50 protein-coding genes and 1 tRNA gene (2 of these 51 only partly in view) are annotated in these 57671 nt (G+C 60.0%); 33 read left to right on the top strand and 18 right to left on the bottom strand.

All coding sequences use genetic code 11. The annotated features are described in order from the left end of the window. Together NRB16_RS09720 and NRB16_RS09725 are read right to left on the bottom strand one after the other, a co-directional pair. Positions 1-2312: the 5' portion of a multidrug efflux RND transporter permease subunit gene (locus tag NRB16_RS09720; protein ID WP_257106042.1), read on the bottom strand. The gene continues 805 nt to the left of window position 1, outside the view; the window shows 2312 of its 3117 coding nt (coding positions 1-2312); the start codon lies at positions 2310-2312; its stop codon lies off the left edge, out of view. Beyond that, positions 2309-3466, bottom strand: coding sequence for an efflux RND transporter periplasmic adaptor subunit (locus tag NRB16_RS09725; protein ID WP_257106043.1), 1158 nt, complete (start codon positions 3464-3466; stop codon positions 2309-2311). The genes NRB16_RS09720 and NRB16_RS09725 overlap by 4 nt, the downstream gene beginning before the upstream one ends. A 396-nt stretch (positions 3467-3862) precedes the next feature. Between NRB16_RS09725 and NRB16_RS09730 the strand changes: the two genes are divergently transcribed. The 6 genes from NRB16_RS09730 to NRB16_RS09755 all read left to right on the top strand — a co-directional run bounded on the left by NRB16_RS09730 (position 3863) and on the right by NRB16_RS09755 (position 10314). Further along, the gene (locus tag NRB16_RS09730; protein ID WP_257106044.1) at positions 3863-4159 is read left to right on the top strand and encodes a hypothetical protein; all 297 of its coding nucleotides are present in this window, start codon (positions 3863-3865) and stop codon (positions 4157-4159) included. 298 nt (positions 4160-4457) lie between these two features. Further along, positions 4458-5042: a fimbrial protein gene (locus NRB16_RS09735; protein ID WP_253142670.1), complete on the top strand. Its 585-nt coding sequence runs from the start codon at positions 4458-4460 to the stop codon at positions 5040-5042. A 59-nt stretch (positions 5043-5101) separates the two neighbouring features. Continuing rightward, the gene (locus NRB16_RS09740; RefSeq protein ID WP_257106045.1) at positions 5102-5857 is read left to right on the top strand and encodes a molecular chaperone; all 756 of its coding nucleotides are present in this window, start codon (positions 5102-5104) and stop codon (positions 5855-5857) included. Between the two features lie 238 nt (positions 5858-6095). Beyond that, on the top strand, positions 6096-8567 hold the full coding sequence (locus NRB16_RS09745) for a fimbria/pilus outer membrane usher protein (RefSeq protein ID WP_257106109.1): 2472 nt from the start codon (positions 6096-6098) through the stop codon (positions 8565-8567). Next, positions 8564-9319: a molecular chaperone gene (locus NRB16_RS09750; protein WP_257106046.1), complete on the top strand. Its 756-nt coding sequence runs from the start codon at positions 8564-8566 to the stop codon at positions 9317-9319. Before NRB16_RS09745 ends, NRB16_RS09750 begins: the two co-directional genes overlap by 4 nt. After that, on the top strand, positions 9319-10314 hold the full coding sequence (locus NRB16_RS09755; protein ID WP_257106047.1) for a fimbrial protein: 996 nt from the start codon (positions 9319-9321) through the stop codon (positions 10312-10314). The genes NRB16_RS09750 and NRB16_RS09755 overlap by 1 nt, the downstream gene beginning before the upstream one ends. A gap of 18 nt (positions 10315-10332) precedes the next feature. On the opposite strand, the gene NRB16_RS09760 is transcribed toward NRB16_RS09755, so the two are convergent. The 3 genes from NRB16_RS09760 to NRB16_RS09770 all read right to left on the bottom strand — a co-directional run bounded on the left by NRB16_RS09760 (position 10333) and on the right by NRB16_RS09770 (position 12474). Then, positions 10333-11082, bottom strand: coding sequence for a YkgJ family cysteine cluster protein (locus NRB16_RS09760; protein ID WP_257106110.1), 750 nt, complete (start codon positions 11080-11082; stop codon positions 10333-10335). A gap of 102 nt (positions 11083-11184) precedes the next feature. Next, positions 11185-11499 carry a hypothetical protein gene (locus NRB16_RS09765; protein ID WP_253111829.1) on the bottom strand — a complete coding sequence of 105 codons (315 nt, stop codon included), beginning with the start codon at positions 11497-11499 and terminating at the stop codon, positions 11185-11187. Positions 11500-11580: 81 nt separating this feature from the next. Beyond that, on the bottom strand, positions 11581-12474 hold the full coding sequence (locus tag NRB16_RS09770) for a chemotaxis protein (protein WP_253111830.1): 894 nt from the start codon (positions 12472-12474) through the stop codon (positions 11581-11583). Between the two features lie 595 nt (positions 12475-13069). Here NRB16_RS09770 and NRB16_RS09775 point away from each other — a divergent pair. The 9 genes from NRB16_RS09775 (at position 13070) to NRB16_RS09815 (ending at position 21745) form a co-directional block, all read left to right on the top strand. Continuing rightward, the gene (locus tag NRB16_RS09775; RefSeq protein WP_045482780.1) at positions 13070-13594 is read left to right on the top strand and encodes a disulfide bond formation protein B; all 525 of its coding nucleotides are present in this window, start codon (positions 13070-13072) and stop codon (positions 13592-13594) included. Positions 13595-14036: 442 nt separating this feature from the next. Next, the gene (gene cyoA / locus NRB16_RS09780; protein WP_045482777.1) at positions 14037-14981 is read left to right on the top strand and encodes a ubiquinol oxidase subunit II; all 945 of its coding nucleotides are present in this window, start codon (positions 14037-14039) and stop codon (positions 14979-14981) included. 3 nt (positions 14982-14984) lie between these two features. Beyond that, positions 14985-16997: a cytochrome o ubiquinol oxidase subunit I gene (cyoB, locus tag NRB16_RS09785; protein ID WP_045482774.1), complete on the top strand. Its 2013-nt coding sequence runs from the start codon at positions 14985-14987 to the stop codon at positions 16995-16997. A 1-nt stretch (position 16998) separates the two neighbouring features. After that, positions 16999-17625: a cytochrome o ubiquinol oxidase subunit III gene (gene cyoC / locus NRB16_RS09790; protein WP_045482772.1), complete on the top strand. Its 627-nt coding sequence runs from the start codon at positions 16999-17001 to the stop codon at positions 17623-17625. Beyond that, positions 17626-17958 (top strand): cytochrome o ubiquinol oxidase subunit IV, encoded by a 333-nt coding sequence (cyoD, locus tag NRB16_RS09795; protein WP_045482769.1) that lies wholly within the window; start codon positions 17626-17628, stop codon positions 17956-17958. 10 nt (positions 17959-17968) lie between these two features. Beyond that, positions 17969-18856 carry a heme o synthase gene (gene cyoE / locus NRB16_RS09800; RefSeq protein ID WP_045482766.1) on the top strand — a complete coding sequence of 296 codons (888 nt, stop codon included), beginning with the start codon at positions 17969-17971 and terminating at the stop codon, positions 18854-18856. A gap of 206 nt (positions 18857-19062) precedes the next feature. Then, positions 19063-19944 carry a glycosyltransferase family 2 protein gene (locus NRB16_RS09805; protein WP_253142665.1) on the top strand — a complete coding sequence of 294 codons (882 nt, stop codon included), beginning with the start codon at positions 19063-19065 and terminating at the stop codon, positions 19942-19944. Between the two features lie 28 nt (positions 19945-19972). Then, positions 19973-20614: a CatB-related O-acetyltransferase gene (locus tag NRB16_RS09810; RefSeq protein WP_045482760.1), complete on the top strand. Its 642-nt coding sequence runs from the start codon at positions 19973-19975 to the stop codon at positions 20612-20614. Between the two features lie 111 nt (positions 20615-20725). Further along, the gene (locus NRB16_RS09815; protein WP_253111835.1) at positions 20726-21745 is read left to right on the top strand and encodes a branched-chain amino acid aminotransferase; all 1020 of its coding nucleotides are present in this window, start codon (positions 20726-20728) and stop codon (positions 21743-21745) included. A gap of 60 nt (positions 21746-21805) precedes the next feature. On the opposite strand, the gene NRB16_RS09820 is transcribed toward NRB16_RS09815, so the two are convergent. Next, positions 21806-22789: a hypothetical protein gene (locus NRB16_RS09820; RefSeq protein ID WP_045482755.1), complete on the bottom strand. Its 984-nt coding sequence runs from the start codon at positions 22787-22789 to the stop codon at positions 21806-21808. A 127-nt stretch (positions 22790-22916) separates the two neighbouring features. Further along, complete coding sequence (gene sodC / locus NRB16_RS09825; RefSeq protein WP_045482752.1) at positions 22917-23444, bottom strand: superoxide dismutase family protein; 528 nt, start codon at positions 23442-23444, stop codon at positions 22917-22919. A 221-nt stretch (positions 23445-23665) separates the two neighbouring features. On the opposite strand from sodC, the gene NRB16_RS09830 reads away from it, so the two are divergent. The 6 genes from NRB16_RS09830 to NRB16_RS09855 all read left to right on the top strand — a co-directional run bounded on the left by NRB16_RS09830 (position 23666) and on the right by NRB16_RS09855 (position 32101). Beyond that, positions 23666-24304, top strand: coding sequence for a hypothetical protein (locus tag NRB16_RS09830; RefSeq protein ID WP_045482749.1), 639 nt, complete (start codon positions 23666-23668; stop codon positions 24302-24304). 99 nt (positions 24305-24403) lie between these two features. Continuing rightward, entirely contained in the window at positions 24404-24754 is a 351-nt protein-coding gene (locus tag NRB16_RS09835; RefSeq protein WP_253111838.1) for a YceK/YidQ family lipoprotein, read from the top strand. Between the two features lie 184 nt (positions 24755-24938). Continuing rightward, positions 24939-26402 (top strand): hypothetical protein, encoded by a 1464-nt coding sequence (locus tag NRB16_RS09840; RefSeq protein ID WP_253142663.1) that lies wholly within the window; start codon positions 24939-24941, stop codon positions 26400-26402. Then, positions 26399-27865 carry a hypothetical protein gene (locus NRB16_RS09845; protein WP_257106049.1) on the top strand — a complete coding sequence of 489 codons (1467 nt, stop codon included), beginning with the start codon at positions 26399-26401 and terminating at the stop codon, positions 27863-27865. Before NRB16_RS09840 ends, NRB16_RS09845 begins: the two co-directional genes overlap by 4 nt. A 33-nt stretch (positions 27866-27898) precedes the next feature. Further along, entirely contained in the window at positions 27899-28309 is a 411-nt protein-coding gene (locus NRB16_RS09850; RefSeq protein ID WP_257106050.1) for a hypothetical protein, read from the top strand. A gap of 111 nt (positions 28310-28420) precedes the next feature. Beyond that, positions 28421-32101, top strand: a complete 3681-nt coding sequence (locus NRB16_RS09855) for a tubulin-like doman-containing protein (protein ID WP_253142661.1) — start codon at positions 28421-28423, stop codon at positions 32099-32101. Between the two features lie 109 nt (positions 32102-32210). Here the strand turns inward: NRB16_RS09855 and NRB16_RS09860 are convergent, their stop codons facing one another. Then, on the bottom strand, positions 32211-32369 hold the full coding sequence (locus tag NRB16_RS09860) for a hypothetical protein (protein WP_257106051.1): 159 nt from the start codon (positions 32367-32369) through the stop codon (positions 32211-32213). Between the two features lie 47 nt (positions 32370-32416). Between NRB16_RS09860 and NRB16_RS09865 the strand changes: the two genes are divergently transcribed. Beyond that, positions 32417-33136, top strand: a complete 720-nt coding sequence (locus NRB16_RS09865) for a hypothetical protein (protein WP_257106052.1) — start codon at positions 32417-32419, stop codon at positions 33134-33136. 59 nt (positions 33137-33195) lie between these two features. Here the strand turns inward: NRB16_RS09865 and mntP are convergent, their stop codons facing one another. Beyond that, positions 33196-33762 (bottom strand): manganese efflux pump MntP, encoded by a 567-nt coding sequence (gene mntP, locus NRB16_RS09870; RefSeq protein WP_257106053.1) that lies wholly within the window; start codon positions 33760-33762, stop codon positions 33196-33198. Between the two features lie 463 nt (positions 33763-34225). On the opposite strand from mntP, the gene NRB16_RS09875 reads away from it, so the two are divergent. Next, entirely contained in the window at positions 34226-35989 is a 1764-nt protein-coding gene (locus tag NRB16_RS09875) for a sensor domain-containing phosphodiesterase (protein ID WP_257106054.1), read from the top strand. A 759-nt stretch (positions 35990-36748) separates the two neighbouring features. Here the strand turns inward: NRB16_RS09875 and NRB16_RS09880 are convergent. From NRB16_RS09880 to NRB16_RS09905, 6 genes are all read right to left on the bottom strand, one after another. Further along, positions 36749-38125 carry a cytochrome c gene (locus NRB16_RS09880; RefSeq protein WP_257106055.1) on the bottom strand — a complete coding sequence of 459 codons (1377 nt, stop codon included), beginning with the start codon at positions 38123-38125 and terminating at the stop codon, positions 36749-36751. Between the two features lie 12 nt (positions 38126-38137). Then, positions 38138-39907 (bottom strand): GMC family oxidoreductase, encoded by a 1770-nt coding sequence (locus NRB16_RS09885; protein ID WP_045482728.1) that lies wholly within the window; start codon positions 39905-39907, stop codon positions 38138-38140. Between the two features lie 36 nt (positions 39908-39943). After that, entirely contained in the window at positions 39944-40597 is a 654-nt protein-coding gene (locus NRB16_RS09890; protein ID WP_257106111.1) for a gluconate 2-dehydrogenase subunit 3 family protein, read from the bottom strand. Between the two features lie 588 nt (positions 40598-41185). Then, the gene (locus NRB16_RS09895) at positions 41186-41965 is read right to left on the bottom strand and encodes a transporter substrate-binding domain-containing protein (RefSeq protein WP_045482721.1); all 780 of its coding nucleotides are present in this window, start codon (positions 41963-41965) and stop codon (positions 41186-41188) included. A 79-nt stretch (positions 41966-42044) separates the two neighbouring features. After that, the gene (locus NRB16_RS09900) at positions 42045-43676 is read right to left on the bottom strand and encodes a methyl-accepting chemotaxis protein (protein ID WP_257106056.1); all 1632 of its coding nucleotides are present in this window, start codon (positions 43674-43676) and stop codon (positions 42045-42047) included. Positions 43677-43996: 320 nt separating this feature from the next. After that, positions 43997-44530: a hypothetical protein gene (locus tag NRB16_RS09905; protein WP_052483342.1), complete on the bottom strand. Its 534-nt coding sequence runs from the start codon at positions 44528-44530 to the stop codon at positions 43997-43999. A gap of 222 nt (positions 44531-44752) precedes the next feature. Between NRB16_RS09905 and NRB16_RS09910 the strand changes: the two genes are divergently transcribed. Both NRB16_RS09910 and NRB16_RS09915 read left to right on the top strand, forming a co-directional pair. Then, a complete protein-coding gene (locus tag NRB16_RS09910; protein WP_257106057.1) occupies positions 44753-45931 on the top strand; it encodes a GGDEF domain-containing protein in 1179 nt (392 codons plus the stop codon). A gap of 133 nt (positions 45932-46064) precedes the next feature. After that, the gene (locus tag NRB16_RS09915; RefSeq protein WP_045482709.1) at positions 46065-47006 is read left to right on the top strand and encodes a hypothetical protein; all 942 of its coding nucleotides are present in this window, start codon (positions 46065-46067) and stop codon (positions 47004-47006) included. A gap of 217 nt (positions 47007-47223) precedes the next feature. Here NRB16_RS09915 and NRB16_RS09920 read toward each other — a convergent pair whose 3' ends face one another. Further along, positions 47224-49164 (bottom strand): methyl-accepting chemotaxis protein, encoded by a 1941-nt coding sequence (locus NRB16_RS09920; RefSeq protein ID WP_045482707.1) that lies wholly within the window; start codon positions 49162-49164, stop codon positions 47224-47226. A gap of 331 nt (positions 49165-49495) precedes the next feature. Next, positions 49496-49580: transfer RNA gene (locus NRB16_RS09925), tRNA-Leu, on the bottom strand. Between the two features lie 121 nt (positions 49581-49701). Here NRB16_RS09925 and queA point away from each other — a divergent pair. From queA to NRB16_RS09955, 6 genes are all read left to right on the top strand, one after another. Further along, positions 49702-50766 (top strand): tRNA preQ1(34) S-adenosylmethionine ribosyltransferase-isomerase QueA, encoded by a 1065-nt coding sequence (gene queA / locus NRB16_RS09930; protein ID WP_045482615.1) that lies wholly within the window; start codon positions 49702-49704, stop codon positions 50764-50766. 14 nt (positions 50767-50780) lie between these two features. Continuing rightward, positions 50781-51896, top strand: coding sequence for a tRNA guanosine(34) transglycosylase Tgt (tgt, locus tag NRB16_RS09935; RefSeq protein ID WP_257106112.1), 1116 nt, complete (start codon positions 50781-50783; stop codon positions 51894-51896). Positions 51897-51948: 52 nt separating this feature from the next. Beyond that, positions 51949-52290 (top strand): preprotein translocase subunit YajC, encoded by a 342-nt coding sequence (gene yajC / locus NRB16_RS09940; RefSeq protein ID WP_045482610.1) that lies wholly within the window; start codon positions 51949-51951, stop codon positions 52288-52290. 61 nt (positions 52291-52351) lie between these two features. Continuing rightward, complete coding sequence (gene secD, locus NRB16_RS09945; protein WP_045482609.1) at positions 52352-54220, top strand: protein translocase subunit SecD; 1869 nt, start codon at positions 52352-52354, stop codon at positions 54218-54220. 9 nt (positions 54221-54229) lie between these two features. Next, on the top strand, positions 54230-55144 hold the full coding sequence (secF, locus tag NRB16_RS09950; RefSeq protein ID WP_257106058.1) for a protein translocase subunit SecF: 915 nt from the start codon (positions 54230-54232) through the stop codon (positions 55142-55144). A 110-nt stretch (positions 55145-55254) separates the two neighbouring features. Further along, positions 55255-55791: a glycine zipper 2TM domain-containing protein gene (locus NRB16_RS09955; RefSeq protein WP_045493718.1), complete on the top strand. Its 537-nt coding sequence runs from the start codon at positions 55255-55257 to the stop codon at positions 55789-55791. Positions 55792-55857: 66 nt separating this feature from the next. On the opposite strand, the gene suhB is transcribed toward NRB16_RS09955, so the two are convergent. Further along, positions 55858-56673, bottom strand: coding sequence for an inositol-phosphate phosphatase (suhB, locus tag NRB16_RS09960; RefSeq protein WP_045482604.1), 816 nt, complete (start codon positions 56671-56673; stop codon positions 55858-55860). Between the two features lie 214 nt (positions 56674-56887). On the opposite strand from suhB, the gene trmJ reads away from it, so the two are divergent. Beyond that, positions 56888-57655, top strand: coding sequence for a tRNA (cytosine(32)/uridine(32)-2'-O)-methyltransferase TrmJ (gene trmJ, locus NRB16_RS09965; protein WP_045482602.1), 768 nt, complete (start codon positions 56888-56890; stop codon positions 57653-57655). Further along, positions 57655-57671, top strand: partial view of a serine O-acetyltransferase gene (gene cysE / locus NRB16_RS09970; RefSeq protein ID WP_045482599.1) — the 5' end (the start) only. Its footprint extends 760 nt past the window's final position; only the first 17 of its 777 coding nucleotides appear in the window; the start codon lies at positions 57655-57657; the stop codon falls past the right edge of the window. The genes trmJ and cysE overlap by 1 nt, the downstream gene beginning before the upstream one ends.

Below are 57671 nucleotides of genomic sequence, written 5' to 3' on the forward strand. Positions count from 1 at the left end.
CTTTCAGCGCGGCCACGTTGCCGGGCATCGAGCTCAAGAATCACCTTGTACTGGTTGGTGTCGGTCTGGAACTCACTGATCTGGCGCTGACCGAAGGCGTCATAAAGGGCCTGGTCGACGTCGGCAGTGGTCAGCCCGAAGCGCGCCGCTGCACGCCGGTCGATGTCGATGTGAGTGATGCTGCCGCCCAGTTGCAAGTCGTTGGACAGGTCGCGCAATGCCGGGTTTTCCCGCAGTTTTTCGGTCAGGCGCTGGGTCCACAGGTTGAGCTGCTCGCCATCGTTGCTCTTGAGCACGTATTGATACTGGCTGCGGCTGGGGCCAGGGCTGAGGTTGATGTCCTGGCCGGCGCGCAGGTACATGACGATGCCGGGCACTTTAGTCAGTTGCGGGCGGATGCGGTCGATGAACTGACTGGCCGATACATCGCGTTCGCCACGCGGCTTGAGGGAAATCCAGAAGCGCCCGCTGGCCAGGGTCTGGTTGCTGCCCGAGGCACCCACCGAATGCGAGAACGCCTGGACCGCCGGGTCGGCGCTGACGATTCTGGCCAGTTCTTTATGCTTGGCGACCATGTCGGGATAAGAGATATCACCGGCCGCATCGGTGGTGCCCAACACCATGCCGGTGTCCTGCACCGGAAAGAAACCCTTGGGAATCAGCACGTAGCCGACCACCGCCAGGGCCACGGTCAGGCCGAATACCCCAAGGGTGATGCGCTGATGAGCCAGCGCCTTGCGCAGACCACGTTCGTAGAGGCTCAGCAGGCGTTCACCAAACCCCGGCTTGCTGTGTTGATCGTGGCTGGGCGCGCGCATGAACAATGCTGCCAGGGTCGGTGCCAGCGTCAGCGACACCACCACGGAAATCAGGATGGTCGCAGTGGCGGTCAGGGCAAACTCCTTGAACAACCGGCCCACCACACCGCCCATGAACAGCAGCGGAATGAACGCGGCAACCAGCGAGAAGCTGATCGACACCACAGTGAAGCCGATTTCCCCCGAGCCCTTGATGGCCGCTTCGCGCATGCCTTCGCCGGCTTCCAGATGGCGGTGGATGTTCTCCACCACCACAATGGCATCGTCGACCACGAAGCCCACCGCAATCACGATCGCCACCAGGGTCAGGTTATTGAGGCTGAAGCCAAACAGGTACATCAGTGCGCAACTGGCGATCAGTGATACGGCCAGGACGCTGGTGACGATCAGGGTCGCTGACCACTGGCGCAGAAACAGCGCCATCACCGCGACCACCAGCAGCACTGCAATGCCCAGGGTCAGTTCCACTTCATGCAGCGAGGCGCGGATGGTGCGGGTGCGGTCATTGAGCACCGACACCTCCACCGAGGCCGGCAGCATCGCGGTCAGGCGCGGCAACTGGCCCAGCACCCGGTCGACGGTCTCGACGATATTGGCGCCCGGCTGGCGGAACACCACCAGGCTCAGGCCGGGCTGCTGACCGGACCAGGCCTGGACATAGGCGTTCTCGGCACCATGCACCACCTTCGCCACGTCCTTGAGGTAAACCGGCGCACCGTTGCGGTAGGCGACAATCAGTTGCGCGTAATCTTCAGGGTCGAACAACTGGTCGTTGGCCGACAGGGTCGAAACGCTGTCTTTGCCATACAGCGCGCCCTTGGCCAGGTTAAGGCTGGTCTGCTGCACCGCCTGACGAATGTCGGCCAGGGTCAGGCCGAGGGCGGCGAGCTTTTCCGGCGCGGCCTGGACGCGAATGGCCGGGCGCTGCTGGCCAGACACCGACACCTGGCCGACGCCTTCAATCTGGCTGAGCTGGCGGGCCAGCAGCGTCTCGGTCAGGTCGCTCAGTTCGGTGCCGGACATCAGCCCGGAGCTGACACTGAGGATCAGTACCGGGCTGTCGGCCGGGTTGACCTTGCGCCAGGTCGGCAGGTTGGGCATGTCGGCCGGCAGCCGTCCGGCTGCGGTGTTGATCGCCGCCTGAACTTCCTGGGCTGCGGTGTCGATGCTCTTGGTCAGGGCGAACTGCAAGGTCAGGCTGGTCGAGCCCAGCGCACTGCTGGAGGTCATCTGGGTCATGCCGGGAATCGCGCTGAACTGCACTTCCAGCGGGGTGGCCACCGAGGAGGCCATGGTCTGCGGGCTGGCGCCCGGCAATTGGGCGCTGACCTGAATGGTGGGGAATTCGGCTTCCGGCAGCGGCGCGACCGGCAGCCGGGTGAAGGCGATCAGGCCCAGCAATACCAGGGCGAAGGTCAGCAGCAAGGTGGCGACCGGGTGATCGATGCACCAGGCCGAGAGTGAACGCTGATGGCGGGTTGGGCTGTCGCTCATGGCTGCACCGCCGCCTGCACGGTATTCAGCGACTGCGGCTGGGCGGCGCTGGCGTCGACCCGGGTGCCGGCCTTGAGCCGTGACTGGCCGTCCTGGACCAGCACGTCACCGGGGCTGGCGCCGCTGATCAGGGTCATGTCGCTGCTCTGGAACAGGACCTTGACCGGAACCACTTCAGCCTTGTTGTCGCGGATGCGGAACACATAATGCTGCTCCAGGCCGCGCTGCACCACTTGCGGGGGCACCTTGAGCGCATCGCGGGCCACATCGGTCTGGATTTTCACCGTGACCAGCTGGCCCGGCCATAGCGATTGATGAGGGTTGTCGAAGCGTGCCTTGGCCCGAATGGTCCCGGTGCTGGGCGAGACCTGGTTATCGATCAGGCTCAGCTTGCCCTGGCCCAGCAGGGTGCCGTTCTGATCGTCGCCCAGCCAGGCCTGCACCGGGGCGCGCGAATCACTGGCAATCAGCCCTTGCAGGGTCGGCAGCATCTGTTGCGGCAGGGCGAACTCCACCGCGACCGGGTCGATCTGGGTCACGGAAAACAGCCCGTTGGCGTCGCTGACCCGCAGGAAGTTGCCTTCATCGACGTTGCGAATCCCGACCCGGCCAGTGACCGGTGACTGGATGCGGGTATAGGACAACTGCACCTGGGCTGCTTCAAGTGTGGCCTTGTTGGCCTGCACCGTGGCTTCAAGCTGGAAGACCTGCGCCTGCTGCTGGTCGAGGGTCTGCCGCGAGATGCCGTTGTCCTGGCTCAGGTCGCGGTAACGCTTGAGGTCCAGGCGGGCGACATCGAGCTGCGCCTGACTCTGTGCCAATTGCGCCCTGGCCTGTTCTTGCGCGGCGCGAATCGCCCGGTCGTCGAGGGTCGCCAGCAGATCGCCGGCCTTGACCTGTTGGCCTTCCTTGACCAGCACGCGGGTAAGGATGCCATCGACCTGTGGTCGGATCACCACGCTTTGCAACGACTGCACGGTGCCGATGCCGGTCACGAACAGCGGTACGTCCTCGGCCTTGAGGTCGATGACTTTGACCGGTACGGCGGCCAGCGGCGGTTTGCTTACGGCGCCAGGGCGGGTCAACAGCCAGGCGCTGCTGCCCAGCGCAGCCAGGACGGCAACAGCCAGTACGGTTCGGATCGATTTACGCATGTCGGGGAGGACGCCAGGAAAGTCAGTGGTCAGACGGCATGATCAGGGGTTTCTTATAACCTGCCAACCCGGTCAGCAGAATGACGGCTACCTGTCAGAAATGTCAGCAAAGCCGTTTGCTGTGAAGCAGTGCCGGTTTTTTCCGTTCAGAAGCTTTAAGTTCATGGCGGTACAGGTTTTGACTGAACTAAAAACTGCATGCTTAAAGCAATAAAACTGTAAGTTACATTGCATTAATTGCTGCGGAAAAGTCCTACAGAATTTTCTTTATTTATGTGGCGGGCGGGGGGTTGTTCAACTTTACTTCATGGGGTGAACCCGACAAGACGGAGCAGGATCATGCAACCCGACACGACAGTTTCAGGTAACTTAAAAAGGCAGTTGGCGCGATCAGTCATGATGGTTTTACTGTCGCTGGGGGCTGTTAAGGTTTATGCACAACAGGGTGTTCTGGGTTTTCGTGGTCAAGTGGTTAACCCTACGTGTGAAGTCGACGTCGCACTCGCGGCTCATCTGGTTGAGCATACCCGGCGTGTGCCGGTGCGTCCGGGGCCGAATGTCGAGGCGGGCGTTGTCGCCAATGCCTGTATGGCCCAGGCGGTGCCTGTGAGTACCCACTTTCAACCCCTTGCTGAGCCGGACTCGCAGCGGGTTTCCGAGTCTCGGGGGGTGCTGACCGTTACCTATCAATAGCCTGCTGGCCACTTTCAAAAAACAGCATGCTGCAGAGGTTAGTGCGAGGTTTATCACCGCTTGTTTGTCGAGCGCCTTGCTATTGGCGGCCTGCAGAGAGTCCTGGAATTGTCCTACGGAAACGGAGTTCAAGCTCAAGAGAATGTTCTTCCAAACCCAAGGAACGCAACTGACAGCTAATAAGGTTGTGGGGGCTTATAGTGAGCGCCGTCCACTAGCGGGCGAACACGAATAAGGGGTGTCGCTGAGCATACTCTGTATGTTCAGTGACACCCATAACACAAGGAATGTTGTTAGCATGAAAAAACTGTCTTTGACTCTGGCTGTATGGGGTGCTTTGGGTCTGGGTCTTACAGGCACAGCCAATGCTGCCAATAACGGCAAGCTGGTGTTCAACGGTACCCTGACCAATATGACTTGCGATGTGGGGCCAGGTACGGGCGTCAGCCCGGGCACCGCGCCGGGTGAAATCAATGTTGATCTGGGCAATGTGTCGTTTGCCGATATCGGTCTGTCAGGTGAAAGCAAGCTACAGACGGCAACGCCGATCCAGTTGCTGATCAACTGCAGTGCCGGTGCTGACCAGTACAACACCGTCAAAATGCGCTTTGCCGCGCGCAACGGCAGCGGCCTGGACAACAACGACCAGACCTTGCTGCGTACCACCGGCGCGGCCGATGGGGTGGGCATTGGTCTGATCAACGGCTCCAGTGTACTGATGGACCTTTCCGGTACCGAGACCATCGACAAGCCGCTGGTCAAGGATGGCGTCGGTGGCGCCACGGCGCAGCTCGACTTCGCAGCGGTGTACGTGCTCAACGGCACGGCGACCAATCCGGGCAACGCAGATGGCTTCATGCCTTTCGTGCTGGACTACGAGTGATGTCACTGGCGGGGCGATGCAGGTCGCCCTGCCGTTTCCTGACCGAGGCAACCGTCAGCATGTTCTTCTCTTTTTCGCGCGGCGCGCTGCTGCTCGCCGGCCTGCTGTGTCTGGGCAACGCCCAGGCGGGCATCGTGCTCAATACCACGCGGGTCATCTATCAGGGCCAGGACAAGGAGGTCAGTTTCGGTGTGCACAACAGTGGCGCCGGCGAGATTCTCGTGCAGTCCTGGCTGGAGCCTTATGACCCTGCGGTGAATACCCCGCAGACCGGCCTCAGTGATCTGCCGTTTATCGTCACCCCGGCGCTGGCGCCGTTGCCCGGTGATGGCAAGCAATTGCTGCGGGTGATCTATTCCGGCAGCGGGCTGCCCACCGAGCGCGAATCAGTGCTGTGGCTCAACGTTCAGGAGATTCCCCGTAGCGCCGCTGAAAATACCCTGCAAATTGCCATCCGCCAGCGTATCAAGCTGTTTTTTCGTCCGGCCGGTCTGCGCGGCGATCCGCTGTTGGCCGCGCAGAATCTGCAATGGCAACTGATCGGGCAGGATGCGCTGGAGGTGTTCAACCCCGGCCCTTTTCACGTTTCGATGTTGAACATCAGCGTACGCCAGGGCAGCAAGGCGCTGGTCAATCAGGACAGCCGGATGCTCGCGCCGCAGCAACGCTGGCGTTTGCCGCTCAAATCGCGTTCCGGCAGCCAGCCGCTGGAGTTGAGCTTTATCAGCATTAATGATTTCGGCGGACAGGAGACTTACCACGCCAGCTTGCAGGGTGGGGAGGGCGTCCAGGCCAGAAAATTCGAATCTCGTTAGCGGCGGCCATGGGCTGCCTATTCGCTGAGCCTTGATGTCTGCGAGTGCTCGGTTGTCATGTGTTCGTTGCCGAACAAGGAAGTGCGACGCACCGGTTATCTTGAAACAGAGTGAACAACAGCTAATGGAATGGCTCACACAGAATAACAAGGGATTCAGAACCCGGGCGCTGCGCGGCCCGGTCAAACGCCTGGCCAGGTCTGTCGCCGGGCTGTCTTTGTCACACCATCCGTTGCCGATCGGCTTCGGGCTGGGCCTGAGCCTGTCGTTCAGTGCCTGGGCGGCGCAACCCCAAGGTGATACCAAAGCGGGGCGTTTCAACACCGCGTTTATCCAGGGCAGTGACCAGCCGCCGGACCTCGAAGAATTTTTGCGCTCCAGCACCGTGTTGCCCGGTACTTATCGGGTCGATATTCACGTCAATCGCGCCCTGAGCGGGCGGCGCGACGTTCAGTTCGTGCGCAGCCCGCGCAGCGGTCGCGTCGAGCCCTGCCTGACCCTGCAGATGCTCAGTGACTTCGGTCTGGACCTGCAGAAGTTGCCAGCGGACCAGGAGTCGCGGCAAGCGCGGGAGCAAGCCTGCTATGACCTGAGCGGCCAGGTCGAGTTTGCCCGTATCGACTACCAGCCAGGTGCGCTGCGCCTGAACATCAGCGTGCCCCAGGCATTAATGGCGCGCAGCAGTCGCGGTTATGTATCGCCACAGCTATGGGATCAGGGCGAAACCGTCGGGTTCGTCAATTACACCTTCAGTGCCGCCGCACGCAGCCAGCGTGGTCAGCGCAGCGAACAACAGTATCTGGGCTTGCGCAACGGTCTGAACCTGGGAGCCTGGCGGCTGCGTAATGAGTCATCACTGGTGCATGGCAGCGACCAGCCTTACCGGTTTCGTAGCAACCGGACCTTTGCCCAGCGCGATATCACCTCGCTCAAGAGCCAGTTGAGCCTGGGTGAGACCTTTAGTGAAGGACAGGTTTTCGACAGCGTGCGTTTCAAGGGCGCAGCGCTGGTGTCCGATGACGGCATGCTGCCTGATAGCGAGCGCGTCTATGCGCCGGTCATTCGCGGTACCGCAGAGAGCAATGCCACAGTCGAAGTGCGCCAGAGCGGCTTTTTGCTGTACAGCGGCAACGTCTCGCCAGGGCCTTTCGAGATCAGCGATATCTACCCCAGCGGCTCCAACGGCGACTTGCAGGTGACCATCATCGAGGCTGACGGACGCCGGCGCAGCTTCACTCAAGCCTATGCCTCGCTGCCGATCATGCTGCCCAGCGGAGCGTTTCGTTACAGCGTGAGTGGCGGGCAAGTGGATAACTACGACGGCGCAGAGCAGGCGCCAAATTTTCTCGGCGCGGCGTGGATCTACGGCGTGAATGACGCGATCACCGGTTTTGGCGGTGTGCAGTGGGCCGAAGATTACCGTGCCGTCAATCTTGGCGCGGGCGTCAATACGCCACTGGGCGCGGTGTCGGCTGACCTGACTCATTCGGCCAGTCAGGTGCACGACCAACAGCGTCAGGGCCACAGCCTGCGGGTGCGTTATGCCAATACTCTGGAAGTCACCGCGACGACCCTGGCGGTGGCCGGTTATCGCTATAGCACCGAGCATTACCGCAGCCTCGGGCAGCACGTTGAGGAACTGGACGAGCGCACCGGCATTGCGCTGGTGGGCCGGGCCAGAGACCGGCTGGAGGTCAACCTGACCCAGACCCTGCCTGAGTTTACCGCCAGCCTGAGCCTGACGGCTTCGGAGCAGCGCTACTGGAACCTGCCGGGCAAGACTCGCCAGGCTTATCTGGCGTGGAACTCGGTGTGGCGCAACCTCAGTTACAGCCTGTCGCTGGAACGGACCCAGGCATGGAGCCGCTTTGGCGAGGGGCGTGACGACAATCGGCTTTCGCTCAGTGTGACGCTGCCGCTGGGCGATAGCGCCCGCGCATCGCGCTTGTCGTTCAATGCGTTGCGCGACAGCCAGGGCGAGTACAACACCCAGGCCGGGGTTTATGGTCAAGTGCTGGAGGAACGCGACACGTTCTACTCGGTGCAGGCCGGGCATGACAGTCGTTCCGGCAGCTTTGGGTCCGCCAAGCTCAACACCCTCAAACCCTATGGCCGCTTTGAGGCCGGCTACAGTCAGGGCCGCGATTACCGCAGTCTGCTGCTGGGGGCCAGCGGCTCGCTGGTGGCGCATGCCGGTGGGCTCAACCTTGGGCAGGCGCTGGGCGAAACCTTTGCGCTGATCGAAGTCCCGCAGGTCAGCGGCGCCAGCCTGGCGTCCTGGCGTCAGGTCGAAACCTCAGGCAACGGTTATGCGGTTCTGCCCTATGCCCAGCCGTACCGCACCAACTGGGTCAATCTGGACACCCGCCAGTTGGGTGCCGATGTCGATCTGGACAATGCCATCGGGCAACTGGTGCCGACTCGCGGTGCGGTGCCGGTGCTGCGTTTCAAGGCCGCACTCGGGCGCCGTGTGCAGTTCGAACTGCTGCGCGCCGATGGCAGTCGCCTGCCGCTGGGCGCCACGGTCGAGGACGGGCAGGGCAGGACGCTGGCGACTGTCGACCCGACCAGCCAGGCGTTGGTGCTCAGCGAACAGGACAGCGGCACCTTGTATGTGCGCTGGTCGACCCAGCGTTGCGCGGCGCCGTTCAGCTTGCCGGCCCGCGATGCACAGCGCGCTTATGAGCGAGTCAAGGTGGTCTGCCAATGAACCTCAAACGCTGGCTGGCGCTGTGGGGCCTGTGCGCGATGGTGCCTGCCCAGGCCACGGTTTCGCTGCTCGGCACACGGTTGATCCTTGGTGCAGGTAACGAGGTGAGTATCGAGGCACACAACCGCAGCGACCAGGAGGTGCTGCTGCAAGCCTGGCTGGCGCTGCCGGGCAGCAGCGATGAAGCGGCTGTTGCCTCAGACCGCCCGTTACCTTTCGTCGTGACCCCGGCGCTGCTGCGTCTGCCTGGCCTGGGGCGGCAACAATTACGGGTGTTGTATCAGGGCCAGGGCATGCCGACAGACCGTGAGTCATTGGTCCATCTCTATGTTCTGGAGATACCACAGCGTTCCGAGGCCGGGCAGCAATTGAGTATCGCGGTGCGCCAGCGGATCAACGTATTCCATCGTCCGCCCGGTTTGCCCGGCGACCCGGCGCTGGCGCCCGCCGCATTGCGCTGGTCACTCAGCCATGAGGTGGCGGGCAGAGCACGTCTGCAGGTTAGCAACCCCACGGCTTTTCATGTGGCGCTGCTGGATCTGCAACTCGATGGCCGCGCGGTGCGCGACTACCTGTTGCTCGCACCGGGGCAACGCTTCGACTGGCCGACGCCGCCGCACGTAGCTCGCCAATTGACCTTCAAGGCGCTGACTGACTACGGCGGTCGGCGTGACTACTGCGCACAACCGACCGGCCAGGCCGCCTTCAGTGCGCGGCTGCTGGATACTCCATTGATGGCAGGAGACTGCTGATGTCCGATTCTCTCTTTGCTGCGCGGCGCTTGCGTGCCGTTGTCCTGCTGGCGTTGCTCAGCCCGGCGTCCTGTTTTGCTCTGGTGTGCAGCGTGCAGGGCTCCGGCGCGCCGGTTCTGCGCGGCGATCTGGGCAGTACCGTGGCGATTCCCGAGTCCTTGCCGCATGGCGAGGTGGTCTGGCGTTCCGAACGCCAAAGCGTCCTGATCGAATGTGCCCGCGAAGACCAGCAGGCGGTGGCCCAGGAAGTGTTCGTGCATTTGAACCCCGATAACCTGAACGTCGGCCAAGGGATTCGCGTGGGGTTGAGCGTGGGCGGTGCCGATCACTTTTCCGGGCGAATCGCCACCGCTCAGGTTTTACCGGTCTGCCATGAAGGCGACTCCAACATAGAGGCCTGCCCCAGGGTCCGTTTCAACCTGGCTTTCTCGGTATTTGTGCAGAAGTTCGGTGCGACGCCTGTCTCTGGCGTGCCGGCGGACATTCCGGACTACCGGGTGTTTCAGCTCGGCGCGCAGAGTGGTCCGCAGAGCGGGGCGGGCAATAGCCTCAGTTATGTGCTGAACAATCTGACCGGGCTGCGCTTCATTGCCTGCGATGCGCAATTGCAGGTTTACCCGGCCAGCCTGGAGTTCGGCGCGCTGCCGATCAAGCAAGTGGTGGTCGGCAAGGTCTTCGATCAGCGATCGTTTTCCCTGTCGACCAATCGCAGCTGTGATTCGCCGTTCAGCCTCGATGCGCGGTTTCGCCCGGTCACCGGCAGCCTGGTGCAGGACTTGCTGGTGCCGGGTAACAATGCCTCACTGGGGATTCGCATCGTGCGGGCCGCCGACGGTCAGCCGTTACGCTACAACGAGTCGTTTCACCTGACCGACCTGTTGCAGGGAACCCCCTCCAGCCAGGTCGATTTCGATGCACAACTGATCTGGCAGACACCGCGGCCGGTGCCGGGACCGTTTGCCGCTGAGGTGATGATCGATTTGTATTACAAATGACTGCGGCGGACAACGCACTCAGGTTGCCAGAGGTATGAACAGGTAAGGCGGCGTTTCGGGCGCGGCCAGCCGGGCGCCGGCCTGTTGCAAGGTGTCGCTGACCTGTTGGCCGGCGACATGAAAGCGCCACTCGGCCGCTGTCTGCTCGACTGCATCGGCGCTGTGAACCGCTTCGAGGGCTGCGCTAAAAGCGGACATCTCCGGTAGATAAGCGACGAACCCGTTGCCCTTGAGCGCCGTGGTATTGATCCCCAACAGCTGGCACACGGTCCGCTTGGCCGCAATGTCATCGCGGTCGGCCTGGCGGGATTGTTCGATCAGGGCAAGCAACTGCGGGTCGGCCAGGGTATTGCCGACAATCAGCTCCGGGCCCTGTTCCCAAGCGTGCGGCGGGCAATCCTTGGTGTGTGGACGCAACGGAATATGCGGGTTGATCTCCATTGGGTAGATACGGCACACCAGTGGCCGGCGCTCATAGATACGGCACAGCTGCTGCGCGTCAAGATTCCGGCAAGGTCCGACGTTATAGGCCGCGAAGGTGATGGCTATATACGCTCGGGCAGCGCCGCTGTTGACCAGAATCGAGCGGCGCGTGGCGTGCTGCCACTGCGCTTGGTCAACTCCATAGCCGTTTTCGAGAAAACCTTCAGTCAGGACGATCAGGGCACCGCCGTCAGCAGCCCACTGCCGGGCTTCGCTGAGGGTCAAAGGGACATGGTGGTCAGTGCAGCACTTGCCGCAGCCGACGCAGGAAAATCGGGTATTCATCGCGCCAGGAGTCGTCCATACCAGCGTTTGGGCTGAGCGTGCAGGCATGTACGCTCAACCTTTGGTTGGCAATGAATGAGGCAAGTTATATGCCAGCGCCTGTCAGCGCTTCTCGACGCTATCCCACTCAGTGACTGTGGCCTCGCCGGACTGGCGGTGATACAGGCACAGCTCCAGGCCTTTGCGATTGTTCATGTGCTTCTGTGGATAGCGACCTTGCAGCAGCAGGGCGTCATAACCAACCTGATCGTCGAAACGGGCCTGTTTGCCCAGCACTTTGACGTCTTGCAACTGGCTTGTCTTCAGGCAGGCGGCTCGTTCGGTCTTGTCCAGCTGTTGCCAGGCATCAGGACTTGAGGCCTGGACCTGGCTCACCCCACAGGTCAGGGTCGCAAGTAACAACACAACGGTTCTCATGGCATCCATCCAGGCTCATTGGCAATGGGCGTTAGACTGGATCGCCCGAGCAAGGTTTCGTCGGCTGGCCGGGCGCAGTGCTCAGCGGGCATTCACGGTGCGGGCCGCTTCCAGTACGCAGCGGGTCAGTTCGGGCGAAGAGAACTTGGTCAACACCGCATCGGCCCCGGCAATCCTGGCTTTCTCGCTGTTCATCGCGCTGTCCAGCGAGGTGTGCAGCAGGATGTACAGGTCAGAGAAGTCTGGCGTTTCACGCAGGGTACGAGTCAGTGCATAACCGTCCATCTCTGACATCTCGATGTCGGAGATCAGTACGTTGATTTCGCCAGAGGTGCCTTTGAGTTCCAGCAGCACATCCATGGCCTCTCTGGCACTGCGCGCGGTGCGGCATTCGATACCGATATTGCGCAGGGTGATGATCGACTGCTGCAAGGCGACCTGGCTGTCGTCGACCACCAGAATTTGTACCGTGCCGAGCAGTTCGACTTCATGAGTGGTCAGTTGATCGGGCTCGACGACGATCTGCGCCGGTGCGATGCCATGGATGACCTTCTCGATATCGAGCACCTGAACCAGTACGCCATCGACCTGGGTGACGCCGGTGATGAAAGAGTGACGGCTGGAGCCGTAGGGTGGCGGGCGGATGTCGGTGGTCAGGCAGTGGACGATCTTGCTCACCGCCTGGACGTGCAGGCCCTGTTTGCTGCGGCTCACATCGGTGACGATCAGGCAGCCGGCATCCGGATCGGCCAATGGCCGCTCGCCAATGGCCCGGCTCAGGTCGATGACCGACAGCGATGCTCCGCGCAACGTGGCTACGCCTTTTACGTGCGGGTGGGATTCGGGCAGATGGGTCAGGGCCGGGCAGGGAATGATCTCGCTGACCTTCAACAGGTTGATTGCCATCAGCTTGCCGCTGCGCAAGGTGAACAACAGCAGCGAGAGAGAATCTGCACGGGCGTGCTTGGTGGACATAGGAACCTTATGGCAAATGGATATCGTCGAACGATGCGGGTCTTGACGTTATGATCCAGCGACCCTCTTGAGCTCTGTTAGAGAATAGTCGCCCGCAGCGATCTGGCCTGAGAGGCGTTTCACGGTTTGGCATTTTGCCGTAGAAGCGCAGGCGCATGGAACCTATAGTGGCAGTTGGACTTTATTGACGTCAAATATCGGACCGGTGCCGTGTGGCAAATGGTCGCATCCTTCTATATATAGAAGCGCGTGCGACAATAGGGCGCATGGTTATCCAGCCAGGTTTGGCTGCGGCAAATGCGCACAGTTTTTCGAGCTTGCCGTGGGGTGTGACAATTCACCGCAATGGCTTGCCAGGCAAATGCTCGTGCGACAAAAGGACGCAGCCTTCTATATATAAGGAAGGAATTCGTTATCGGCCGGCTGGTCTGCCACACGGGTGCCTTAGGCGCAGGGCGGCGACCATCCGGACGGCAAATCTTCCCGTATGGCGGCCCGGGCCTTGAGTCTCGGGCGCCTGCCCCCGATCATCGGCTGTTCCAGGGCGCCCCAGAGCGCTTGGCAGCCGTGGCCTAACAACTGAAAAGGTATGTGAATGAGCGACAACATGTTGTACCTGAAGCGCGAAAAGCGCTTTCTGGTCTTGCTGGGAATCATCTGCCTGTCGCTGATCGGCGGCGCGCTGTACATGCAGATCGTATTGGGCGAGGCGCCTTGCCCGCTGTGCATCCTGCAGCGCTACGCGCTGCTGCTGATCGCGCTGTTCGCCTTCATCGGCGCGGCCATGCCCGGCCGGCGCAGCACGACCCTGTTCGAAGCGCTGGTGGTGCTCAGCGCAATAGGCGGCATTGCGGCGGCTGGCCGGCACGTCTGGGTACTGGCCAACCCGGCGGTAAGCTGTGGAATCGACACCCTGCAACCGATCGTCGACGGACTCCCCCTGGCGTCGATGTTTCCCCTAGGCTTTCAGGTCAGCGGCTTCTGCTCCACACCTTATCCGCCGGTTCTGGGACTGTCGCTGGCGCAGTGGGCTCTGGTAGCATTCGTGCTTACTGCGATACTGGTCCCTCTGGGGATCGTACGTAACCGGCGTAAACCTCAAGGTTTACAAGGGCTTTAGTTTAGAAATGCCTCGTAGAACGAGGCATTTTTCATGATCGGGACAACAAAAATTTGCAATTGTTACCGATTCTGAGATTAACTGTTGCAGAATAAGGCATAGTCAATAAAAACTTACGTATCTACAATCGCCCGCAGTTATCGTCCAGCCTGGCTTGGCGATTAGCTGTTTTGAGGCCGGGAGCGCTGCTCGTACTCTGAATTAGCCGCGCAACGCTGGCCTCCAAGCGCACTGAATGGCCGCGCTTAAGGTGATTATTCTGCCTGGCAGGTGATCTCCAGCCGTTCAAGATAAGAATCCAAGTTAAACCGGATTTGTCGTTTCGCTACCGCGTTCTGGCAGGCCCTTGTTCAATTCAAAAAAACATGCCGGCACTGGCAGGGTGAAGTGTTGGCGGTCGAAACCCAACAGCACCGCGAAAGCTGCTTTTAGAGGTCGTGAGATGAGTAAAAATAGGTACCCCAGGTTTTTTGGCTACTTGGCCCTGTTCAGTATGCTTCTGCTCAGTGGTTGTGATGGCTTTCCGCTGCTCGATCCGAAAGGGCAGGTGGGTATCGAGCAACGCAACCTGATCGTTATCGCTACGCTGCTGATGCTGATCGTGGTGATCCCGGTCATTTTCATGACCATCATCTTCGCCTGGAAATATCGCGCGTCGAACAAGGCTGCCAAGTACACGCCTGACTGGTCGCACTCCACCAAGATCGAAGTCGCGGTCTGGGGCGTGCCGATCATCCTGCTGATCTTCCTGGGCTACTTCACCTACGTCTCGACCCACAAGCTGGACCCTTACCGTCCGCTGGAGTCCGAGGTCAAGCCGGTGGTCATCCAGGCGGTGTCGCTGGACTGGAAATGGCTGTTCATCTACCCGGAAGAGGGTATTGCCACGGTCAACCACATCGTCTTCCCGGCCAACACGCCGATCAATTTCCAGGTTACCTCTGACAGCGTAATGAACTCGTTGTTCATTCCGGGTCTGGGCGGCCAGATCTATGCGATGGCGGGCATGCACACCAAGCTGCACCTGATCGCCAACGAGAATCACGAGTTCAACGGTATTTCCGCCAACTACAGTGGCGCGGGTTTCACCGGCATGAAGTTCAAGGCGATCTCGACCAGCCAGGCCGATTACCAGGCGTGGATCAAGGAAGTCAAGAATTCACCAAAGCAGCTTGACTCGGCTGAATACGCAGCCTTGCTCAAACCTAGCGAGCGTCACCCCGTAGAACTCTATTCCTCGGTCACCCCTGATCTGTTCCAGGTCATCATCGACAAGTACGAGGGCATGAACCACGGGCCGAGCAAGCAAAGCATCCGTGATAAGCAAGTCACCGGTACCGATGGTGCGCAAAACAGCAAGAATTCAGCTGCTGGGGCAGAGGAGTAAACAATGTTAGGCAAATTAAGTCTGGAAGCGATTCCGTACCACGAGCCGATAGTCATGGTGACCCTCGCCATGGTCGCCCTTGGCGGTCTGGCGCTGGCCGGCGCTATCACCTACTTCAAGAAGTGGGGTTACCTGTGGACCGAGTGGCTGACTTCGGTCGACCACAAGAAAATCGGCGTGATGTACATCATCGTCGCCATGGTCATGCTGCTGCGCGGTTTTGCCGACGCAATCATGATGCGTACCCAATTGGCCATGGCGCAGAATGGCGCCGAAGGCTTCCTGCCGCCTGAACACTATGACCAGATCTTCACCGCTCACGGTGTGATCATGATCATCTTCATGGCGATGCCTTTCTTCACCGGCCTGATGAACATCGTTCTGCCACTGCAGATCGGTGCGCGTGACGTTGCCTTCCCGTTCCTGAACTCGCTGAGCTTCTGGCTGCTGGTCGCCGGCATGCTGCTGATCAACATCTCTCTGGGTGTTGGTGAGTTCGCCAAGACCGGCTGGGTTGCCTATCCGCCTCTGTCCGGGCTGCAATACAGCCCTGGCGTCGGTGTCGATTACTACATCTGGGCACTACAGCTATCAGGGTTGGGTACGACGCTGACAGGCGTCAACTTCCTGGTTACCGTACTGAAGATGCGCACCCCTGGCATGAAGCTGATGGACATGCCGATCTTCACCTGGACCTGCACCTTCGCCAACGTCCTGATCGTGGCTTCGTTCCCGATTCTGACTGCGTGTCTGGCGCTGCTGACCCTCGACCGTTACCTGGACTTCCACATTTTCACGAACGAACTGGGCGGCAACCCAATGATGTACGTGAACCTGTTCTGGGCCTGGGGTCACCCTGAGGTTTACATCCTGGTACTGCCAGCGTTCGGCGTGTTCTCGGAAGTGGTTTCGACCTTCTCCGGCAAGCGTCTGTTCGGCCACAAGTCGATGATCTACGCATCGGGCGGTATCTGCGTACTGGGCTTCGTGGTCTGGCTGCACCACTTCTTCACCATGGGTGCGGGCGCCAGCGTCAACGCCTTCTTCGGTCTGGCGACCATGCTGATTGCCATCCCGACCGGTGTGAAACTGTTCAACTGGCTGTTCACCATCTATCAGGGCCGTCTGCGCTTCACCGCGCCGATCATGTGGACCCTGGGCTTCATGATCACCTTCTCGATCGGTGGTATGACCGGCGTTCTGCTGGCCATCCCGGGCGCTGACTTCGTGCTGCACAACAGCCTGTTCGTTATCGCTCACTTCCACAACGTGATCATCGGTGGTGCGGTATTCGGTTACATCGCAGGCTTCGCTTTCTGGTTCCCGAAAGCGTTCGGCTTCAAGCTGCACGAAGGCTGGGGCAAGGCTGCGTTCTGGTTCTGGCTGAGCGGCTTCTTCGTGGCCTTCATGCCACTGTACGCGCTGGGCTTCCTGGGCATGACCCGTCGTCTGAACGCGACCGATATGCCTGAGTGGAACATCTACCTGAACGTTGCTCTGTTCGGTGCGTTCCTGATCGCTGCCGGTATCGCTTCGCAACTGATCCAGCTGTTCGTCAGTATCCGCGACCGCAACAAGAACCTCGACCTGACCGGTGACCCATGGAATGGCCACACCCTGGAATGGTCCACTTCGTCGCCACCGCCGTTCTACAACTTCGCAGAACTGCCGAAGGCTGATGACATCGACGCATTCACCGAAGCCAAGCGCAACGGTACTGCCTACAAGGTTCCGGCCAAGTATTCGGCGATCCACATGCCTAATAACACCGCGACCGGCATGTACATGGGTCTGCTGCTGACCGTGTTCGGTTTCGCCTTCATCTGGCACATCTGGTGGCTGGTAGGTGCGAGCCTGGTAGCAACCATCGCCGTCTTCGTTGCTCACGCTGCACGTGATGACCAGGGCTACATGGTCCCGGCCGAGGAAGTTGCGCGTATCGAAGCTGAGCATCACAAGGTCCTGGCGGCCCAAGGTGCATACACTCCTGCCAAGTCTTCGATGGAACAGGTCTAACATGTCGAACATTGCTATCAACTCCGGAGCCCATGGTCACGACCACGATCACGGGCATGACGAACACCACGACAGTGGTGGCATGACGATCTACGGCTTCTGGCTGTATCTGATGACCGACTGCGTGCTGTTCGCATCGTTCTTCGCGGTCTACGCCGTGATGATGAACAGCGTCGCCGGCGGCCCGACCGGCCAGGACATCTTCCTGCTGCCGTTCGTGGCCGTGGAAACCGCGTTCCTGCTGGTCAGCTCCATCACTTATGGCTTTGCCATGCTGGCGCTGTACAAAGGTAACAAGAGTGGTGTCCTGCGCTGGCTGGCAGTGACTTTCGTGTGCGGTGCAGCGTTCATCGCGATGGAAGTCTACGAGTTCCATCACCTGATCCACGAAGGCTACGGTCCTAGCCGCAGCGGCTTCCTGTCGGCGTTCTTCTCGCTGGTAGGTCTGCACGGTCTGCACGTGACCAGCGGTCTGATCTGGATGGGCATCATGATGTATCAGGTCCAGAAAAAGGGCCTGACCAACACCAACAAGACCCGCCTGAGCTGCCTGAGCCTGTTCTGGCACTTCCTGGACGTGGTCTGGATTGGCGTGTTCACCATTGTTTACCTGTTGGGGGCCCTGTAAATGGCTAGTTCGCATAACTCCCACGACGAGCAGGGTCACGGTTCGGTCAAGGACTATGTCATCGGCTTCGTGCTGTCGATCATCCTGACTGCCATTCCGTTCGCCCTGGTGATGTCGCCGGTTCTGCCGAAAGACACCACTATCTGGATCATCATGCTGTTCGCGATCATCCAGATTCTGGTTCACCTGCGCTACTTCCTGCACCTGGACTTCTCGGCTGCTCAGCGCAACAACGTGATGGCGTTTGTCTTCACTGCGCTGGTGATCGTGTTCCTGGTGGGCCTGTCGGTGTGGATCATCTTCAGCATCCACCGCGAAATGATGGCGCAGTGAGGAAATACTGATGTCACTGAAGCACTTTATCCAAATCACCAAGCCGGGGATCATTTTCGGTAACGTGCTTTCGGTGGCAGGTGGCTTTTTCCTGGCGTCCAAGGGGGATATCGATTTCGTCGTGTTTCTGGCGGCGGTACTCGGTACTTCCCTGGTCGTGGCTTCAGGTTGTGTATTCAACAACTGCATTGACCGCGATATCGACCAGCGCATGGAGCGCACCCGTGAGCGGGCTCTGGTTCAGGGGCTTGTGTCCCTGAAACTGGCCCTTGCCTACGGAGCTGTTCTCGGTGCGCTGGGCGTGTGGCTGCTGTATACCTATGCCAACCCGCTGTCGGCACTGCTGGTAGTGATCGGTTTCGTGATCTATGTCGGTCTGTACAGCCTGTACTTCAAGCGCAAGTCGGTGCACGGCACGCTGATCGGTAGCCTGTCGGGGGCAATGCCTCCGGTGGTCGGCTACTGCGCAGTGAGCAACAACTTCGACTTTGCGGCGTTGACCCTGCTGGTGATGTTCAGCCTGTGGCAAATGCCTCACTCGTACGCCATCGCGATCTTCCGCTTCAACGACTATCGTGCAGCGAAGATCCCGGTTCTGCCGGTCAAGCGTGGCATCCTGGTGACCAAGCGCCATATCCTGCTGTACATCCTGGCGTTTCTGGTGGCGACCCTGATGCTGACGGTTGGCGGCTACGCCGGCCTGAACTACCTCGCGGTCGCTGCCGGTCTGGGCATGTACTGGCTGTATATGGCCTGGAAAGGCTACAAGGCTGCTGATGACACCGTTTGGGCACGCAAGCTGTTCGTGTTCTCCATCGTCACCATCACCGCGCTGAGCGTGATGATGTCGGTGGACTTTCAGGTAACCAAAGAGATTCTGGTGACCTACGCGTTCTGATGCTTGCCTGAGCGGTACAAAAAACCCTGTTCTTGAACAGGGTTTTTTTATGCCTGCTGTTTGGGCCCTGGCCAGCCGCAATGGCAAAAACCGACCGATTGCCGCATCATGTATCGGGTTTGTAAAAAGTTGCTAACGTTGTGCCGGTACAATCAGCCTCTGATTGATCAGGCTGTCAGTATGCGTGCCAAGAACAAAGTGATCTCATGACTTCCACTCCGCAGCAGGCCGCCACCCAGGCGCCTCTGGTTTCGATCATCGCCCCCTGCTACAACGCCGAGCAGTATCTTGAAGCTGCCATCGACAGCATCTTCGCCCAAGACTACGAAAATTTCGAAGTCATCATCGTCGATGACGGCTCCAGCGATAACAGCATTGCCATGCTGCAAGCCTTGCAGGGCAAATATCCTTTCCAGCTCTACACCCAGGCCAATCAGGGCGTCAGTGCCGCGCTCAATCACGGGCTGCAGCATGCCAAAGGCACTTATGTGTCCACCCCTGATCTGGACGACATCATGCTGGCGTCTTCAGTGCGCATCCGCGCCGAGTACCTCGACCAGCATCCCGAGGTCGGCTGCGTCGGTGCGCTGATCAGCTACATGGACTGCGCTGGCAACGACATCAAATCGCAGAGCCGCGATTACATCGAGCGTCAGCACTTCGACGAGATCGTCCGTGGTGCCGTGGTGGTCGGTGCGCCCACGGCGCTGTACCGCATGCAGGCGTTGCGCGAAGCCGATGGCTACGACCCGGCGATCAAGGTCCAGGACTTCCAGATAACCCTGCGCATTGCCCGGCAAGGCTATCGGATCGACGTCCTGCCGGTGGTTGTCACCCGTTACCGCCGGCATGCCAACAACCTGTCGCGCAAATACCGGGTATTGCTCGATGCCGACCTCAGAGCGCTTGAGCCTTATCGCGATCACCCCGAGTATCAGCACGGCCGCACGTTAGCGCTGCACAAGGCCCTCAAGTATGCGGTGGTGTCCGACAAGCGTCATGCCTGGAGCCTGCTGCGCTCGATCCCGCTCAAGCACATGAACCGCACCACCTGGCGACGTTTCAAGCGTCTGGTTCTACATTGGTAAGCGTTGTGTTCAAGATCCCCGGAGCCCCATGAAATTCCTTGAACTGCTCAAAGAACGAAAAACAAGAAAGCGCCTGCGCAGCATGGACAAGCTGGACAGGTCGGCGGAAAAGATCAGGCTGCGCTACCCGCGTTATACCGTCGGTGTGGGCACCTACGGGATCCCCGAGGTGCTGGAGTTTGGCGATGACACGGTCCTGAAGGTCGGTTCCTACACCTCGATTGCCGACGGTGTGCGGATTTTGCTGGGCGGCGAGCACCGTACTGACTGGCTGACCACGTATCCGTTTCCGGCGATGATCGACAAGCTTGAAGACATCAAGGACTACGCGCCCAGCAAGGGCGATGTAGTGATCGGCAGCGACTGCTGGATCTGCGCCGATGCTGTGATTCTGTCCGGCGTGACCATCGGCCATGGCGCCATTGTGGCGGCCGGCGCGATGGTGACCCGTGATGTGCCGCCTTACTCGGTGGTCGGCGGCAATCCGTGCAAGTTCATCCGCTGGCGTTTCGAAGAGCAGGTTCGCGAAGAACTGCTCCAGGCTGCCTGGTGGGACTGGCCGGTGGATGAGGTCAAGTCAGTGGCGCGAACCCTGTGCAGCGCGGACCTGCAGGCTTTCCTGACCTACATCCGGCGGCGCAAGGCAGCCGAAGCAGTACCGGTTGGTTGAGGGTGCGCAATTCAAACTGCTATGACTGAATGTCGACAGACCCGCAAGTTCTGGCAGAATACGGCATTGGCCTGACTCGTCCAGGCAGTCTGCTAAATGAAAGAGGGCGTTATGAGTCAAGTGAGCATCAACTGGGACACGCTGGGTTTCGACTACATCAAGACCGATAAGCGCTTTCTTTCCTACTGGCGTAACGGTGAGTGGCAAGCCGGTTCGCTGACCGAAGACAACGTTCTGCACATCAGTGAAGGCTCCACGGCCCTGCATTACGGCCAGCAGTGCTTCGAGGGCCTGAAGGCCTATCGCTGCAAGGATGGCTCGATCAACCTGTTCCGTCCTGACCAGAACGCCCAACGCATGCAGCGCAGCTGTGCGCGTGTGTTGATGCCGCAAGTTCCTACCGACATGTTCATCGAGGCCTGCAAGCAGGTCGTCAAGGCCAACGAGCACTTCATCCCGCCTTACGGCTCCGGTGGTGCGCTGTACCTGCGTCCGTTCGTGATTGGTGTGGGTGACAACATCGGTGTGCGCACTGCGCCAGAGTTCATCTTCTCGATCTTCTGCATTCCGGTCGGTGCTTACTTCAAAGGCGGCCTGAAGCCGAACAACTTCGTGATCTCCGGCTACGACCGTGCCGCCCCACAGGGCACCGGTGCGGCCAAGGTCGGCGGCAATTATGCTGCCAGCCTGCTGCCAGGCTCCGAAGCCAAGAAGAACAGCTTCGCCGATTGCATCTACCTGGACCCGCAGACCCATTCGAAGATCGAAGAAGTCGGCTCGGCCAACTTCTTTGCCATCACCGCTGACAACAAGTTCGTGACCCCGCGTTCGCCGTCGGTGCTGCCGGGTATCACCCGTCTGTCGCTGATGGAGCTGGCCAGTAGCCGTCTGGGCCTGACGGTCGAAGAGGGTGACGTGTTCATCGACAAGATCGACCAGTTCAAGGAAGCCGGTGCCTGCGGTACTGCCGCGGTGATCACGCCAATCGGTGGCATTTCCTATAAAGACAAGCTGCATGTATTCCACAGCGAGACCGAAGTCGGTCCGGTCACCCAGCGTCTCTACAAAGAGCTGACCGGCGTACAGTCCGGTGACGTTGAGGCGCCAGCAGGCTGGATCGTCAAGGTCTGAGTCGCTGAACCGGCTGTAGCAAAAAGGGAAGCGCAAGCTTCCCTTTTTTATTGGGCGTTATCAGGCGTCTGGCGTGGCCTCTTCTTTGGCCGGCCCGAGGATGATCGCCAGATGCCTCAAGTCGTCCAGCTCCAGGCTGAAGCTCTTGCCCGACGGGCTTTTCACCAGCGTGCCCAAGGCATAGACCGTGAAGAACTTCACCTCAGCGGCATGGCTGAGCAGCTCCTCGATGTAGCGGCTGGAGCGATAGGCCTGCATCTGCGCCGGTGACACATACAACGTCACCCGCTTGCCATCGAGGCGGTCATAGAACTGAAACTTGAAGCCCTTGCCGTATCGCTTGTCATCGACCAGCCCGCCGCCGTACAGCACCCGACTGTTGTCGCCTTCATGGGCGTACTTGATGTGGCGGAAATACGAGCGCAGGGTGATTTCACCTTGCCCGGCAACGCGCAAGGTCAACTGCTTGAAATCCTCATCACTCAATTCAGCCCGGGCCTGACGGTAAAAGTCCACCAATCGCTCCAGATTGCTGGTGCGGGTTTCGCTGTAACGCGGCGTGGCAGGTTCTTTGACCTGGCCAACGGGTTCAGGCGCGGCTGGCCGGTCCTCTGCTTTGCCGGTTGGCACGGCGCCAGAAGGCTCCTTGAGCGGCTGCTTGAGGCTGGGGTCGAACACGTCGATATTGTCGTCGAGCTTGCGCCGCGCCTGGCGCAAACGCACCTGCGGGTCAGGGCTTTCGCTGACATCGGGCTCTTGGGCGCCATCGCTGTCATCGACCCACTCGCAAGCGCGATCATGCTGATGGTGCGGGTTGGCACGAAAGTGTGCGGCCACGAAGGTAGGGTTGTCCTGTGGCTTGACGTCATAGCGCACCCCGGTGACTTTCACGCCCTGGGCCCTACACACTTCACTGGAGCACAGGAATTCGAAGCGCTTGCGCGGCGGTTCCTGGGAGAAATATTCCCGGCGTGCATCGACGATGGTCAGCTCTTGCTGCAGTTCGATGCAGAACGCACGGGTGATGGGCTTGCCGGGTTTCATGCCTGAGGTCTTCCTGATCTGAAGCGTCCAGGAAAGATTGGTAGGTTTGTCCAGCCACCACAAGCTGTTTCTGCCGTATCGGTCTGGCAGACGGGCAGCGAGCCAGATAGCCCGCCACCCCGCCCCGTCAGCCCTTGATCACGCCGCAGGCATAACGATCACCGCCACCGCCCAGCGGGGCAGGGTGGTCAGAGTGGTTATCGCCACCGGCATGGACCATCAAGGCACGGCCTTTGATTTCGTCGAGCTTTTTGATACGTGGGGCCAGGACCGGGTACTCGGCCTTGCCGTCAGCGGTCACGTAGATCGCCGGCAGGTCGCCCAGATGCCCCTTGTCGTCGTATGGGCCCAAATGCTTGCCGGTGTTGGCCGGGTCAAAGTGACCGCCGGCTGCCAGAGCGGCAACTTTTTTGCCATCTTTCTCGGCCGCGTCGCAGCTCGGGTTCTGATGGACATGGAACCCATGAATGCCGGCCGGCAGGCCACTGAGTTTCGGGGTGAACAGCAGGCCGTACTGGGTTTCTTCGACATGCACGCTGCCGGCCGCTTTAGGCGCGCCATCGGCGCTGACGATATTGACCGGGACGTCCAGTGAGGCCGCGTGAGCGCTAAGGGAAAATGCACCGAGCAGACCGAGCCAGAGAGTATGTTTCATAGGCGTTCAACACATCCTGTTGTTTGTGAATCGAAAAAAGTAAGCACCGACACCTTACCGGTTCTGTTTGGGCAGCCGGATGAAGATATTGGTTCAACCTGTCCTGCCGTCGCATCAATGCCTCGTGGCAGGGCGAAGCGGGTGAAGTTTGGCTAGGCTCAGCTCAGTCATCTGAGCGGTTGACGCCACCCGCCACTGGGAATCACCGGCTCGGTGCAATCATGAAAGACCCCTACGCCTTCGGGTTTTACAGTGCTTGTCTTGCCCTCATCGTGCTGGTCTGCGCGGCCATGCTCAGCGCCGGCTCTGGCCAGGCCTATGCGGTCGTCGACTCGGCCTCGGCAGTGATCGGGGCGCTGGCGGTCAGTGGCATTGCCGGCGTTGCCTTCGCCGCCTATGGCACCTGGAAGCGCGATATCCGGCAGAACAAGACCCTGAGCATCATCTGGGACGCCAATGTGGCGTTTCGCGAAATCGAGATCGGTTTCAATGAGTGGTTCTTCGGCCCCGCCACCGAGCAGCGGATGGCATCCGATCACGCGCGACTCATCGCCCAGCTGGCCGTCAGCCCCTTTGGCCTTGCGCTACGGGCATTCAAGAAGCAATGCATCCTGCTCGACAAAATGGTGGTCCGTGACGACTGGCGCTGGGTCAATCACGCCGCCGAACTCGACATGCTGGCGCGGGCGCTGACGGTAGAGTTCTTCGGGCCGGTAACCAAGGGGACGGTCAGGCCGGGCATCGTGGATTTTCTGTTCCCCATCGAAGGCCATGCCCGGCAAAGAACCCAGGCCGACTGGGAGGTGCTGATGGACGGCATCGAGCAAGAACTGATGGAACTTGAACAGCGCCATGGCTGATGGTGCACAGGGTTGTGGGTTAGGATGCCGCCTTTACGTTCGCAAGTAATGAGCGCGAACAGAGCAATTTGAGCATCTACCGATGACAGGGATACAGGAATGAGAAAAGGAATTTTAGGGTTGGCAATCCTGCTGCTCAGTGGTTGCGGCACCATCAATACAGTGTTTCGTGATGATGAGTACAGTGGCCGCGAACTGCGCAAACTCAATACTCATTGCGATGAGATCGCCCGGGTTTACAGCGGTGTTACTTACAACTTCTGCCAGTTGAACGCCAAACCGGCCAGCAACACTGACAAAAGTGGCGGGCTGCTGGCCGGTGTGCTGCTTGATGGCGCAATATCTGGAGTGCTCGACACCGTCGTGTTGCCTTACACCCTCTATCGCCAGATGGCCGACGGCAACATTGTGATTCCCAACTCGACCTGGCAACCAGGCAACGTCAAGTGAGCCTGTTGCGCACTGCTGCGCGGCCTGCATCCTTGATATGGCATTGTTTTGCTGGATGATTAGCTGGCAAAATGCTGTTACTTATCGCGTTGTCACCGCTTCGCAAATGACACCCGAATCTACCTATCGCTGGCAGCGCTGATGTTCAGGCTGGCCGGTTGGCTCAAGTGCAAAGCAGGAATTTATGGATACAGCCACAAAGGACGGTGTGCACACCTGGACGTTTGGTAATCAGATCTGGCAGCAAACCCCTGATGGCCGTTTCTCGTTGCGCAGCATCGCTGGCGTAGACACTGGCGATTGCCTGGTCGATCTGGACTATCTCGCCGGTGCCCGGTTGGCACCCGGTTCTTCCAGTCAATACCTGCCCGCAGCCTTCAAGTTCTGCCCCAGTAGCGGCGAGCCGCTGCCTGCTCCTGCCTGGAATGCCCGAAGCTGTTGGCTGCCGCCTTATGGTGACGGTAGTGGCTCGCGGGTGATCGCCGATGGCCAGTGCGCAATGGCGCAGAAGATTGTGTCTGGCGTGTTCCAGCGCTTGCAGCACAGCGGCGCTCGCGATCTCAACGACAGCAAAGAAATCATCGAACTGCCACGCAAGAACGGCTTGAACTTCTTTGTCGCCAATGTGGGCGGCTACCGCGATGCGTTGTTCGCATTGGGTCGTGAAGGCAGCCTGTTTCTGTGGTTACGCGGCGCGGGTAAATGGCAAGAGCTGCATGCCGAGAGTGTGCCAATCGGGCGTACTCGGCTGGAGAACTGGGCCTGGTCAGTCAGCCTGCTTGCCATTGATGGGACCAACGCCTTGTTTTTGGGCGGTGAAGAGGGGGCGGTCCTGATAAAGGTCGACCCGGTGTCTCTCAAGTACCGGACCCAGCGTAAAGAGGGCCGGGCACTGGCTGGGCCTGGGGATCTGGAAGATCGTGCCTGGCTACCGCTGGTCATGAGCGATGGCAGCGTGCGCTTGGTCAGCCCGACGAATACCGGCTGGGAGCACTACCCGGTCGCTGATGCTGATCCGCAGCGTATGACCCGGCTTTCAGCACCCGTGCGCGATCCTTCTTCACGACGTTTGCTGTGGATTGGTGAACACGGTTATTTGAGCCTGCGTCAGGGCATGGCCGTGCAAGCCCAATGGCATCCTTGGCCAGATGGCGCCACGGCATACCCTGAGCAAGGCCCGCCTTTTCGCGATGGCAGTGGTTTGTGGCAGCAAGTGTCCAGCGATGAGCGCCTGAGCTATCTGCAACTGGATGTCGGTGCAACCGACCCGTCCCGTCCGGTGAAGGGCTATCGGCTGGGCACCGGGCACCTGAGCTTTAAATACAACATCCGCCTGGAACGGCCATGGGATGAACACGACGAAAACCTCGAACCCACGACCCGCGAAGTGGTGTATCCGTTTGTCGAGTTCACCGCTGAGCGCCTGCTGTTGTCGATGCGAGCCCAGCAGAGCCGCCCGCTGGATGAGTTTCTCCAGAGTGAGCAGAAAGCCGATGTGCAATATCGGCTTGATCAGGTTGGCGGCATTGGTTTTGCTTTGAAGGCGTTGGTCAGCGAACCCTGGAAAGCCCAATGGTTCTTTTTCGATAACGCGATGTGGCTGTACATCGATTCCAGTGGAGCGCTCTACCGATGGAAAGCCGAATGAAACAGCTGATGCTTCGCGCCGCTACGCTGATGTTGGCGTTGACCTGCGCCACGGTCTCCGCGCAGCCGCTGCGCCAAGTGTTTCTGGTACAGAACTCCGGCTGGATGGAGCCGTTCTACTTGGACCCGGCATCTGCGTTCAAGCCTTTGGTCATCAAACTGGCGGCCACGGCGGCGGGTGACGGCGAAGTGGTGGTCGGTGGCTTTAACCAGGCCGACAACTCGCACCCCTCGCCGCAATGGACTTACAGGGGGCCCGGTACCCACGGCAAGCTGGCTGAAAGCGTCAACCAATTGAACCTGGCGCGCAAGTCGGGCGGCGCTTACGCAGACACCGATTTCAAGGAAGCGTTGCTGGCAGCAATCACCACCGGCCTTGAGGGTCGTGAAGGGATTGTGTGGATCATCACCAACAACAAGAACAGCCCGAACAACAGTGGTGAAACGCAGCTCAAGAATCGCGAGTTCTATGACTTGCTGCACAAGGATGAGTCGATCAGCCGGATTGCGGCGTTCCCACAGAAGATGCCGGTAAAAGGTCCGAACTATCAAGCCAATGGCCTGATGATCTATGCCTTGGCCTATGGCAAGAGTGCCGGTGCTGCGCTGGAACAGGTATTGGCTCAGCCGGGCTTGTCCAGCCTGCTCAATGACAATCATGTGCGGCTGAAACCACTGACGCGATCGGCGGTGCGTTTCATCCCCACTGGTGTGCAGGACACCGAGGACGTCAGTGCTGAGCTGGCGCCTGATCAGCAGACGGTGGTGCTCAATATCAAGGTCGACAGCTCACCTAAAACGGCGGTGCTGTTGGGGCAGTTCGAGAATCAGTTCAACCCCTACCAGATTCACGATGCAAAGATCGACATGGCGCTGGACATGCCGGGCGAAGCCTTGCAGTCGAGTATTTCGCTGGCGCGCATCAGTGACCTTGAGCCCGGCGCACGTTCCGCGCCGTTGGCGATCAGCCTGCAATTGCCGCCTTTGCCGTCTCAATGGTCCAGTGAAGTGATTTTTTCCAGCGGCTATCAGCGTTCTGGCGCCATTGAAGTGCGTTTGAGCGAGCAGCAACTGCGCATTTCTCAGGATTTCGTCAAACGCATGAACGAACTGTTTCCCGGTGATGCCTTGCCCGATGTGTTCGTGCCCTCAAGCGACGCCAGCAGTTCGGCAACGCGTCTGCCAATCGTGTTGCAAGTCAGCTACCCGTTGGGGCCTGTGCTATTGCTGCTTGGCTTGTTCGTGGCATTGTTGATCGGTTTGTTGCTGCTGCTCGCCATGCTGGGCGGCAAGAAAACGTTCACCGTTGCCGTGGAAGGCATGACCCAGCCTTATCCACTCAAACCGTTTGCCAGTGTGGGTGTCTATGACGCCCGTCAGAACAAGGTCGCAACGTTGAAACGTGGCCTGTTCGGTGCGCGTCTGCAAGACCAGGCCCCTGATATCGCTGTGCGTCTCAAGTAATTCACTCTCAAGTCTCTCAAGGAAGTTTTTCAAATGGCCCAGACCAGCGCACTGCCAGCCCCGATCCAAAGCACTACCGAGGCAGCAGCTCCGGCAACCACCACAAGTACTCTTGCCGCGCCTGTACCGCTGGACTTGGGACCGAAAAAAGTCGACAGCCGCGATGCGCTGATTGGCGTTGCCGTGCTGGTGGTGCTGGCGATTATCTTCTTCGTGATCAAGAACGCTTACGCCAACTGGCGGGTGCGTGAGCGCGTGGCGCCCAGCCGTGCCAACGCCTCGGCCTGGTTTCTGTTCCTGGGGTTGCTGATGGTCGCAGCCATGGCCGTGCTTGCCGTGATCAATTCGGGCCAGTTCCTGGCGCCGTTGTATTTCGCGCCGCTCGGTGCTGTGGCAGCGATCTCGTTGGTGGCTTGGCTGATGACCTTCTCAGCCAAGCGCTGAGCAAAGCGCTTGCCATGACCACGGCATCTTGCGGCCGTGGTTGCCTGTACTGAATATCTGGATCAATGCCGAGCCACTCGGCCTGCCCGGCCCGGGCACATGGAGTTTTCAATGAGCGACACTGCACAGCCAACCGGCGCGACGGCAACGACCCCCATCGTCGAGAAGATTCACCCGACGCTGTTCATCGCCCTTGGCGGTACGGGGATGAAGGTCAACATCCGCGTGCGCCGGCGTATTCTCAATGCCATCTGGGGCGGCAATAGCCAGGTGCAGCAGATCGCCGATTTCCCGGTGGTGCAATTTGTCAACTTCGACCTCGATTCCGGCGAAGTCACTCAGGACGGCAAGTCGGTGAAAACCGACGTGCTGGCCGAGCAGGTGAGCTTCACCTCGGAAGAAAAGATCATCGAGCAGCTCAACCTGAGCAAGTACACCCACTCCATCGACGAGCTCAACCGGCACCGCGAAGTGGCCGAGTGGTTTCCGTTGACCCCGGAAAAGATCCGCCATCTGGGCATCGACCCGTCCAAGGGCGCCGGGCAGATTCGCGCTTTGTCGCGCCTGTACTTCTTCGACAAGTACCCGACCATTCGCGACAAACTGCGCGACAAGGTCGGCCGCCTGCTGAGCAATATCGGTGCCCAGGCCGACAAACTGAAAAAACTCGGGCTGGAAATCGAGCCTGGAAAGATCCGCATCGTGATCACCGGCTCTGCTGCTGGCGGCACCGGTTCGGGCTCGTTTCTGGACATGGGCTACCTGGCCAAGGCGATTCTTAAAGAGAGCAACATCGCCGGTAAGGTCGATCTGTTTTTTGTGTTGCCCGGCGGCTTTCATGCCTACAACACCGAGCGCGTGCAGGCTAACGGCTATGCGGCGTTGATGGAGCTGGAAACCTGCATGCGCGGCAATCCATTGCTCAAGCACTGGGACGCCACCGATAACCTGTTTATCGACACGCGCCCTTACGATGATGTCTACATCATCGACAACACCAACATCGCCCAGGCCAAGACCAGCGATCAGGAAGACATCTACGAGATGCTCTCTGACGTGTTGTTCACCGACTTCACCTCGCAGGACTTCGCTAACAAGAAGCGCTCGATCGCGGTCAACCAGAACCAGCACAAGATCCGCTCTTATACCGTGCGTCTGCCCCAGGACTACGGTGACAACACCGAGTTGCGCTTCCCGTGCAGCTACTCCTCGATTGGCCAGGCAACGCTGGACACTCGCATCGACGCTCGGCAGAACGTGCGCTTGTGCCGCCAGGTGCAGCAGATGCTCAAGGCATTTTTCGGCGTGGCCAGTGCGGCTGCCGGCGGCAACCGGCCTACCGATAAAGAGCGCGATGAGTTTCTCAAAGAACAGCTCAACGTGACCCCGCGCACGTTCACCGAGTTGCCCGAGTTTCTGTCGCGTGTTGAGCTGACTGTGGCAACGGGTGAGTTTACCCATTATCAGATCGCTGACGACTTGTTGCAGGTCGACGGTGACATCAGCGTCACTGGCCAGATCGAGCAGAAAGTCGAAGCTTTGTTTGAGCGCCTGCAAAGTGGTGGCGCGGATAAAGAGCAGTGGTTGACCCATGTGCGTGAAATCCAGCAGCAGCTGGAGCGCGACACCAAGGGCAGCTCGGTGGACAGCGCCGAGCGCAACCACGAAGTGCGGATTCGTGAAAATCGCTTCAAGCGACTGGCTGAACTGACCCGCGAAGATGCCTTGCCGGAAAAACTGTTCCGCCGTCTGGACGACGACGAGCGCGGTGGCCTGGATTACACCCTGGCCTTGGTCGAAATGCTCAAGGACCGTCTGGAAAACGAGGGCGGCGGGATTATCCCGGCGCTGGAAAAGAACGCCGCGCGCTTTCGCGAACTGTCCGAGAAGCTTGAGTCTGCCGAACTGGCACGTGAGTTCGAGCGCCTCAAGGAAACTACCGACAAGGGCTTGTTTGCCCGCCTGAGTGGTAAAGACAAACAGGCCGACACGGTTCTGGGACAGATCAAAGACACCCTGCGCGAAAGCCTGTTGTTCTATGTCCGCTTTGTCGCGGCCCGCGAAGCTGCGTTGCTGCTGCGTGATGTTTCCGAGTGGCTGGGCCGTAAAGAGTCGGTGGACCACAACGGCCAGCCGGTCTGGAATGGTTTTGTCGGTCGCCTGCAAGATGGCCGCAACGCGGTCAACCAATTGCTCAAACGTATCGACACCGATATCGCCAAGATCGACGCCAGCATCAAGGAGGAACACGCCACCCTGATTGCGCTGACGCTGGTGCAAAACAGCGAAGAAGCCATGGGTGAAAACCCGGACGTGCGTGAGTGGGCCAAAGACGCGTTCAAGGATTTTGGCGGTTCCAAAGTGCTGTTCGGCAAGCTGCAGACCGAAGAAGGCCAGGAAGAGTTGCTGTCGAAACTGCGTAACAAATCGGTACAGCAATTGCCCCGGCAGGCTTCGGCCGCTGACCCGCTGATGGCCGCGTTAGGCGCCCTGAACCCGGATGAGCAGCGCGAGAAATTCCGCCAGTTGCTGCAGCGTGCCATGCCGTGGACGCCGCTTAACCTCACTGGCGGTTTCAATATCAACAAAGACCGCTACACCTGCCTGATCGGCGTCAACGACGCCAGCGAATTCAAGCGGGTTTACGGTGCGATGCTCGGCCAGTGCCTGCCACAAGGCACCGGTTTGAACGCCGGGCAGATTCAGTTTGTCGAGTCGGGCACGCCGGGCAAACTGATCTGCTTCACCGAGTTGTCGGGCTTCCCGATGCCGGCGCTGACCCCGTTGCCGACCTACCTGGCCAGCTACCGCAAGGAAAGCACCGCGATCCCGCTGCATGTGCACAAGCGCATCAGTCAGTTCGTGCAACCCATCCAGTTTACGCAAGAGCAATACCGGCAGTTTGCAGAAGACTTCAAGCTCTACCTGCACGCCATTGCCTTGGGTGTGCTCAAGCGCCTGGACAACAACCTGTACGAGTTCTACATCGATAAAGAAGACTTCACCATCGGTGATGAGTTCTCGATTCGCCAAAGCGGCTTCAAGCCGGTGCATCGCGGTGACATAGAGAATCAGGTGCGCAGCCGCACCCAGCGTCTCAACGATGCTCAGGTTGCCGCGTTGGTCGTGGTGTTCGACGAGATGAGCCGCAGTGCCTATAAGGCGCAGAAGCGTATTGACGAGCAGGGCGCCTCCGAGTCGTTTCAGTCGTTCCCGTTCAAGATTGCCGAACTGCTCAAAAATGAATACAAGGCGCGCCTCAAGCGTCAGGTTCCAGGTCAGGAAGACCATCTGGTCCGTAGTGCAGAGGCGGCGTTGGGGCAATTCAGTCAATTTGTGGTCGGCTCACGTGCCGATGTTTATCACGACGAAGTCCATCCTGAACACGCTGAAAAAATCAGCGTGCGCAATGAGTTCTTCAATGAGGGCTGGCTGGATAACCTGCTCAATGCCCAGACACCCGCAACCGCGCCGGTCGCTGCGCCAGCCGTTGCCGCACCGCCACCACCGCCGGCCCCGGGCGGCTTCGCACCGCCGCCACCACCCGCTGCGCTGCCGCAATACAGCTACCACTTGAGTGTGGCCGGCAGCACCTACGGTCCGTACACCACCGCGCAATTGCAACAGTACGTGCAAAGCGGCCAGGTAACCCGCGACAGCCAGTTGTGGCGTGAGGGCATGGCCGGTTGGCAAGGCGCCGGGCAAATCGTTGAGCTGGCCTCACTGTTCCAGCCACCGGTCGGCGGCCCGCCAGCGGCAGCCAGCATTCCACCGCCACCGCCAGTGAGTTGAGCCATGTCTGAGACAGCCAAAGCCTTGCAGTTTCCTGCTGCCTGCCTGAACAACATGTGTGCCCAGCCACTGGCGGGGCCGGTGAATCACTGCCCGTTCTGCGGCACGCTCATGGCGCGTGCTGCGCCGGTTCTGCGAGTGGTGCCGCCTGCGCCAGTCCCGGTGCCTGCGGCAACATCCGCCCCGGCGCCTGCGCCTGCTCCTCAACCTGCACCGGCACCTGCCGCAGCAGCGCCGACACCGCCGCCTCCAGCTCCAGCTCCAGCACCTTTGCCAGCAGCCGATACTGCGGCGCCTGTGCCGCCGAAGCGGCGCATGAGCAAGATCGGCCTGGCCCTCGTTGCTGTTTTGGGGGTAGGTGCTTATGGCTTGCAGCAACTGGGCAACAAGCATGACCAGCAACTGATCGAGCAGGCCATTGCGGCCGGCAAGAACTGCCTGGGTAAAAAAGACTACCGCTGCGCCATCGACAATGCCGACAGCGCACTGCAGAAAGACCGCAACGAACCACGTGCCCTGAGTCTCAAGCAACAGGCGCAAGCCGACCTGGCCCGACTGCAGAAGGTCGAAGATGACAAGCAGGCCCGGCTACAAGCCGAAGCCTCACAAAAGGCCGCCGCCGAGCGTGCTCGTCAGGAGCAGGCCCGCGCGCAAGCGGCTCAGGACGAGCTTGAAGCGCGGCGCAGAAGCGAAGAGCTGGATCGTCAGGCTCAGGAGTTGCGTGAGCAGCGCGTTGAAGAACAGCGTCGGCGCGAACAGCTTGCTCAAGAGCAGCAAGCTGTTCGCGAGCAACGTCAGCGTGCTCAAGAGCGTGCGGCTCAGCAACAGCGGGCACAGAACTCAGGTAACTATGTCGCTCCGCCGAATGCGTTCAACCGCCCGGCGTTCAACGCATCTTCCGGCAGCAGCACTGACGACATCATTCGTCAGGGTCAGCAGATGCAGCAATTTCAGCGTCAGCAGCAACAACCCCAACGGCAGACGCAGGGGCAACAGCAGCAGAATAAAGACGTGATCAGGTCGATTATCAATTGATCACCCGATAGAGCCCTGGCTGTATGGATCCCCCTGTTTACTGGGGGATTCTATGAGGCTCAAGCCGTCAAATGTTCAAACAGAATCGTCCCGCCCACAATCATCAGCACCACGCCGCCGACAATCTCGGCTCGTTTACCGACCATCGTGCCGAGCACTCTCCCAAGCATCACGCCGATGGTCACCATCACTAGCGTCGCCAGACCAATCGCCGCTGAGGCAATCAGAATGTTCACGTCGACAAATGCCAGGCCCACCCCCACTGCCAAGGCGTCGATGCTGGTTGCCACGGCGGTAACGGCAAGGATGAACAACGAGTGCTGGCTGGATCTTTCCTGTTCTTCTTCGCCGTCGTCTTTCAGGCCGTTGTAGATCATGTGCAGGCCCAGGCCGATCAACAGGGTGAAGGCAATCCAGTGGTCCCAGTCGGCGACCCATACTGACGCGGCGCGGCCGATGGCCCAGCCAATCAACGGGGTAATAGCTTCGATGACGCCGAATATCAAGCCGGTGCGCAGGGCTTCGAGAAAGCGGGGTTTGTGCAGTGCGGAGCCTTTGCCGATGGCTGCTGCGAAAGCGTCCGTGGACATGGCCAGAGCGAGGAAGATAAGGGCAAACGGGGTCACGGTTTACGTCCAGCCGGGCTATGAGTCAACGACACGGCAACGCGCCCGGCTTTAGGCGTGTGCAATGTCGCTGGTCTCACCAACCTAAAAGGTGTTCGTACCACGGCTGACATGCCGAGAATGTTGATACGAACGCCAGCGATTGCTCGCTGACAGGCTACTCCCCAACGGAAGCGGCGATTATATACAAACCTGGATGAACGGCGGGTGAAGTTTTTTGGGTAAGCCAGGTTCTTCAGGTTCGCCTTTATTCGCGCCGACTACCACCATCTTCATTGCTGGGTCCTTGCCTGCTGCGTTACGCAGGCACACAAGCGCAGCGAGGCAGTAGGGTAACCGACGGAGTGTGTCGAATCTTGTCTCTGCTCAGGATACGCTGACCCTTGGGCGCTTTTTTGTCGGGGGCGTCAGCAATTGCCGTTAGAGTGTCAGTTGATAGCACCCGTTAACGAGGTATCTGTAAGTGCAGGACGAAGCAAACGCATCCTCAGCCAAACCGCTGCACCAGCACGTGCTGGACGCCATGGCGTGTTTTGAGGGCATCAAGGATGAGATGTTCGATGAGCTGATTCAGATGGCCACCGTGCATTTCGATGTGCCGATTGCGCTGATTTCGATTCTTGAAGACAGCCGCCAGTGGTTTCTGGCCCAGTCGGGCATGAGTGTCGGGCAGACTCCGTTGATCGACTCGTTCTGTGCGCGGGCTATCTTGACCAATGATTTTTTTCAGATCACTGATGTGCTCAGTGATCGGCGTTTTCGCGATAACCCGTTGGTACAGGGCGATCCGGGTATTCGCTTCTACGCGGGCTACCCATTGGTGACTGGCGATGGCGTGCCGCTGGGCATGTTCTGCATCATCGACACCCAGCCGCGTGACAGCCTCAATGCTGAGCAACAGACCATGCTCAAGCAAATAGCCAAAGTGGTCATGTTGCGCATCCGCGACTTGCGCGAAACCAGCTATGTTGACGCCACCATCGGCCTGTTCAACCGCCTCAAGTTCGAAAAAGACGTTGAGGCGTACCGCAACCGTGACGAGCCGCTGACGGTGATCGCTGCCGACATGATCTCGCCGGCGTTCCTCAATGAAATCGTCAAGTCGCTGGGCTACCCCTTTGCAGCCAAAGTGATGTTGCTGCTCAAGGACAAGCTCAAGGCCATCATTGGCGAGCGCGACCTGTACAAGATCAGCCCCACGCGCTTTGGCTTCATGGTGCCGGGCAACGGCGATATCACAGACTTGATCGATCAGCTTTCCAGAGAAATCGAGCAGCCGATCGAATGTTCCGGTATCCCTCTGCAACCGCGGGCCGGGCTGGGCATGTTACGGCTCTGCGGTGGCGACTGGCATGAAGACTGGCTGCGCTGTCTGGTCAGTTCGGCTGACCACGCCCGGCACAAGGGCAAGGGCTGGGTGTACTTCGAGCCAGAGCTGGATCGGGCCCAAGTGCGTGCGTTTACCTTGCTGAGTTCGTTGACCATCGCGGTCGAGCGCGAAGACCAGTTCTTTTTGGAATACCAGCCCAAAGTGGATACCCATACGGGCCGGATGTGTGGCGTCGAGGCGCTGCTGCGCTGGCGGCATCCGGAGCTTGGTTTGATCAGCCCCGGTGAGTTCATCCCGCTGGCGGAAAAGACCCCGCTGATTGGCAAGATCAGTCTCTGGGTGGCGCATCATGCGCTGGAGCAAGTGGTTGTATGGAAGGCGCTGGGGCATGACTGGCCGGTGTCAATCAACGTCTCGGCCGCCGATATGGCCAACTCGGCCTTCGTCGAGCACTTGATCGGCTTGCTGCGTGAGAAAACCATCGAGCCGCATCTGCTGGAGCTTGAATTCACCGAAGGGGCATTGATGATCAGCCCGCAGGTGACTCACCGTAATCTGGAGCGCATCCGTGACTGCGGCATTCACCTGGCGATTGATGACTTCGGTACGGGCTACAGCAACTGGACTTATCTGAGAACCTTGCCGGCCACCACGGTGAAGCTGGATCAATCATTCATGCGCGATGCATGCATCAACCCCAAGGACCGGGCGGTGGTGATCTCGATCATCCAGTTGGCGCAGACCATTGGCTACAAAGTGGTCGCAGAAGGGGTCGAAACCGCAGAATTGTACGAATTGCTCAAGGAATGGGGCTGTGACCAGATTCAGGGCTACTACATCGCCCGGCCGATGGGGCCGCAAGCGTTGCTTGCGTGGGCGCGGCAGGCGCAGGACTAGCCATCCTGCCAGACCCTCTTTTTTGAGGTCAGGCTCGTGCCTACATAAATCAATGGGTTAGGTCGATGCTGAGAAAAAGGGTTGCCGGCCCGGAATCAGCACTTTTCTCTTTTAAAACGTAGGCTTAAAGAGCAGAGTGTCTACTTCACTGCCGTATAGGCAGCTCAGAAAAGGTGTCGATGCTGCGAATGGCGTTGCCGATTCTTCACTGCCGTATAGGCAGCTCAGAAATGCAGTGTGCCCGGATCCGCAGATATCAGAACCTTCACTGCCGTATAGGCAGCTTCGCAACTAAAGCCAATACTGGTCAGTTAGACCGGTGGGAGCCAGCTTGCTGGCGAAGGCGGCGGCACATTCGCAGCAGTTGCTGTGACTTTACCGGCCTCTTCGCGAGCAAGCTCGCTCCCACCGGGGGCATACAGTACCTGAGCGAACAGTATTGCAACTTAAGCCAATACTGTTCGTCAGGCGCTATACCTCCGTGGGAGCGACCTTGGTCGCGAAGAGGCCGGCGGGCCTGGTTGGGGCCTTGTGGGAGGGAGCTCTGCTCGGGACAGGGCCAGTAAAATCGGCACATATGCTGTGGATGTAACCCTGCAGTCGCCAGCAGAGCTGCCTCCCACGGACCTGGCCGGTCTTAACTGATCGGCATTATTCCTGCCATGCCCTGTGCTTGCTGCTCGAAAGAAAGGGAGTCTCTTGCAGGTTGCCCAGCCAACACCCATGGCCTGGTCATGAAGATGACCAGGCCATGTTTGCTCAGTGCTGCGGCTTCGACGGTTCCAGGGTCGTCTTGGCCGTATCGTGACCTGCATTCAGGTTGGCGCGGATATCACGCACCTGATTGGCCGTCACGGCACCTGCATTGTTCGACCAGCCCTGGCGCAGGAAGCTCACCAGGGCGGCGGTCTCGCTGTCGTCCATCCGCCAGGCGAAGCCTGGCATTGGCAGCACGGCGGGGGCGCGGGCGGTCGATGGGGTGGTGGTGCCGGCCAGGATCACGTGGATCAACGCGGTCGGGTTGTCGGCATTGATGATGGTCGCACCGTCCAGGCGCGGGAACACCCGCGATGCGCCTTCACCGGCCACGAAGTGGCAAGCCCCGCAGTTGTCCAGATACAGACGCTCACCCAGGGTCAGGTCCTTGGCAGCGGTCAGCTTGGCAGCAGTGGCCGCGCTGCGCTGCGGGTCGTGCTGATAGGTGGCCTGGCTGGCCGGCAGCGACTTGAGGTACGCGGCAATGGCGTGCAGGTCGGCGTCGGTCATGTGCGAGGTGCTGTTGGCGATCACGTCGGTCATCTCGCCGCCTACCGAAGCCTTGGCGTTGCGGCCAGTGCCCAGGTAATCAACCAGCTCTTCCTGGGTCCAGTGCGGCATGCCGCGCAGGCTTGGCACCGACCAGCCATTGAGTTCGCCACCGGCCAGGTAGGTCGCGCTTTTCTCGTCCAGGCCGCGCTCCTGCATGGTCAGTGCCCGTGGCGTGTGGCACGAGCCGCAGTGGCCCAGGCCCTGCACCAGGTAGGCACCGCGGGCGATCTGCGGGTCTTTGCCATCGGTCGATACCTTGAGCGACACGGCGGCATCCTCCGGCAGTGGCGAGAACAGCGTGCGCCAGTAGGCCAGCGGCCAGCGGATCGACAACGGCCACGGAATGTCATTGGCCTTGTTGGCCTGTTTGACCGGGGCCACGCCATTCATGAAGTAGGCATACAGCGCCTGGGTGTCTTCATCGCTGGTGCGTGCATAGGACGGGAACGGCATCGCCGGGTACAGCGCCGTGCCGTCGTGGTTGATGCCACGGCGTACCGCTTGCTCGAACTGACCGTAGGTCCAGCCACCGATACCGGTGTCTTTGTCGGGCGTGATGTTGGTGGCATAGATGGTGCCGATCGGTGACTCGATGCCACGGCCACCGGCAAACTCCTTGCCGCTGTGGGCGGTGTGGCAGGCCACACAGTCACCGGCGCGGGCCAGGTATTCACCTTTCTTGATCAGCTCGGGGGTGACCGGCTGGGTCAGTTGCGCGGTTGCATCACCGGAGCGGTTCAACAAGCCTGCGACCAGCCAGCCGAGCAGCGCCAGGACCACACCCAGCACCACCAGGGTGAGCAATAGGGAACGGGATTTGGATTTCACTTTTCTCGCTCCTTATGCCTGCACCAGCGGGCCGGGGTTTTTCAGGTACTGTTCCTTGATCGCCTGCGCTGCATATAGGGTGATGGCGCCGATCATGGAGGTGGGGTTGGCCTGGAAGTTCTGCGGGAAAGCGTTGCCGCCCGGCACGAATACGTTGTGCACGTCCCAGCTCTGCAGGTAGCGGTTCAGCGCGCTGGTCTTGGGCGAGTCGCCCATCACTGCGCCACCGACGTTGTGGGTCGAGACGTACTTGGTCAGGTCCCAGTGCGAGTCCATGCCCAGGAAACTCTCGGTGTAGCTGTCGGGGCCGAGTTCCTTGGTGATGTCCAGGACGATCTTGCGCAGGTACTGCTGCAGTTTCAGCTCGTTCTGTTTCCAGTCGAAGGTGATCCGTGCCAGCGGCAGGCCCCAGCGGTCCTTGTAGTTCGGGTCCAGGTCCATGTAGTGGTCGCGGTACGACATACAAGTGGTGGTGATGCTGACCTTCATCGAGTGGCCGTACCAGTCGACCATGCCTTCTTTCCAGCCCTTGCCCCAGTCGGCGGTGCCGGCCGGCAACGAGGTGCCGATAGGCGCGCCGGTGGCTTGCGAGCTGTGAATCTTGGCGCCGCCAATGAAGCCCGCCGCGTTGCCGTCGAAGTTGCCTGGGGATACGTCGTTGAACATCTGCCCGGTGGCACCGGCGGTGGCGAACGGGTTGAAGAACTTGTCTTTGAAGAACAGCGTCGCGTTACCGTTGCTGAGAAACGCGTAGTTGCGGCCCACGGTGCCGGTTTCAGTCACCGGGTCATATGGCTGGCCGATACCGGAGAGCAGCATCAGGCGCACGTTGACGAACTGAAAGCCCGCCAGCACCACGATTTTCGCTGGCTGGAACACAGTGTTGCCGTCGGCGTCGGCATAAGTCACGCCTTTGGCGGTCTTGCCGTCCGGGTGCAGCTCGACCTTCAGGACGTTGGCGTTGACCTTGTAGTCAAAGTTGTCCATGCGGTTAAGCGCATCCATCACGGCGGTCTGCGGCGATGCCTTGGAGTAGTTCAGGCACGGGTACTTACTGCAATAGCCGCAGTAGTTGCACGGTGCGATCTGATTGCCGTACGGGTTGGTCCACGCCTGGGAGACGTTGGCCGACGGGTTGGGGAAAGGGTGGTAGCCCAGCTTGCGCGCCACGTCGGCGAACATCGAGCAGTTCAGGGTGTCTTTCAGCGCCGGCAGCGGGTAGGGGTTGGAACGCGGGCCTTCGAACGGGTCGCCGCCTTCCATGATCTGCCCGCGCAGGTTGCCGGTGTTGCCCGACAGGCCGCAGATCATGTCGAATTTGTCGAGGTACGGCTCGATCTCTTCCCAGCTGAACGGGAAGTCGCCGATGCGCATGTCGTCCTGCAACACGCCCTTTTTGTAGGCCTGGTCGGCGTAGGTCTTGAGCTTGATGTCGGTCGGCGTCGGGCGAATCAGCACGCCGGTCCAGTGCAGGCCCGAGCCGCCCACGCCGGTGCCCGGTTCGAAGGCACCCCACTTGCGGGTCGGCAGCGCCATGCTGCTGGTGTTGTGGCGTACGGTCATGGCCGCATCTTTGGGGGTTGCCATGATCTTGTTACGCACGCCGTAGGCGTACTGGTCAGCCGGTTTGGGGTAGGCGAAGTCCTTGTTGGTACGGTCTTCGCCGCGCTCCAGGGCGCGGACCTTGAGGCCCGCCTGGGCCAGCTCGATACTCATCAACGAACCGGCCCAACCCAGGCCGACTACGACGACATCGACTTCGTCATTGGTAATGTTTGCCATAAAAACCTTGCTTGCGTGAAGGCGAATATTCCGGGGTCAGCCGCGCTGGCCGCTGACACTGACCGGGCCGAGGGGGTACTTGACGTTGTGCTGGGTGACCCATTCGACGTAGCTGGCGCGGGCACCGGGGAAGCCGATGGCAATCCACGCTTTCATGCCCTTGTTGCCGCCGTAGATCGGGTCGGCCAGGTAGCCCTGCTTGGTGTGGCCCAGCAGCTCACCGAAAAACTGCTTGGACTTGAGGATGTCCTCGCCATAGGCCCTGAAGTCGACTTCGCCGCTTTGCAGCTTTTTGAGCACGTCGTTTTGTACCGGCGCATCCAGCACCGCGAAGTTGTCGCGATGTTTTTCCTGGCACCAGGCGTTCACGGCCTTGATCGCCGTGCGGTAGATCTGCTGCGGGGTGAACGGGATCTGGTAACCCATGGTTGGCGGCGGGTTGGCCGGGAACGGGCCTTCCAGATAGATCTCGCTGCCCAGGTCACTGGCCAGTTGCTGGTCGATGAACACCGGTACGTTGGTTTCCAGCGCGCCAGGGCCACGGCCTTCGGCGGGGATCAGGCGGTCGGTGGCGGCGAGCACGAATGCCCATTCGCCAGGGCTGAAAAAGGTCGGGGCGTAGGTGTCCAGGCCCGGGGCAATCATCTCTGCGGCGGCCGCGGCACTCAGGCCTTTGACGGTCACACCCATTGCCGGCAAGGCAATCAGGGAGGAAAGCAGAAACTTCCTTCGCGATGTCGGTTTGTTTAACAACATGTAGGGATCACCTATGACTGCTCACAAGAAAATCCCGGACGACACAAGGCTCTAACACACGCCTGACGGCGCATCTGACCCTCTGCTTGAACGTTGGCGACAGGTTGCTGGACTGTTCGCACGCTGGCTGCCGCTCGCTTTCTTGAGGGCAAACGACAGCGTGGGCAAACGACCGGGGTCGTTGCCAGGTAGGCGAACAATTCAGGAACAGGGCTGGCAGGCCTTCTAGGCTGCTCTCATTGTGTTTCGTTTGCAGCGGGACGGCCGGGTCATTACGGTGACCCGGCTCGAACATAGAGGTGCGATACGGTTTGATCGCTTGCTCATCACGGGTTGTACGATGTTATCAGAGTCATTCGGCTATGTAACGAATGATTTCATAATGATAGTCAAGCGCTCTAGTGTCGCATTCTTCCGGTTAGTTGCGCTGTCTTTATGATGTCTGGCTACCAAGAAAATCTTGTGAGATTTTTATGGTTATCTGATGACATCATAGGTCCTTGAGCTTATCGCTTTCAGCCTTCAGGGCAGCGCCAGCCACTCGCTCTGCACCTTCTGGTAAGCCCCTGTGGCCTTGCTCAGGTGCAGCCATTGGTCGACATAGCTCTTCCAGTCCGCATCACCGCGCGGTAGCAGGTAGGCTTTTTCGCCGTACTGCATGTAGCGCGACGGGTTCACCGCGCACAGGCCCGGCAAGCGCTTTTGCTGATACAGCGCTTCGGACGAGTCGGTAATCATCACGTCGGCTTTTTTATCCAGCAGTTGCTGGAAGATGGTGTTGTTGTCGTGGAAGGCCAGTTGCGCCTTGGGCAGGTGCGCGCGGGCAAATGCCTCATTGGTGCCGCCGGCCGGTTCGATCAGGCGTACCGCCGGCTGGTTGATCTGCTCGATGGTCTGGTACTTGTCCTGATCGACGCAGCGCACCAGCGGGATCTTGCCGTCCACATCCAGGGTGTCGCTGAAGAACGCCTTCTTCTGCCGCTCCAGCGTCACCGAGATCCCGCCCATGCCGATATCGCACTTGTTGGCGAGAAAGTCCGGCATCAGGGTCTTCCAGGTGGTCGGCACCCATTTGACCTTGACGCCCAGGCTTTGCGCCAATGAGCGCGCCATGCTGATATCAATGCCTTCGTACTCGCCATCGGCGCGCCGATAGGTGTAAGGCTTGTAGTCGCCGGTGGTACACACCGCCAGCTCGCCTGCTTGCTGGACCCTGTCCAGATGCGAGATCGGCTCTTGAGCCTGGACCAGACCGGACAGTCCCAACAGCAGGGCAGTGATTGCGGACAATTGCAGATTCATCGGGGCGGTTACTCGCTTGTTGGTATTGAGGGACCAGCAGGGTAACCGCTTTGACGCCCCTTACGGCAGCCGCATCGGTTTACATGCGAAAGCGCATCACCATCGCGTTCAGCGCTACCGCCAGTTGCGACAGCTCACCGCTGGCGGCCGAGGTCTGGTTGGCGCCGGCAGAATTCTGCAGCGACAGGTCGCGGATGCTGGTCAGGTTGCGGTCGACTTCCCGGGCGACTTGCGCCTGTTCTTCGGTGGCCGTGGCGATGCTGATGTTGCGCTCGTTGATCAAAGCGATGGCGGCGGTGATTTCAGTCAGCGCTTTGCCGGCGGCTTCTGCGACCGTCAGGCTTTCCTGGGCGCGTTCGCGGCTCAGGCCCATGGCGTTGACTGCTTTGCCAGCGCCATTCTGGATCGAGGTAATCATGCTTTCGATCTCGGCGGTGGACTGTTGGGTACGGTGCGCCAGGGCGCGGACTTCGTCAGCGACCACGGCAAAACCGCGTCCTGCCTCGCCGGCACGGGCGGCTTCGATGGCCGCGTTCAGCGCCAGCAGGTTGGTCTGGTCGGCGATGCCGCGAATCACATCCAGCACGCCGCTGATGTTCTGTACCTGAGTGGCCAGGCCGTCGATCTCGGTGGCGGTGCTGCCGACCGCATGGTGCAGGTCGGTGATGACCGCCACCGTCTCGCTGACCCGTTGGCGACCATTGATCGCCGACTGGCTCGATTCCTGGGCGGCGTCCGAGGCCAGTGCGGCATTGCGGGCGACTTCCTCGACCGCCGCGCTCATTTGATTGATGGCTGTGGCCGCCTGGTTGATTTCATCGTTCTGGCGCTGGATACCGCGCAGTGCGTCAGCGGTGACCGCGCTGGTTTCTTCCGAAGTGGATGCCAATTGGTTGGAGGAGTGGCCCAGCTCGCCCAGCGTGTGGCGCAGGTTCTGCTGCATCACCGCCAGGGCGCCGAGCAGGCGGCCCGGCTCGTCATTGCCGTTCACCTCGATCGGCTTGCTCAGGTCGTTGCCGGCAATCTGTTCGGCGACATTTAGCGCCTGGGCAATCGGTGCCACCAGGCTACGGGTGAACAGCGCCGCCAGGACCAGGGTGGCAATCAGCGCGACGATGATCGCGGCGATGGTCACATACTGCGCCTCGGCATACACCGCGTCGGCCCGTTCGCCGGAGCGGGTGGTCATCAGCTCGACCTGGCGGGTGACCTCTTCGATGTCCTTGCTCAGGCGGTTGGCTGCCAGGGTCTGTTCGCCACCCGGCGCGGTAATAGCGCTGATCGCGTCTTCACGCTTTTGCTCAACCAGTTCCAGAAAACGCGTATGCACGCCCAGATAGGCGATCAGGTTGGTCTCCATCTGGCTGTAGGCTTTCTGGCCATCCGGGTTGGTCAGCAATGGCTTGAGCTTCCTCACATCGGCTTCGAGGTTGGCGCGGCCATCCTTGATGCGTTGGTGGGCCACCTGGAGTGCTTGTGGCGATTGGGCGGTACGCAAGTTGGTATTGCCAAGGCGGATGGTCAGCAGGTCGCTTTCAATATTGGCGATGGCCTTCACGGCAGGCATCACCTTGTCCTGCAACACTTGCCGGGAGTCTTTGAGTTGGGAGGCCTCGTACAGTGAGAACAGTCCGAAAGCCGAAATCAACAGGGCAAAAAAGCCGAAGCAGAGCAAGGAGCGGGGGGCGATATTGAGGTTTCTCAGGTTCATGCTGAAAGCCTGTCTACGGAGGAGGGGGCGGTCTGGCGCGCAGACCTTAACCGTTTCAGGCAAAGCTCGCTTGTTAGGCTTTGTGAAGTTCAGGGGTCATTTATCTTTTTTTAACGGCTATGGCGACGAAATTTGGCGTGGCTGAAATAGCAGGTGATAGGGCTGAAACGCCCGCGTGATAGCCATTTGACGCCATTGGATTGGCGGGCGTTTTCTGTCAAGGGCTGCTGCGGCCCGGTGCGACAAAATACCGCAGCAAGATTTTCTGGTTGATGCACCGACCTATTGCTGATTGCTCATGGGGCGGTGGCCGGGTCGGCTCAAACGTACTCCACCTTCGACTCCACCCAGCCGGTAAAGTCCGGGTGCAAACGAGCGGCTTGTTCCGCCAATTGCTGCGCAGTTTCATCACTCAGACCGTAGCGTTCATCAATCGCTTCGGCCAGCGCCTGCCAGTCCATGTCTTGGTTATCGTCCTCATCAGGTTCGACCCAGCTATCGACGTAGAACACCTGCCCCGAGCCCAACTGACGGATGAAGTCCTCAAGGCTGCCCGCCACCAGGCTCGACTCGCCCTCCGAGCCCATGAACACCACCGGCGGCGTGCCAGTCAGGCCGGGGTAGTACCACAGCAGAAACAGCGAGCCGGTGCCGTCCTGGCCGAACTGCACGAAGCTGTCGCCTTGCGCGGCCCAGCGCTGGCCACCAAACCAGTGGCCGAAGGTCTCGGCCAGATCTTCATCAGTGGTCGCATGGAACTCGAAATCAATTGGCCAGGTGATCAGTTGGCGTTCGCACAGGCTTTCGATAAAAGCGATGGCGTCGCGGGTGGTCGGGTCCAGTTTGCTTTGCATGGTGGCTTTCCGTGAGGGGTGGGGGTCAGTAGACAGCATAGAGCCGAAAATCTTCGAGCCGGGGCGGGTTGCTGGCTGGCGACGCCGGGCGTCGGTCGTCGGTCGTCGGCTTAGCCGATCGGGGCTATGTATGCCATTGCCCGAGTGATGTACTCTGCCAAAGTCCTTGCAAATGCTTACAATCGCCTCCCTTTTTTTGCTCACTTACAGGCTTGGCAGTCCATGGCGCTCGACCCAACAACCATGTTGGTCCTTTCTATCGCGCTCGCAGCTTCTGCAGCACTCTATCTGGGCATTGAATGGCGCAGTGTCCGCGCTTCGTCGCTACTGTTCTGGAGCCTGGGTTTTACCACCATCACCGTCGGCTGTAGCCTGGCGTTGCTGCGCAACAGCGGCATCCTGATCATCGGCATCTGGTTCGCCAATGGCCTGCTGGTGCTGGCGCACTGGCTGTTCCTGCTCGGTGTGGCACGTTTCACGGAGGTCAGGCTGTCGCGCGCCTGGTATTGGCTGGCCGGGGTGTGGCTGGCCATGCTGTTATTACCTGAAGGGCCGCAGTGGTCGAAAACCATGCTGCTGGCCAACTCGCTGCTGGTCTCGATCGTGACCTTGCGGGCCAGTTTTCTGCTACGTCCGCATGGCCTTTCGTTGAGTGTCGGCGCGGCGCAACTGCGCTTTGTGCTGCTGGCCCATGGTCTGTTCTACCTGTGCAAAGGGCTGTCGGTGTTTGCGCCGGGCACGCTGGTCGATCTGGCGGCGTTGCGCGGTCATGTGATTCAGATTTCGCTGGTCGAGGGGGTGATCGCCATCATGCTGTTGGCGGTGTCGATGACCGGCACCGAGCGTTACCAGCGTGAAAAGCAGATCGCCCGGTTAGCCGCTCGCGACCCGCTTACCGCGCTGTATAACCGCCGCGCGTTCGAAGCCCGGGCGGTGCGTCTGCTCAGCGACGTTTCGGCTGCCAGACCAGGCGCCTTGCTGCTGATCGATATCGACAACTTTAAACCGGTCAATGACCTGCATGGCCATGCCGCGGGCGACCGGCTGCTGGTCATGCTCAGCGAGATGATCCGTGCGCTGGTGCCCAAAGGCGATCTGGTGGCGCGTCTGGGCGGGGATGAGTTCACGATCCTGCTGAGCAATGCGTCTTGCGAGTCCATCGAGGCCATCAGCAGTGCCTTGCGTGAGCAGTTTCAGCAGGCCGCGACAGACCACTTTCCGACACCGTTGCCGGTCACCTTGAGTGTGGGTGCCAACCTGTTTGGTGAGCCGCCGGTCAGCCTCACCGCGTTGATTGAGCAGGTGGACAAGGCGTTGTATGACTCCAAACGCAGCGGCCGCGATGCCTTGCGGATAGTCGATCAGACAGTCGGTACCCAGCAAACATTGCAGGCCCAGTGAGGTTCCCGGCCTCCTGCAACCGGGGGCGCATGACGTTTGCGCCAACCAGGCATTAATATTTTGAAACATCAGCGCAGGCGCAGGTCGTAACCAGTGAGGGACTTATCCTTTCACTGCCAAAGGGCCTGCAATCATGATCACACCTGCGCAATACACCACCTACGCGCCCGACCGGGCGAGCCAGTCTGGCGTCTCCTGGGCGGCGATTTTCGCCGGTGCCGCAGGTGCGGCAGCTTTATCCATGATTTTGCTGTTGTTGGGCTCAGGGCTGGGCTTCGCGCTCTCGTCGCCCTGGGGGGATGAGGGCGTCAGCGCCAAGGCGCTGGGTATATCGACGATTGTCTGGCTACTGGTGACGCAGATCCTGGCGTCGGCGCTGGGTGGCTACCTGGCAGGCCGGTTGCGTGGCAAGTGGACCAACCTGCACGGCGATGAGGTCTACTTCCGTGACACCAGCCACGGCTTCCTGTCCTGGGCTGTGGCGACCCTGATCACCGCTGCACTGGTGGTCAGTTCGGTCGCTTCGACGGTCGGTAGCGTGGCTCAGGTCGGTGGTCAGGCGGCGGGCGCGGCCATGGCCGCCGGTGGTGCTACAGCGGTCGGCGCGATGAGCGATGGCCAGAATCAGGGTGACGGTGGCTACTTCATCGACAAACTGCTGCGCAGCGCCGACCCTTCCCAGGCCAGCCAGACCGACGCGCAAGGGGTGACCAGCCGCATCCTCAACAAGGCCCTGGCCGGTGATGGCCAGATGAACGCTGACGACCGTGCTTACCTGGCGCAGTTCGTCGCGCAACGCACCAACATGACCCAGCAAGAGGCCGAGCAGCGCGTTGACCAAGTGTATGGCGAGGCTCGTCAAGCTATTGAAGACGCCAAGCTTGCGGCAAAACAGGCCGCTGACACCGCTGCCAAAGTCGCCGCGCATACCGCGCTGTGGACGTTCATCGCCCTGTTGTGCGGCGCCTTCTTTGCCAGCCTTGCGGCGCTGTGGGGCGGTCGTCAGCGTGATCGCGCGCTGTGGATCGATGACCCACTGGAAACTGCCGCGCTGGAACGTGCCCGTCGCACTTGAGAGTTGATTTGACAATCACCCGGTCGTGACCGGGCAAGGAGCTAAATGATGCGTTCGCTATTGCTGTGGATTATTGGTGTACCCATTCCGGTGATCATCCTGATTGCCCTGTTGATGTGATGTCACCTGACGGCGGGCCTTAAAGCCCGCCGTCTTCATCTCAAGATTTGAAGCTGACTATTCCCGTAGGAGCGGCTTCAGCCGCGAAAACTTAGATTCAGGACTTGAAGCGCCCCACCAGTCCATTGAGTTCATCAGACAACTGCGACAAGCGGCCGGAGTCGGTCTGCGCCGAGTGCGCCAGGCTTTCCACCAGCCTTGCCTCGTCGTAGATCTGCTGGATATGCCGGTTAATGTCTTCAGCCACACTGTGCTGCTCTTCGGCAGCGGTGGAAATCTGCAGGTTCTGGTCACGGATCTCGTTGACCGACAACTGAATACCTTCAAAGCTGTCGCGCGCACTTTCAATCGATGCCACGCTGGCCTGCGACAGCTCCAGGCAACTGTGCATCTTCTGCGAAACCTCCTGGGTCTTGCCGCCCAACGTGCTAAGCAACTGATCGATCTCGCCGGTCGAGTCCGCCGTGCGCTTGGCCAGCGCGCGAACTTCATCGGCCACCACGGCAAAGCCGCGACCCTGATCACCGGCACGGGCGGCTTCGATCGCGGCGTTCAGCGCCAGCAGGTTGGTCTGCTCGGCAATCGCACGGATGGTGCCGAGAATCTGGTTGATGCTGCGGCTGCCTTCCTCAAGCTCGACCATCGCCTGCGACGACTCACTCAGGCGTCGGCCCAGCCGATTGACATGCTGGGTGCTCATCTCGATCTGCTGCTTGCCTTCGGCCACCCGGCTTTGCCCGCTCTCCGCCGACCCGGCAGCCGTGGTGCAGGCCCGCGCGACTTCGTTGGCAGTGGCGACCATTTCGTTGAACGCGGTGGACACCAGCTCAACGGCCTGGCGCTGACGGCCCGCCGCCTGATCCATATTATTGGCCACTTCGCTGTTGACCCGCGAAGCGTCCTGCAGATTGGCCGAGGCCGCACCGATGTGCTGAATCAACTGGCGGATGGCGGCGAGAAACTTGTTGAACCAGCCGGCCAGCTCTGCGGTTTCGTCCTTGCCCTGCACGTCCAGATTGCGGCGCAGATCGCCTTCGCCTTCGGCAATCGATTGCAAACCGGTACTGACTTGGCCGATCGGTTTGACGATCACCCGGGCAAATGCTGCTGCCAACGCCGCGAAGATCAGCACCAGGACCACGACGATGCCGACGATCAGGTAGGTGATATGCGTCGCCGCCGCCATGACTTCCTGATGCTCGATCAGGCCGATATAGCGCCAGCCAAGGCCCGGCGAGGTCCAGACGTTAGCCATGTAGCGCACGCCGTTGATCTCGACCTCGGTAGAGCCCTGAGTCGTGGCCGCCAGCTTGGCATACGGCTCGCCCAGGTCCTTGAGCGGCTTGAAGCCATGGCTCGGATCGCGCGGGTCGACCAGCACCACGCCGTCTTCGATCAGCATCACGTAGCCGCTTTCACCCAGCTTGATGCTCTTGACCAGCTCGGTGAGGTTTTTCAGCGAGACACTGACGACAAACACCCCCTTGGGTTTGCCAGCGGTATCCAGCATCGCCCGCGCACTGCCAACCAGTGCCACGGCGTCTTTCTCATAGTAATAAGCCGGTGTACGCACCGTTTTGCCAGGGCTGGCCATGGCCGCTTTGTACCAAGGGCGGCCACGTGGATCATATTTGGACAACTGCGGATCATCCGGCCACTTGGCATAAGTGCCGTCCTCCAGCCCGATAGACAGAATCGCCGCCGTCGGATGAGTCTCGCCATAGCGGGCAAACGCATCGATCACCTGCTTGGCCGCAGCTGGCAACGGCTGACTGGCCGCATCGGCAGGCTGATAGTTCTTCAGGCTGGCGACCGAGGTGTACTGCGGATCGGCGGCCATCTGGTCGACGTTGTGCTGGGTGCTGTCGAAAAACTGCCGGATATTGCCGTCGATCTGACGAATTTCACGGGTGCTGCTATCAATGAACTGATCGACCGCCTGCGAGCGGATGTTCAGCACTGAAATCACGGCAACCAGGCTCACAGGGATGAAAGCCACCAGTACAAAGGCCAGGACGAGTTTGTTCTTTATTTTCATTATGGCTACCACGGTCCGGTGTGAAGGGGTCAATGGGGCATCGCGGGTGGATGGTAGCCATTGGATATTGCAAATTATGTCGGCGGGGTGGAGGGAATCTTGATGGGGCGGGCGGGGTTGGTTCAGGGGGCGTTCATTAGCTTGGAGGAGCAGCGGGCGGCGATCCGTCTTGCTAGCGAAGGGGTCTTTAAGAACACTGGACATGCGCAGACTGTCGCGCCGCAACGCGTCATCAAGAAGCAAAGGGGTAAAAGACGCCCATAAAAAAACCGGCTCAACTGGCCGGTTTTTTATATCCAAGTCTGCTAGTTGACTTGGAGGTGCTGCTGTTTGGTGCCCCGAGGGAGACTCGAACTCCCACTCCTTTCGAAAACGGATTTTGAATCCGCCGCGTCTACCAATTCCGCCATCAGGGCTCAATGGCCGCGAAGTATAGGGAGCACTCGACGCTCGGTCAACCATGATTTTTGAGGGTTTTTTACTATTCAGGGCAAACCGGCTAAACTTCCCGGCCCTGCTGGACGACCCCCCACCATCATGCGTGTTGCCGACTTTACCTTCGATCTTCCCGATGCCCTGATCGCGCGTCATCCGCTGGCCGAGCGCCGCGGTAGTCGCCTGTTGACCCTGGATGGCCCCAGTGGCGCCCTGGCGCATCGTCAATTCACTGACCTGCTGGAGCATCTGCGCCCTGGCGACCTGATGGTGTTCAACAACACCCGGGTGATTCCGGCGCGGCTGTTTGGCCAGAAGGCTTCCGGCGGCAAGCTGGAAATCCTTGTCGAGCGGGTGCTGGACAGCCATCGCGTGCTGGCCCATGTCCGTTCGAGCAAATCGCCCAAGCCGGGTACTGCGATCCTGGTCGATGGCGGTGGCGAGGCGACCATGGTTGCCCGCCACGATACGCTGTTCGAGCTGGCGTTCGCCGAGCCGGTGCTGGCGTTGCTCGACCGGGTCGGGCATATGCCGCTGCCGCCTTATATCGATCGCCCTGATGAAGGCGCGGACCGTGAGCGTTATCAGACCGTGTATGCCCAGCGTGCCGGTGCTGTGGCGGCGCCCACGGCGGGGCTGCATTTCGACCAGCCGCTGCTGGAGGCGATTGCCGCCAAGGGCGTCGAGACCGCGTTCGTGACCCTGCATGTGGGTGCGGGCACCTTCCAGCCGGTACGCGTCGAGCGCATCGAAGATCACCACATGCACAGTGAGTGGCTGGAAGTCGGCCAGGATGTGGTCGATGCCGTGGCGGCGTGCCGGGCGCGCGGTGGCCGGGTGGTTGCGGTGGGCACCACCAGTGTGCGGTCGCTTGAAAGCGCTGCGCGTGATGGTGTTTTGAAGCCGTTCAGCGGCGATACCGATATCTTCATCTATCCTGGCCGACCCTTTCATGTGGTCGATGCGCTGGTGACCAATTTCCATTTGCCTGAATCCACGCTGCTGATGCTGGTTTCGGCGTTTGCCGGTTACCCCGAGACCATGGCGGCCTATGCGGCAGCCATCGAACAGGGTTACCGCTTCTTCAGTTACGGTGATGCGATGTTCATCACCCGCAATCCCGCGCCCACGGGGCCGCAGGAATCGATCCCGGAGGATCGTCCATGAGTCGCACCTGTCGTATGTCTTTCGAGTTGCTGGCCACCGACGGCAAGGCCCGTCGCGGTCGGCTGACGTTCCCGCGTGGCGTGGTGGAAACCCCGGCGTTCATGCCGGTGGGCACTTACGGTACGGTCAAGGGCATGCTGCCACGGGATATCGAGGCCATTGGTGCGCAGATCATCCTCGGCAACACCTTCCATTTGTGGTTGCGCCCGGGCACCGAGGTGATCAAGGCCCACGGCGACCTGCACGATTTCATGCAGTGGAAAGGCCCGATCCTCACTGACTCGGGTGGTTTTCAGGTGTTCAGCCTGGGCGCCATGCGCAAGATCAAGGAGGAGGGCGTGACCTTCGCCTCGCCGGTGGACGGTGCCAAGGTGTTCATGGGCCCGGAAGAGTCGATGCAGGTGCAGCGTGACCTGGGCTCGGACATCGTGATGATCTTCGACGAGTGCACCCCGTATCCGGCGACCGAAGATGTGGCGCGCACGTCCATGGAGCTGTCGCTGCGCTGGGCCAAGCGTTCGAAGATCGCTCACGGCGACAGCGATGCGGCGTTGTTCGGAATCGTCCAGGGCGGCATGCACGAGAACCTGCGCAAGCGCTCGCTGGAAGCGCTGGCCGAGATGGACTTCGACGGCCTGGCGATTGGCGGTCTGTCGGTGGGCGAACCCAAGCACGAAATGATCAAGGTGCTGGATTATCTCCCTGGCCAGATGCCAGCAGACAAACCCCGTTACTTGATGGGGGTAGGCAAACCCGAAGATCTGGTCGAAGGTGTACGCCGCGGCGTCGACATGTTCGATTGCGTGATGCCGACCCGCAATGCCCGCAACGGTCATCTGTTCATCGACACCGGTGTCCTGAAGATCCGCAACGCGTTCCATCGCCATGATGATTCGCCGCTGGATCCGACCTGTGACTGCTACACCTGCCAGAACTTCTCCCGCGCCTATCTGCACCATCTGGACAAGTGCGGCGAAATGCTGGGTAGCATGCTCAATACGATCCACAACTTGCGGCATTACCAGCGGCTGATGGCTGGTTTGCGCGAGGCTATCCAACAGGGTAAATTGGCCGACTTCGTTGAAGTCTTCTATGCCAAGCGCGGCCTTGCGGTACCGCCTCTGGACTGAAACCAAAGAGTTTTTCCTGCTTTACATACTAATTATGCAAATGGAGCGCTAAATGAGCTTTTTCATCTCTCCCGCTTTTGCGGACGGTGCAGCACCGGCAGCTGCCGCAGGTCCTGCGGGTTCCGGTTTTGAGTGGATCTTTCTGGTCGGCTTCCTGGTCATCTTCTATCTGATGATCTGGCGCCCGCAGGCCAAGCGTGCCAAAGAGCAGAAAAACCTGCTGGGCAACCTGCAGAAGGGTGATGAAGTGGTCACCGCAGGCGGTATCGCCGGCAAAATCACCAAAGTGACTGACGACTTTGTGGTTATCGAGGTGTCTGACAACGTTGAGCTGAAAATTCAGAAAGGCTCGGTTGTCGCCACTCTGCCAAAGGGCACTTTGAAGGCGCTCTGAGTTTCATATCTACCAATCGACGGGGCGCGCAAGGCGCCCCGCGTTCTAAGCGGGCGGCGTGATGCTGAACAAATACCCTCTGTGGAAATACATTCTGATCGTTGCAGTACTGGCGATCGGTTTCATTTATTCCGCACCCAATCTCTACCCTGACGATCCGGCTATCCAGATCACCGGCACGAGCACGGCCTTGCAGGTCAGTCAGGCGGATGTCGATCGGGCCAGCAAGGCGCTGACCGATGCCGGCATTGCCGTCAAGGGTGCTTCACTGGCTGAGAATGGCAAGGGCGGTTTGCTGCGTCTGACCAAGCAGGAAGACCAGTTGCCGGCCAAGGATGTGATCCGCAAAGCGTTGGGCGACGATTACGTCGTGGCGCTGAACCTGGCCCGGACAACTCCGGCCTGGCTGAGCAACCTGGGTGCAAGCCCGATGAAACTGGGCCTGGACCTGTCTGGCGGCGTGCACTTTCTGCTCGAAGTCGACATGGACAAAGCCATCGACGCGCGCCTGAAAGTCTACGAAGGCGAAGTCAAAACCCTGTTGCGCAAAGAGAAGGCGCGCTATCGCAGCCTGCCGCAGCAGAACAACGTCATCCAGCTGGGCTTCAGCGACGATGCCGAGCGTGAGCAGGCGCGTGCCCTGATCCGCAAGAATTTCACCGATTTCGAAGTGACCCCGTCCGAGCTTAACGGCATTGCCACGCTGCGCCTGGCGCTGACCCCGACCAAGCTGGCGGAGATTCGCGAATATTCGATCAAGCAGAACCTGACCACGGTCCGTAACCGGGTCAACGAGCTGGGCGTGGCCGAGCCGCTGGTTCAGCGTCAGGGCGCCAACCGTATCGTGGTCGAGCTGCCAGGCGTGCAGGACACTGCAGAAGCCAAGCGTATTCTCGGCAAGACTGCCAACCTGGAATTCCGTCTGGGTGCAGGTCCCGATGACAGCAAAGCCACCACCGAAATGTTCGAGTTCCGCGAGGGTGGCCGTCCGGCCGCTGCGGTCGAGCGTGCGCTGATCATCACCGGTGACCAGGTGACCGATGCTCAGGCCAGCTACGACGAACACGGTCGCCCACAAGTGAACATCAACCTTGATGGTCACGGTGGCGAACTGATGAGCCGCGCCACGCGCAGTAACGTGGGTCGCAGCATGGCGGTGATCTTTATCGAGCAGCGTCCGGTGACCACCTACGCCAAACAGGTTGTGGACGGGGTAGAGAAAGAAGTCCAGCTGCAGACCTTCAAGGAAGACAAGAAAATCATCAGCCTGGCGACCATTCAGTCGCCGCTGGGCAGTCAGTTCCGGATCACCGGTCTCAATGGCCAGGGTGAGTCTTCCGAGCTGGCCCTGCTGCTGCGTGCCGGTGGTCTGGCTGCGCCGATGTACTTCGCTGAAGAGCGCACCATTGGCCCGAGCCTGGGGGCTGACAACATTACCAAGGGCATCGATGCTTCGCTGTGGGGCATGTTGTTGGTGTCGCTGTTCATTATCGCCATCTACCGCTTCTTCGGTGTGATTGCGACCGTGGCCCTGGCCTTCAACATGGTGGCGCTGCTGGCCCTGATGTCCTTGCTGGGTGCGACACTGACCCTGCCAGGTATCGCCGGTATCGTCCTGACCATGGGTATGGCGGTCGACGCCAACGTACTGATCTTCTCGCGGATTCGTGAAGAGCTGGCCAACGGGATGACCGTGCAGCGGGCGATCAACGAAGGTTTCAACCGTGCCTACACGGCGATTATCGACGCCAACCTGACCAGCCTGCTGGTCGGCGGGATTCTCTATGCCATGGGTACCGGCCCGGTCAAAGGCTTCGCCGTCACCCTGTCTTTGGGGATCTTTACCTCCATGTTCACGGCCATCATGGTAACTCGCGCAATGATCAACCTGATCTATGGCGGGCGTGACTTCAAGAAGTTGTGGATTTAAGAGGCTGCCATGAAGTTATCAACCATCAACTTCATGGGCGTGCGCAACGTTGCGTTCGCCCTGACCATGCTCCTGACTATGCTGGCGTTGTTCAGTTGGTCCTACAAAGGGCTTAATCTGGGCCTGGACTTCACCGGTGGTACGCTCATCGAGCTGACCTACGAGCAGCCTGCCGACCTGGGTAAGGTGCGCCAGGAGCTGACCAATGCCGGCTACCACGATGCAGTGGTGCAGAACTTCGGCGCGACCACCGACCTGCTGGTGCGCATGCCCAGTGACGACCCGCATTTGGGCACCAGCGTTGCCGACGCATTGCGCAAGAATGACGCCGGTAACCCGGTGACGGTCAAGCGTGTCGAGTTCGTCGGTCCGCAGGTGGGTGAAGAATTGCGCGACCAGGGCGGCATTGCCATGCTCCTGGCGCTGGGCGGCATCCTGCTGTACCTGGCGTTCCGCTTCCAGTGGAAGTTCGGTGTCGGCGCGATTGTCTCGCTGGTTCACGACGTGGTCGTGACCATGGGTATCCTGTCGTTCTTCCAGATCACCTTTGACCTGACCGTGTTGGCGTCGGTGCTGGCGATCATCGGTTACTCGCTCAACGACACCATTGTGGTCTTTGACCGGGTGCGTGAGAACTTCCGGGTACTGCGCAAGGCGTCGCTGATCGAGAACATCAACATCTCCACCACCCAGACCCTGTTGCGTACCATCGCGACCTCGGTGTCGACCCTGCTGGCGATCATTGCGCTGTGGGCGTTTGGTGGCGACAACCTCGAAGGTTTCTCCATCGCATTGTTCGTGGGGGTTCTGGCGGGGACCTACTCGTCGATCTACATTGCCAACGTGGTGCTGATCTGGCTGAAACTCAGTGCTGAAGATCTGATTCCGCCGGTAACCACCGATAAGGTCGACGAACTGCCGTAAACGTCAGGCTTGTTCGAGAAAGGCGCGAGTGTTGAACTCGCGCCTTTTTTTATGCTCCAAGGCTGGGTAGAACGCAATAATTTTGCGCTTGAGAAGCTTTGGAGGTTCAAGTGAACAAGTCTCTGTTGGTGGGTGCCGTGTTGGGGGCCGTTGCTGTGACAGCCGGTGGCGCGTTTGCCACCTACAGTCTGGTCAAGGGACCTGAGTACGCTGATGTGCTGGCGGTCGAGCCGGTCAAACAGCAAGTCAAGACGCCGCGTGAGGTGTGCAAGGACGTGACCGTGACCCGCAAGGCGCCGGTCAAGGATGAGCATCAGATCGTCGGTACGGTGCTGGGTGCGGTGGCCGGTGGTTTGCTGGGCAACCAGGTCGGTGGCGGTAACGGCAAGAAAATCGCCACAGTGGCCGGTGCGGCCGGCGGCGGCTATGCCGGTAACAAGATTCAGGAAGGTATGCAGAATCGCGATACCTACACCACGACCCAGACTCGCTGCAACACAGTCAATGACATCAGCGAGAAGGTGGTTGGCTATGACGTGAAGTACCAGTTGGGCGACAAGACCGGCAAGGTGCGCATGAATGAAGAGCCAGGTAATCGTATTCCGGTCGACAAGAACGGCCAGTTGATTCTGGGCCAGGCCCAATAATCGGAATCACCTGATTCGGGCACAAAAAAACCGGTCATCAAGACCGGTTTTTTTATGCGGCTGCGATCAGCGTTTGATCGAAGCTGGCAGGTGTGGCGCGATGGAGGTCAGTACGGCCTTGAAGCACTTGGCGTTACCGGCAACCACATGGCCTTTTTCGAGGAATTCATGGCCGCCGGTGAAGTCGCTGACCAAGCCGCCAGCTTCTTGAATCAGCAGGGCGCCCGCAGCGATATCCCACTCGGACAGGCCCGACTCCCAGAATGCGTCGAAGCGACCCGCAGCCACGTAGGCCAGGTCCAGGCTGGCGGCACCGGCGCGGCGGATGCCGGCGGTCTGGCCGATCAGGCTGCGGAACATGCCCAGGTAGTTTTCCAGGTTATCCAGCTGGTTCTCGCGGAACGGGAAGCCGGTGCCCAGCAGTGCGCCTTCCAGGCTGCGGCGCGAGCTGACACGCAGGCGGCGGCCATTGAGGGCGGCGCCGCGGCCACGGCTGGCGGTGAATTCTTCCTGGCGAACAGGGTCCAGGACCACGGCGTGTTCCAGACGGCCACGGTATTTGCAGGCGATGCTGACGGCGAAGTGCGGAATGCCGCGTACGAAGTTGGTGGTGCCGTCCAGCGGGTCGATGATCCACAGGTAGTCGGCGCCTTCACCTTTGCCTGGGTGCATGCCGCTTTCTTCGCCGAGGATGCCGTGGTCCGGGTAGGCCTTGCGCAGTGCGGCGATGATGCTCTGCTCGGCAGCGCGATCAACTTCGCTGACGTAGTCTTTGGCTTCTTTTTCGTCAACCTTGATGGTATCCAGGCGCTCGATGGAGCGGAAAATCAATTCGCTGGCGTTGCGTGCGGCGCGCAGCGCGATATTCAGCATGGGCTGCATGGATAGGTCACCTAGGGCTGTTAAAGAGAGCCGGCCATTTTAGGGGCTGCGACAAATTATTTCCAGCGTGGTTTTGTTGCAGCGCTCCCCGGCAGACGAGTTGCAGCCCGTGTTCGTCCGTCGTCTGCGCGGCGAAGTGTCGCAAGCTTAATAGCGCAGGAACGCCTGTTTCTGTAAGATTTGCGCCCCTTGATTTTGTCAGTGAGCGCTTGCGGTGTTGCAGAACATTCGTGTTGTCCTGGTCGGTACCACGCACCCCGGTAATATCGGCGGGGCGGCCCGTGCCATGAAAAACATGGGCCTGACGCGCCTGGTGCTGGTCGAGCCGCGAGTCTTTCCGTCGCCGGAAGCGGATGCCCGAGCTTCCGGCGCCGATGACATCCTGGCGTCTACCCAGGTGGTGGCCAGTCTCGAAGAGGCGCTGACCGGTTGCAGTCTGGTGCTCGGCACCAGTGCCCGGGACCGCAGCCTGCCGTGGCCGATGCTTGACCCGCGCGAGTCCGGCGTGAAAGTCGTCGAGCAGGCTGCGCAAGGTCTGGAGGTGGCGCTGGTATTCGGTCGCGAGCATGCCGGCCTGACCAATGACGAGCTGCAGCGCTGTCACTTTCATGTTCACATTCCTTCCAATCCTGATTTCAGCTCGCTGAACCTGGCCGCTGCGGTTCAGGTGCTCAGCTATGAAGTGCGTACTGCCTGGCTGGCCGGGCAAGTGCCGGTTAATGCGCAGGCAAGTAATCAGCCTGCGCGTGAAAGCGAGCTGGCAACCATGGATGAGATGGAAGGTTTTTACGCGCATCTTGAGCAGACCCTGGTGGCCATCGGTTTTCTTGACCCTGAGAAGCCGCGCCACCTGATGGCGCGCCTGCGCCGCCTGTATGGGCGCAGTGAGGTCGAGCGACCGGAACTGAGTATCCTGCGGGGCATCCTGACGGAGACTCAGAAAGCAGCACGTGGTGAACCCCATAAGCGGAAGGATCAGTGATGTTCGAGCGTTTGCG

Source organism: Pseudomonas sp. LJDD11, assembly GCF_024584215.1.
Classification (GTDB): Bacteria; Pseudomonadota; Gammaproteobacteria; order Pseudomonadales; family Pseudomonadaceae; genus Aquipseudomonas.

Coding starts and splice junctions, on each gene's coding strand:
- NRB16_RS09725 (WP_257106043.1), bottom strand. CDS start 3,466: ATGCGTAAATCGATCCGAACCGTACTGGCTGTTGCCGTCCTGGCTGCG.
- NRB16_RS09730 (WP_257106044.1), top strand. CDS start 3,863: ATGATGGTTTTACTGTCGCTGGGGGCTGTTAAGGTTTATGCACAACAG.
- NRB16_RS09735 (WP_253142670.1), top strand. CDS start 4,458: ATGAAAAAACTGTCTTTGACTCTGGCTGTATGGGGTGCTTTGGGTCTG.
- NRB16_RS09740 (WP_257106045.1), top strand. CDS start 5,102: ATGTTCTTCTCTTTTTCGCGCGGCGCGCTGCTGCTCGCCGGCCTGCTG.
- NRB16_RS09750 (WP_257106046.1), top strand. CDS start 8,564: ATGAACCTCAAACGCTGGCTGGCGCTGTGGGGCCTGTGCGCGATGGTG.
- NRB16_RS09755 (WP_257106047.1), top strand. CDS start 9,319: ATGTCCGATTCTCTCTTTGCTGCGCGGCGCTTGCGTGCCGTTGTCCTG.
- NRB16_RS09760 (WP_257106110.1), bottom strand. CDS start 11,082: ATGAATACCCGATTTTCCTGCGTCGGCTGCGGCAAGTGCTGCACTGAC.
- NRB16_RS09765 (WP_253111829.1), bottom strand. CDS start 11,499: ATGAGAACCGTTGTGTTGTTACTTGCGACCCTGACCTGTGGGGTGAGC.
- NRB16_RS09770 (WP_253111830.1), bottom strand. CDS start 12,474: ATGTCCACCAAGCACGCCCGTGCAGATTCTCTCTCGCTGCTGTTGTTC.
- NRB16_RS09775 (WP_045482780.1), top strand. CDS start 13,070: ATGAGCGACAACATGTTGTACCTGAAGCGCGAAAAGCGCTTTCTGGTC.
- cyoA (WP_045482777.1), top strand. CDS start 14,037: ATGAGTAAAAATAGGTACCCCAGGTTTTTTGGCTACTTGGCCCTGTTC.
- cyoB (WP_045482774.1), top strand. CDS start 14,985: ATGTTAGGCAAATTAAGTCTGGAAGCGATTCCGTACCACGAGCCGATA.
- cyoC (WP_045482772.1), top strand. CDS start 16,999: ATGTCGAACATTGCTATCAACTCCGGAGCCCATGGTCACGACCACGAT.
- cyoD (WP_045482769.1), top strand. CDS start 17,626: ATGGCTAGTTCGCATAACTCCCACGACGAGCAGGGTCACGGTTCGGTC.
- cyoE (WP_045482766.1), top strand. CDS start 17,969: ATGTCACTGAAGCACTTTATCCAAATCACCAAGCCGGGGATCATTTTC.
- NRB16_RS09805 (WP_253142665.1), top strand. CDS start 19,063: ATGACTTCCACTCCGCAGCAGGCCGCCACCCAGGCGCCTCTGGTTTCG.
- NRB16_RS09810 (WP_045482760.1), top strand. CDS start 19,973: ATGAAATTCCTTGAACTGCTCAAAGAACGAAAAACAAGAAAGCGCCTG.
- NRB16_RS09815 (WP_253111835.1), top strand. CDS start 20,726: ATGAGTCAAGTGAGCATCAACTGGGACACGCTGGGTTTCGACTACATC.
- NRB16_RS09820 (WP_045482755.1), bottom strand. CDS start 22,789: ATGAAACCCGGCAAGCCCATCACCCGTGCGTTCTGCATCGAACTGCAG.
- sodC (WP_045482752.1), bottom strand. CDS start 23,444: ATGAAACATACTCTCTGGCTCGGTCTGCTCGGTGCATTTTCCCTTAGC.
- NRB16_RS09830 (WP_045482749.1), top strand. CDS start 23,666: ATGAAAGACCCCTACGCCTTCGGGTTTTACAGTGCTTGTCTTGCCCTC.
- NRB16_RS09835 (WP_253111838.1), top strand. CDS start 24,404: ATGAGAAAAGGAATTTTAGGGTTGGCAATCCTGCTGCTCAGTGGTTGC.
- NRB16_RS09840 (WP_253142663.1), top strand. CDS start 24,939: ATGGATACAGCCACAAAGGACGGTGTGCACACCTGGACGTTTGGTAAT.
- NRB16_RS09845 (WP_257106049.1), top strand. CDS start 26,399: ATGAAACAGCTGATGCTTCGCGCCGCTACGCTGATGTTGGCGTTGACC.
- NRB16_RS09850 (WP_257106050.1), top strand. CDS start 27,899: ATGGCCCAGACCAGCGCACTGCCAGCCCCGATCCAAAGCACTACCGAG.
- NRB16_RS09855 (WP_253142661.1), top strand. CDS start 28,421: ATGAGCGACACTGCACAGCCAACCGGCGCGACGGCAACGACCCCCATC.
- NRB16_RS09865 (WP_257106052.1), top strand. CDS start 32,417: ATGAGCAAGATCGGCCTGGCCCTCGTTGCTGTTTTGGGGGTAGGTGCT.
- NRB16_RS09885 (WP_045482728.1), bottom strand. CDS start 39,907: ATGGCAAACATTACCAATGACGAAGTCGATGTCGTCGTAGTCGGCCTG.
- NRB16_RS09890 (WP_257106111.1), bottom strand. CDS start 40,597: ATGGGTGTGACCGTCAAAGGCCTGAGTGCCGCGGCCGCCGCAGAGATG.
- NRB16_RS09895 (WP_045482721.1), bottom strand. CDS start 41,965: ATGAATCTGCAATTGTCCGCAATCACTGCCCTGCTGTTGGGACTGTCC.
- NRB16_RS09900 (WP_257106056.1), bottom strand. CDS start 43,676: ATGAACCTGAGAAACCTCAATATCGCCCCCCGCTCCTTGCTCTGCTTC.
- NRB16_RS09905 (WP_052483342.1), bottom strand. CDS start 44,530: ATGCAAAGCAAACTGGACCCGACCACCCGCGACGCCATCGCTTTTATC.
- NRB16_RS09910 (WP_257106057.1), top strand. CDS start 44,753: ATGGCGCTCGACCCAACAACCATGTTGGTCCTTTCTATCGCGCTCGCA.
- NRB16_RS09915 (WP_045482709.1), top strand. CDS start 46,065: ATGATCACACCTGCGCAATACACCACCTACGCGCCCGACCGGGCGAGC.
- NRB16_RS09920 (WP_045482707.1), bottom strand. CDS start 49,164: ATGAAAATAAAGAACAAACTCGTCCTGGCCTTTGTACTGGTGGCTTTC.
- queA (WP_045482615.1), top strand. CDS start 49,702: ATGCGTGTTGCCGACTTTACCTTCGATCTTCCCGATGCCCTGATCGCG.
- tgt (WP_257106112.1), top strand. CDS start 50,781: ATGTCTTTCGAGTTGCTGGCCACCGACGGCAAGGCCCGTCGCGGTCGG.
- yajC (WP_045482610.1), top strand. CDS start 51,949: ATGAGCTTTTTCATCTCTCCCGCTTTTGCGGACGGTGCAGCACCGGCA.
- secD (WP_045482609.1), top strand. CDS start 52,352: ATGCTGAACAAATACCCTCTGTGGAAATACATTCTGATCGTTGCAGTA.
- secF (WP_257106058.1), top strand. CDS start 54,230: ATGAAGTTATCAACCATCAACTTCATGGGCGTGCGCAACGTTGCGTTC.
- suhB (WP_045482604.1), bottom strand. CDS start 56,673: ATGCAGCCCATGCTGAATATCGCGCTGCGCGCCGCACGCAACGCCAGC.